This window comes from Streptomonospora sediminis, assembly GCF_054778995.1.
Window position 1 is genome coordinate 115,344 of record NZ_BAAGYZ010000036.1, and the last position, 56,292, is coordinate 171,635.

52 protein-coding genes (2 of these 52 running past the window's edge) are annotated in these 56,292 nt (G+C 72.0%); 24 read left to right on the top strand and 28 right to left on the bottom strand.

From position 1 onward, the window contains the following. On the bottom strand, window positions 1–332 hold the 5' end (the start) of the coding sequence (gene ctaD, locus ACYVD5_RS09495) for an aa3-type cytochrome oxidase subunit I (protein WP_461000577.1). It extends 1,348 nt beyond the left edge of the window; 332 of the gene's 1,680 nt are visible here — the first part of the coding sequence; it begins with the start codon at window positions 330–332; its stop codon lies beyond the left edge, outside the window. Then, entirely contained in the window at window positions 332–1,318 is a 987-nt protein-coding gene (gene ctaC, locus ACYVD5_RS09500; RefSeq protein ID WP_461000578.1) for an aa3-type cytochrome oxidase subunit II, read from the bottom strand. The genes ctaD and ctaC overlap by 1 nt, the downstream gene beginning before the upstream one ends. Before the next feature lie 414 nt (window positions 1,319–1,732). Between ctaC and ACYVD5_RS09505 the strand changes: the two genes are divergently transcribed. Next, window positions 1,733–1,969 (top strand): sulfurtransferase TusA family protein, encoded by a 237-nt coding sequence (locus ACYVD5_RS09505; RefSeq protein ID WP_461000579.1) that lies wholly within the window; start codon window positions 1,733–1,735, stop codon window positions 1,967–1,969. 202 nt (window positions 1,970–2,171) lie between these two features. On the opposite strand, the gene rpsD is transcribed toward ACYVD5_RS09505, so the two are convergent. Next, on the bottom strand, window positions 2,172–2,783 hold the full coding sequence (rpsD, locus tag ACYVD5_RS09510) for a 30S ribosomal protein S4 (RefSeq protein ID WP_461000580.1): 612 nt from the start codon (window positions 2,781–2,783) through the stop codon (window positions 2,172–2,174). Window positions 2,784–2,857: 74 nt separating this feature from the next. Between rpsD and ACYVD5_RS09515 the strand changes: the two genes are divergently transcribed. Continuing rightward, a complete protein-coding gene (locus ACYVD5_RS09515) occupies window positions 2,858–3,712 on the top strand; it encodes a DUF2470 domain-containing protein (protein ID WP_461000581.1) in 855 nt (284 codons plus the stop codon). Window positions 3,713–3,931: 219 nt separating this feature from the next. On the opposite strand, the gene ACYVD5_RS09520 is transcribed toward ACYVD5_RS09515, so the two are convergent. The 7 genes from ACYVD5_RS09520 to ACYVD5_RS09550 form a co-directional block, all read right to left on the bottom strand. Next, window positions 3,932–4,906 carry a carbohydrate kinase family protein gene (locus ACYVD5_RS09520; RefSeq protein WP_461000582.1) on the bottom strand — a complete coding sequence of 325 codons (975 nt, stop codon included), beginning with the start codon at window positions 4,904–4,906 and terminating at the stop codon, window positions 3,932–3,934. 459 nt (window positions 4,907–5,365) lie between these two features. Then, complete coding sequence (locus ACYVD5_RS09525; protein WP_461000583.1) at window positions 5,366–5,719, bottom strand: HesB/IscA family protein; 354 nt, start codon at window positions 5,717–5,719, stop codon at window positions 5,366–5,368. 269 nt (window positions 5,720–5,988) lie between these two features. Next, on the bottom strand, window positions 5,989–7,149 hold the full coding sequence (locus ACYVD5_RS09530; RefSeq protein ID WP_461000584.1) for a glycerate kinase family protein: 1,161 nt from the start codon (window positions 7,147–7,149) through the stop codon (window positions 5,989–5,991). Between the two features lie 93 nt (window positions 7,150–7,242). Further along, the gene (gene pspAB, locus ACYVD5_RS09535) at window positions 7,243–7,866 is read right to left on the bottom strand and encodes a PspA-associated protein PspAB (RefSeq protein ID WP_461000585.1); all 624 of its coding nucleotides are present in this window, start codon (window positions 7,864–7,866) and stop codon (window positions 7,243–7,245) included. Between the two features lie 76 nt (window positions 7,867–7,942). Then, window positions 7,943–8,857 (bottom strand): zinc metalloprotease HtpX, encoded by a 915-nt coding sequence (gene htpX / locus ACYVD5_RS09540; RefSeq protein ID WP_461000586.1) that lies wholly within the window; start codon window positions 8,855–8,857, stop codon window positions 7,943–7,945. Between the two features lie 415 nt (window positions 8,858–9,272). Further along, window positions 9,273–9,557 carry a PspA-associated protein PspAA gene (gene pspAA, locus ACYVD5_RS09545; RefSeq protein WP_461000587.1) on the bottom strand — a complete coding sequence of 95 codons (285 nt, stop codon included), beginning with the start codon at window positions 9,555–9,557 and terminating at the stop codon, window positions 9,273–9,275. Continuing rightward, window positions 9,554–10,360, bottom strand: a complete 807-nt coding sequence (locus ACYVD5_RS09550) for a PspA/IM30 family protein (protein ID WP_461000588.1) — start codon at window positions 10,358–10,360, stop codon at window positions 9,554–9,556. The genes pspAA and ACYVD5_RS09550 overlap by 4 nt, the downstream gene beginning before the upstream one ends. A 117-nt stretch (window positions 10,361–10,477) precedes the next feature. Between ACYVD5_RS09550 and ACYVD5_RS09555 the strand changes: the two genes are divergently transcribed. Both ACYVD5_RS09555 and ACYVD5_RS09560 read left to right on the top strand, forming a co-directional pair. Then, window positions 10,478–11,113, top strand: a complete 636-nt coding sequence (locus ACYVD5_RS09555) for a DUF3043 domain-containing protein (RefSeq protein ID WP_461000589.1) — start codon at window positions 10,478–10,480, stop codon at window positions 11,111–11,113. Between the two features lie 141 nt (window positions 11,114–11,254). Then, window positions 11,255–12,256: an aldo/keto reductase family protein gene (locus ACYVD5_RS09560; protein WP_461000590.1), complete on the top strand. Its 1,002-nt coding sequence runs from the start codon at window positions 11,255–11,257 to the stop codon at window positions 12,254–12,256. A gap of 118 nt (window positions 12,257–12,374) precedes the next feature. On the opposite strand, the gene ACYVD5_RS09565 is transcribed toward ACYVD5_RS09560, so the two are convergent. Then, the gene (locus tag ACYVD5_RS09565; protein WP_461000591.1) at window positions 12,375–12,581 is read right to left on the bottom strand and encodes a hypothetical protein; all 207 of its coding nucleotides are present in this window, start codon (window positions 12,579–12,581) and stop codon (window positions 12,375–12,377) included. A gap of 325 nt (window positions 12,582–12,906) precedes the next feature. On the opposite strand from ACYVD5_RS09565, the gene ACYVD5_RS09570 reads away from it, so the two are divergent. The 9 genes from ACYVD5_RS09570 to ACYVD5_RS09610 all read left to right on the top strand — a co-directional run bounded on the left by ACYVD5_RS09570 (window position 12,907) and on the right by ACYVD5_RS09610 (window position 23,706). Next, entirely contained in the window at window positions 12,907–13,920 is a 1,014-nt protein-coding gene (locus tag ACYVD5_RS09570) for a bifunctional adenosylcobinamide kinase/adenosylcobinamide-phosphate guanylyltransferase (RefSeq protein ID WP_461000697.1), read from the top strand. Between the two features lie 104 nt (window positions 13,921–14,024). Further along, window positions 14,025–14,777, top strand: a complete 753-nt coding sequence (locus tag ACYVD5_RS09575; protein WP_461000698.1) for an adenosylcobinamide-GDP ribazoletransferase — start codon at window positions 14,025–14,027, stop codon at window positions 14,775–14,777. A gap of 305 nt (window positions 14,778–15,082) precedes the next feature. After that, window positions 15,083–16,588 (top strand): leucyl aminopeptidase, encoded by a 1,506-nt coding sequence (locus ACYVD5_RS09580; RefSeq protein ID WP_461000592.1) that lies wholly within the window; start codon window positions 15,083–15,085, stop codon window positions 16,586–16,588. Window positions 16,589–16,680: 92 nt separating this feature from the next. Further along, entirely contained in the window at window positions 16,681–18,057 is a 1,377-nt protein-coding gene (lpdA, locus tag ACYVD5_RS09585; RefSeq protein ID WP_461000593.1) for a dihydrolipoyl dehydrogenase, read from the top strand. A gap of 76 nt (window positions 18,058–18,133) precedes the next feature. Further along, a complete protein-coding gene (gene sucB, locus ACYVD5_RS09590; protein WP_461000594.1) occupies window positions 18,134–19,621 on the top strand; it encodes a 2-oxoglutarate dehydrogenase, E2 component, dihydrolipoamide succinyltransferase in 1,488 nt (495 codons plus the stop codon). 378 nt (window positions 19,622–19,999) lie between these two features. Then, window positions 20,000–20,890: a TIGR01777 family oxidoreductase gene (locus ACYVD5_RS09595; RefSeq protein WP_461000595.1), complete on the top strand. Its 891-nt coding sequence runs from the start codon at window positions 20,000–20,002 to the stop codon at window positions 20,888–20,890. Window positions 20,891–20,918: 28 nt separating this feature from the next. Then, window positions 20,919–21,629 carry a lipoyl(octanoyl) transferase LipB gene (gene lipB / locus ACYVD5_RS09600; protein WP_461000596.1) on the top strand — a complete coding sequence of 237 codons (711 nt, stop codon included), beginning with the start codon at window positions 20,919–20,921 and terminating at the stop codon, window positions 21,627–21,629. Window positions 21,630–21,686: 57 nt separating this feature from the next. Then, window positions 21,687–22,628 (top strand): lipoyl synthase, encoded by a 942-nt coding sequence (lipA, locus tag ACYVD5_RS09605; protein WP_461000597.1) that lies wholly within the window; start codon window positions 21,687–21,689, stop codon window positions 22,626–22,628. A 331-nt stretch (window positions 22,629–22,959) separates the two neighbouring features. Further along, a complete protein-coding gene (locus tag ACYVD5_RS09610; protein WP_461000598.1) occupies window positions 22,960–23,706 on the top strand; it encodes a DUF4191 domain-containing protein in 747 nt (248 codons plus the stop codon). A 196-nt stretch (window positions 23,707–23,902) separates the two neighbouring features. Here the strand turns inward: ACYVD5_RS09610 and ACYVD5_RS09615 are convergent, their stop codons facing one another. After that, a complete protein-coding gene (locus tag ACYVD5_RS09615; protein ID WP_461000599.1) occupies window positions 23,903–24,349 on the bottom strand; it encodes an RDD family protein in 447 nt (148 codons plus the stop codon). Between the two features lie 316 nt (window positions 24,350–24,665). Here ACYVD5_RS09615 and glnA (ACYVD5_RS09620) point away from each other — a divergent pair, with 316 nt between their 5' ends. The 3 genes from glnA (ACYVD5_RS09620) to ACYVD5_RS09630 all read left to right on the top strand — a co-directional run bounded on the left by glnA (ACYVD5_RS09620) (window position 24,666) and on the right by ACYVD5_RS09630 (window position 26,854). Continuing rightward, complete coding sequence (glnA, locus tag ACYVD5_RS09620) at window positions 24,666–26,090, top strand: type I glutamate--ammonia ligase (protein ID WP_461000600.1); 1,425 nt, start codon at window positions 24,666–24,668, stop codon at window positions 26,088–26,090. A 168-nt stretch (window positions 26,091–26,258) separates the two neighbouring features. Further along, entirely contained in the window at window positions 26,259–26,543 is a 285-nt protein-coding gene (locus ACYVD5_RS09625; RefSeq protein ID WP_461000601.1) for a type II toxin-antitoxin system Phd/YefM family antitoxin, read from the top strand. Continuing rightward, a complete protein-coding gene (locus ACYVD5_RS09630; RefSeq protein ID WP_461000602.1) occupies window positions 26,543–26,854 on the top strand; it encodes a type II toxin-antitoxin system RelE family toxin in 312 nt (103 codons plus the stop codon). Before ACYVD5_RS09625 ends, ACYVD5_RS09630 begins: the two co-directional genes overlap by 1 nt. A gap of 13 nt (window positions 26,855–26,867) precedes the next feature. Here ACYVD5_RS09630 and ACYVD5_RS09635 read toward each other — a convergent pair whose 3' ends face one another. Further along, complete coding sequence (locus tag ACYVD5_RS09635; protein WP_461000699.1) at window positions 26,868–27,191, bottom strand: DMT family transporter; 324 nt, start codon at window positions 27,189–27,191, stop codon at window positions 26,868–26,870. A 193-nt stretch (window positions 27,192–27,384) separates the two neighbouring features. Between ACYVD5_RS09635 and ACYVD5_RS09640 the strand changes: the two genes are divergently transcribed. Beyond that, window positions 27,385–30,414 carry a bifunctional [glutamine synthetase] adenylyltransferase/[glutamine synthetase]-adenylyl-L-tyrosine phosphorylase gene (locus ACYVD5_RS09640; protein WP_461000603.1) on the top strand — a complete coding sequence of 1,010 codons (3,030 nt, stop codon included), beginning with the start codon at window positions 27,385–27,387 and terminating at the stop codon, window positions 30,412–30,414. Window positions 30,415–30,527: 113 nt separating this feature from the next. Here the strand turns inward: ACYVD5_RS09640 and ACYVD5_RS09645 are convergent, their stop codons facing one another. Together ACYVD5_RS09645 and ACYVD5_RS09650 are read right to left on the bottom strand one after the other, a co-directional pair. After that, entirely contained in the window at window positions 30,528–30,863 is a 336-nt protein-coding gene (locus tag ACYVD5_RS09645; RefSeq protein WP_461000604.1) for a hypothetical protein, read from the bottom strand. 184 nt (window positions 30,864–31,047) lie between these two features. Then, window positions 31,048–31,827, bottom strand: a complete 780-nt coding sequence (locus ACYVD5_RS09650) for a hypothetical protein (RefSeq protein WP_461000605.1) — start codon at window positions 31,825–31,827, stop codon at window positions 31,048–31,050. Between the two features lie 353 nt (window positions 31,828–32,180). On the opposite strand from ACYVD5_RS09650, the gene ACYVD5_RS09655 reads away from it, so the two are divergent. Together ACYVD5_RS09655 and ACYVD5_RS09660 are read left to right on the top strand one after the other, a co-directional pair. Continuing rightward, a complete protein-coding gene (locus ACYVD5_RS09655) occupies window positions 32,181–32,486 on the top strand; it encodes a hypothetical protein (RefSeq protein ID WP_461000606.1) in 306 nt (101 codons plus the stop codon). A gap of 179 nt (window positions 32,487–32,665) precedes the next feature. Beyond that, window positions 32,666–35,698 (top strand): helix-turn-helix transcriptional regulator, encoded by a 3,033-nt coding sequence (locus ACYVD5_RS09660; RefSeq protein WP_461000607.1) that lies wholly within the window; start codon window positions 32,666–32,668, stop codon window positions 35,696–35,698. A 74-nt stretch (window positions 35,699–35,772) separates the two neighbouring features. On the opposite strand, the gene ACYVD5_RS09665 is transcribed toward ACYVD5_RS09660, so the two are convergent. Then, window positions 35,773–37,551 (bottom strand): NAD+ synthase, encoded by a 1,779-nt coding sequence (locus ACYVD5_RS09665; RefSeq protein WP_461000700.1) that lies wholly within the window; start codon window positions 37,549–37,551, stop codon window positions 35,773–35,775. A gap of 291 nt (window positions 37,552–37,842) precedes the next feature. On the opposite strand from ACYVD5_RS09665, the gene glnA (ACYVD5_RS09670) reads away from it, so the two are divergent. After that, entirely contained in the window at window positions 37,843–39,204 is a 1,362-nt protein-coding gene (glnA, locus tag ACYVD5_RS09670) for a type I glutamate--ammonia ligase (protein WP_461000608.1), read from the top strand. A gap of 73 nt (window positions 39,205–39,277) precedes the next feature. Here glnA (ACYVD5_RS09670) and ACYVD5_RS09675 read toward each other — a convergent pair whose 3' ends face one another. Continuing rightward, window positions 39,278–40,000, bottom strand: a complete 723-nt coding sequence (locus ACYVD5_RS09675; protein ID WP_461000609.1) for a response regulator — start codon at window positions 39,998–40,000, stop codon at window positions 39,278–39,280. A gap of 646 nt (window positions 40,001–40,646) precedes the next feature. On the opposite strand from ACYVD5_RS09675, the gene panB reads away from it, so the two are divergent. Both panB and ACYVD5_RS09685 read left to right on the top strand, forming a co-directional pair. Then, window positions 40,647–41,489 carry a 3-methyl-2-oxobutanoate hydroxymethyltransferase gene (panB, locus tag ACYVD5_RS09680; protein ID WP_461000610.1) on the top strand — a complete coding sequence of 281 codons (843 nt, stop codon included), beginning with the start codon at window positions 40,647–40,649 and terminating at the stop codon, window positions 41,487–41,489. 186 nt (window positions 41,490–41,675) lie between these two features. Beyond that, window positions 41,676–42,713 (top strand): LLM class F420-dependent oxidoreductase, encoded by a 1,038-nt coding sequence (locus ACYVD5_RS09685; RefSeq protein WP_461000611.1) that lies wholly within the window; start codon window positions 41,676–41,678, stop codon window positions 42,711–42,713. A 127-nt stretch (window positions 42,714–42,840) separates the two neighbouring features. Here ACYVD5_RS09685 and npdG read toward each other — a convergent pair whose 3' ends face one another. The 7 genes from npdG to map form a co-directional block, all read right to left on the bottom strand. Continuing rightward, entirely contained in the window at window positions 42,841–43,527 is a 687-nt protein-coding gene (gene npdG, locus ACYVD5_RS09690) for an NADPH-dependent F420 reductase (protein ID WP_461000612.1), read from the bottom strand. 180 nt (window positions 43,528–43,707) lie between these two features. Next, window positions 43,708–44,115, bottom strand: a complete 408-nt coding sequence (locus tag ACYVD5_RS09695; RefSeq protein ID WP_461000613.1) for a hypothetical protein — start codon at window positions 44,113–44,115, stop codon at window positions 43,708–43,710. A gap of 242 nt (window positions 44,116–44,357) precedes the next feature. Next, complete coding sequence (locus ACYVD5_RS09700; protein ID WP_461000614.1) at window positions 44,358–45,293, bottom strand: S66 peptidase family protein; 936 nt, start codon at window positions 45,291–45,293, stop codon at window positions 44,358–44,360. Then, entirely contained in the window at window positions 45,290–47,335 is a 2,046-nt protein-coding gene (locus tag ACYVD5_RS09705) for a prolyl oligopeptidase family serine peptidase (protein WP_461000615.1), read from the bottom strand. Before ACYVD5_RS09705 ends, ACYVD5_RS09700 begins: the two co-directional genes overlap by 4 nt. A 97-nt stretch (window positions 47,336–47,432) precedes the next feature. After that, on the bottom strand, window positions 47,433–48,920 hold the full coding sequence (locus ACYVD5_RS09710) for a M20/M25/M40 family metallo-hydrolase (RefSeq protein WP_461000616.1): 1,488 nt from the start codon (window positions 48,918–48,920) through the stop codon (window positions 47,433–47,435). Window positions 48,921–48,985: 65 nt separating this feature from the next. Continuing rightward, window positions 48,986–49,819, bottom strand: coding sequence for a M55 family metallopeptidase (locus tag ACYVD5_RS09715; RefSeq protein ID WP_461000617.1), 834 nt, complete (start codon window positions 49,817–49,819; stop codon window positions 48,986–48,988). A 50-nt stretch (window positions 49,820–49,869) separates the two neighbouring features. Beyond that, window positions 49,870–50,721 carry a type I methionyl aminopeptidase gene (gene map, locus ACYVD5_RS09720; protein ID WP_461000618.1) on the bottom strand — a complete coding sequence of 284 codons (852 nt, stop codon included), beginning with the start codon at window positions 50,719–50,721 and terminating at the stop codon, window positions 49,870–49,872. 114 nt (window positions 50,722–50,835) lie between these two features. Between map and ACYVD5_RS09725 the strand changes: the two genes are divergently transcribed. Further along, the gene (locus ACYVD5_RS09725; protein WP_461000619.1) at window positions 50,836–51,033 is read left to right on the top strand and encodes a hypothetical protein; all 198 of its coding nucleotides are present in this window, start codon (window positions 50,836–50,838) and stop codon (window positions 51,031–51,033) included. Window positions 51,034–51,141: 108 nt separating this feature from the next. Here the strand turns inward: ACYVD5_RS09725 and ACYVD5_RS09730 are convergent, their stop codons facing one another. Continuing rightward, entirely contained in the window at window positions 51,142–51,741 is a 600-nt protein-coding gene (locus ACYVD5_RS09730) for a hypothetical protein (protein WP_461000620.1), read from the bottom strand. A 177-nt stretch (window positions 51,742–51,918) separates the two neighbouring features. Between ACYVD5_RS09730 and ACYVD5_RS09735 the strand changes: the two genes are divergently transcribed. After that, window positions 51,919–53,271: a cytochrome P450 gene (locus ACYVD5_RS09735; RefSeq protein ID WP_461000621.1), complete on the top strand. Its 1,353-nt coding sequence runs from the start codon at window positions 51,919–51,921 to the stop codon at window positions 53,269–53,271. A 90-nt stretch (window positions 53,272–53,361) separates the two neighbouring features. Here ACYVD5_RS09735 and ACYVD5_RS09740 read toward each other — a convergent pair whose 3' ends face one another. The 3 genes in view from ACYVD5_RS09740 to ACYVD5_RS09750 are tightly spaced (each overlapping or abutting the next) and all read right to left on the bottom strand, a layout consistent with a single transcriptional unit that may run on beyond the window. After that, window positions 53,362–54,447: an ABC transporter ATP-binding protein gene (locus ACYVD5_RS09740; protein ID WP_461000622.1), complete on the bottom strand. Its 1,086-nt coding sequence runs from the start codon at window positions 54,445–54,447 to the stop codon at window positions 53,362–53,364. Beyond that, entirely contained in the window at window positions 54,444–55,715 is a 1,272-nt protein-coding gene (locus tag ACYVD5_RS09745) for an ABC transporter ATP-binding protein (RefSeq protein ID WP_461000623.1), read from the bottom strand. The genes ACYVD5_RS09740 and ACYVD5_RS09745 overlap by 4 nt, the downstream gene beginning before the upstream one ends. Next, window positions 55,712–56,292: the 3' portion of an ABC transporter permease gene (locus ACYVD5_RS09750; RefSeq protein WP_461000624.1), read on the bottom strand. It continues 310 nt past the right edge of the window; 581 of the gene's 891 nt are visible here — the last part of the coding sequence; the start codon falls outside the window, past its right edge; its stop codon occupies window positions 55,712–55,714. The genes ACYVD5_RS09745 and ACYVD5_RS09750 overlap by 4 nt, the downstream gene beginning before the upstream one ends.

A 56,292-nucleotide genomic window follows, 5' to 3' on the forward strand; every position in this document is an offset into this window, starting at 1 on the left:
GCCACATCGGGCGAGCCGATCTGCAGCGGCATGATGATGTTGGAGAACCCGACGAACAGCGGGGTCGCGAACATCAGCAGCATGATCGTGCCGTGCATGGTGAACAGCTGGTTGAACTGCTCGTGGGAGACCACCTGCATCCCCGGCCACAGCAGCTCGGCCCGCATAAGCAGGGCCAGGATGCCGCCGAAGATGAAGAATCCGAACGAGGTGATCAGGTACATGTACCCGATGACCTTGTGGTCGGTCGACGACAGCCAGCTGACGATGATCGAGCCCTTGCGGGTGGTGGCGGGCGCAGCCGCTTCCGAGCCCTGAATTTCGGTCGCCATTACCGACCCGCCTCCTCGTCGGCGCCAGCGGGCGCACCGGCCTCATCGGCCGGGTCTTCGTCGGTTACCTGGTCTTCGGCGCCTTCGCCCTCAGGGCCGGGCATGTCCTGGGTGGCACCAGGGTTCTCGGCGCCCGGCTCAAGCTGCTCGCCGGTCTCCAGGTTCGCCTGCTCGGCGTTCTCCTGCTGCTTGGCCACCCAGGCGTCGTAGGCCTCGGGCTCCATCACCTTGAGCGTGAACAGCATGCGGGAGTGGTCGACGCCGCACAGCTCGGCACAGCGGCCGGCATAGGTGCCGGCCGTGCCTTCCTGGACCTTGACCTGGAACTCGTTCTCCTGGTTGGGGATCACGTCCATCTTGAAGGCGAAAGCCGGGATCCAGAACGAGTGGATGACGTCGGGCGAGGTGAGGTCGAAGTGCACCACGTCGCCTTCGCGCAGCACCAGCGTGGGCCGGTGCTGCGGGGTGCCTGCCACGGAGAACCGCGTCTGCGGCTCGGTGTCCTGCTCCTGGGCCTCGGCCAGGGACTGGTCCTGGTAGTTGAACTGCCAGCTCCACTGGAAGGCGACGACCTCGATATTGGTGTCGGCTTCTTCCTCGGTGGACATCAGTGCCGTCTGGTCGCGCGCGGTGAAGTAGAAGAGCACCGCGATGATCACGATGGGCAGAACGGTGTAGAGGGCCTCGATGGGCATGTTGTAGCGCACCTGCGGCGGCAGCTGCTCGGAGCGCTTGCGGTGGAAGATGATCGACCAGACGATCAGGCCCCACACCAGAATGCCGACCGCGAACGCCGCCACCCATGAACCCTGCCAGAGCGTGAGGACGCGGTGGCCCTGTTCGGTGATCGGCTCCGGCAAGCCCAAACGGGTGAACTCGTTCGACGCGCAGCCGGTCGCGGCCAGGCCCAGCACGGCGAACGCGGCGCCGCGCGGTGCCCATCGGCGCAGCGCGGGGCGCCGATTCCTATGGCGGGTCGGACTCACGGATTGCCTTCCCAGCGGTGATGCCCGCGGAGAGTCGCGGGCGGTCGTATTCCAAAGCTTTTCGGGGGAAACACTAGCGCGATCCGCTCGGACCCCTGTTCAGGGGCATGCCGGACACGCGTGTCGGCCGCGTGCCCGCAGAGCCCGCGGAGCCGGCCACCGGGGTATGCCCGGCCGCGACGTGCGCACCCTGCCGGTCCCGAACTGCTCGGGGCGGAGGGCGCTCCGGCGGTTCGGTGTGTCGCCCGGCCCGCTGCCTCGGCCGACGTGTAACGCGGAAACCTACCGGCCGTCGCAAGCGGGCTAAGGCGAGAGTACCGCTGGATTTACCGGCCTCTTAACCGGGTGCCGGTTAGGCGCGGAATGGGGTGAAGAATGGGGGTGGACGCAACCGCGGAGCGTGGGGAGTGACCGTTGTCGGATGAGCCGTTGGTGACCATCGAGGCGATCGGCCGCAAGTGCCCGATGCCCATCATCATGCTGGCAGGCCGGATCCGGGAGGTCCCGATCGGCTCGGTCATCGCCGTCACGGCCGACGATCCGGCGGCTCGCGCCGACATCCCGTCGTGGTGCCGGATGAAGATGCAGGAGTTCGTGGCGGAGGTTCCGCTGGCGCAGGGCAGCGCGTTCCACATCCGGCGGAAGTACTGAGCCTCATCGGCGGATCGGCCCGCACGGGCGGGGCCGCAGCGGCTTGCCCCGTCCGACTTGACCGGAACTTCGGCGGTTCCCCGCCGCCGAAATTTGGGAGCGCTCCCGGAACTCAAAGCCGCCCGCAGCGGAAACGCAGCGGGCCGCGCGACCGCCGGGGTTCCGGGGTCGCGCGGCCCCTCAGGCACGCGAAACGCTGGGTCTAGCGCGCGTAGTACTCGACGACGAGCTGCTCGTCGAAGGGCACCGGGATCTGCTCGCGCTTGGGCCGGTCGACGACCGCAACGCGCAGGTCCTTGTGGCTCACCGCGAGGTAGCCGGCGGTCTTGTCGTCGGCGTGCACGCCCTCGGCGGCCTCGACGAACGGCACCATCTGGCGGGACTTTTCGCGCACCCCGATGACCTGGCCGGGCTTGACCAGGTACGACGGGATGTCGACCTTCTTGCCGTCCACGGTGATGTGGCCGTGGTTGATGTACTGGCGCGCGGCGTAAACCGACGGCGCCAGTCCGGAGCGCAGCACGACCGAGACGAGCCGCAGCTCCAGCTCGGCGATCAGCTCCTCACCGGTCCGGCCGGGGCGCTTCTTGGCCGACTCGTAAGCGCGGGCCAGCTGCTTCTCGGAAAGGTCGTAGTACCAGCGCAGCTTCTGCTTCTCCGCCTGCCGAACAGCGTAGTCGCTGGTCGAACGGCGGACTCGGCGGCCGTGCTCACCCGGGGGGTAAGGCCGCTTCTCGAAGTAGCTGACCGCCTTACGGGTCAGCGGGGTACCCGCGCGCCGGGACAACCGCACCTTAGGTCCGGTGTAGCGCATTCACGTCCTCCGTCTATGAGTTACTTGCAAAAACGGGAGTCCTAGGTAAGGCTTGCCTAAGTCTAGGAGGTGCCATGCGACAACCCAGCCCGTCCGAAACCGAACGGGTCCGCTCCCTTGCCGCCACGGCGACCCCCACCGCGGCAGCGTTGGCAGACAATCCCGACACGCGTTTCAGCGTTGCCGGGGCGGTCGATCACGCCGGCCGCGTAGTCCTGTGGATCGCGGCGCACCACCCGCTGCACGAGGCGGTGCGGGAGGGGCTGCGAACGGATCCCGGCCCGGAGGTCGGTGTCGATCTGTCCGCGCTTCGGCGTGTGGGTCGCATCTCTACTGTACGCGCTCGGCTGTGGTGCCAGGGCAGGGCCGCAGAGGTTCCCGCCCGCGAACGCCGATCGGCGGCGCTGGCGGTGTGGGAGCGCAACCCCGACGAGGAACTCCTTGCCGCCGCCGCACGCCGGCCCGAGCCCGATTCCCCGGTGCTGCTGCACCTGGCTCCGCACACGGTGATGTACCACACCCACGACACCGCCGGCCTGGTCGACGGCGCCGCTTTCGCCCTCGCCCGCCCCGATCCCGTCACCGGCGCGGCCGAGGAGGCCATCGGCCGGGTCAACGACCGCTACCGCGACGAACTCGCGCGTGCGGTGGCCGCGCTGCCGGGTGCGCCGCAGGGGGCGGCGTGGCTGTGGGAACTCGACTCCGGCGGCGCGACGATCTGGGTCAGCACCTCCGGCGGCACCGGCACGGCCCTGGTGCGGGTGCCCTGGAGCGCTCCCGCGCGCACGGCCTGCCAGTTGGAACGCGCGCTGTTCGACCTGCTCGCCGACGACCCGGCCACCGGCGGCGCGGGCACCGGCGACGGCTCCGCTTCGCCCGGGCACCGCCCGCACTGCGCGCTGCGCCAAGGGCGCCGCCGCAACACCTGACCGGCGCCCCCGCCGACCGCGCGTCGGGGCGTGCGGGCCGGGTTTGCGGGGGCCGGGCGCAGCGTTGGGTGCCCGACCCCGCAAAACGCAAGAAGGCCTCCCCGGAGGGGCCGGCGGGCGGGCCGAGACGCCCGCCACCCGCACCGGGAAGGCCCGTTTGCACCACCGCGCCGGCGCACACGGCACCGGCGGGCGAGTACTACCCGAGTATCCGAGCGGTCAGGACAGGTGCGGCTTGATCTCGCGCGCGCTGTCCTCGCCGTAGGACTCGGTGATCTTGTCGAGCAGGCTCGCGGCCGTCAGGTCGTACTCCTGCGGGCCGTTGACCTCCAGGCAGTGCACCGCGATGGCGTTGCCGACCTGGGCGGCGAGCTCGAGGGACAGGCCCCAGGAGATCCCCGCCAGGAACCCGGCGCGGAAGGCGTCGCCGACACCGGTGGGGTCGACCTTCTCGGTGACCGCGGCGGGGCCCACGTTGACCGGCGGCTCACCGCGCCGGTCGATGCGGACGCCCTTGGCGCCCAGCGTCGTCACGCGGGTCTGCACGCGGTCGAGGATCTCGTCCTCGCTCCAGCCGGTCTTCTGCTCGCAGAGCGCCTTTTCGTACTCGTTCGTGAACAGGTAGTCGGCGCCCTCGATGAGCCGCCGCACGTCCGGGCCGTCCATGAAGGCCAGCTGCTGGGACGGGTCGGCGGCAAAGGGGATGCCGCGGTCGCGGCACTCGTCGCTGTGGCGGGTCATCCCGCCGGGGTCGTTGGCGCTGATCAGCACCAGATCGAAGCCGCCGGCGGCGTCGGAGAGCGGCTTCAGCTCGATGTTGCGCGCCTCGGCCATCGCACCGGCGTAGAACGACGCGATCTGGTTGTGGTCCTTGTCAGTGGTGCAGACGAAGCGCGCCGTGTGGCGCAGCTCGGAGATGTGCACGCCGGAGGTGTCCACCCCGTGGCGCTCCAGCCAGGACCGGTACTCGCCGAAGTCGGCCCCTGCCGCGCCGACGAGGACGGGGCGCAGGCCCAGAGTGCCCATGGCGAAGCTGATGTTGGGGGCGCAGCCGCCGCGTCGCACCTCAAGCTCGTCCACCAGGAACGACAGCGAGACCTGCTCAAGCTGGTCGGCGATGAGTTGTTCGGAGAACCGTCCGTCGAAGGTCATCAGATGGTCTGAGGCAATCGAACCGGTAACCGCGATGCGCACTACAGAGGGCTCCTTGAGTCGGGGAGAATGGACGGTTCTCCAGCCTACCCATATCGATTCCAGACGCTGAAGGCGCCCGCGGCAGGTACTGTGTTTTCCCTGGTCAGAAAGCGTTTCAGTGACCCGGATACCCGGAAAATCAGGCACCTGAGCCGCAGGGGGCGCCGGACTTCGCGCCGACCACCGAGCCGCCGCGAATTTTGCACCCCGGGTGACCAGAAAAGGCGCCAATTGTTTCGTGACGCGCTTTCTGTTCCGTGATGCGCTTTCGGCGGGCCCGGCCGGAACACCGCAGAACGGGCCTGCCTGCGGGCGGACACGCAACGAGGGTCCGTGCGGCTACTCTGAGCACACGAACCCTCGGTCACATCTGGCGCACCTGGCACATCCGGCGAGGCAGCCCGGCCGTTGGGGCCGCGGGGCCCGGGTGCGGGCATCGCGGGACGGCGGAGGCCTGCGTTAGTTGAAGGAGTCGCCGCAGGCGCAGGACCCCGAAGCGTTGGGGTTGTCGATCGTGAAGCCCTGCTTTTCGATCGTGTCGACGAAGTCGATCGTGGCGCCCATCAGGTAGGGGGCGCTCATGCGGTCGGTGACGACCTCGACGCCGGTGAAGTCGCGCACGACATCGCCGTCGAGCTCGCGTTCGTCGAAGAACAGCTGGTAGCGCAGGCCGGAACAGCCGCCAGGCTGCACAGCGACACGAAGCCGCAGGTCGTCGCGCCCTTCTTGCTCCAGGAGGTTCTTGACCTTGCTCGACGCCGTCTCCGTCAGGATGATGCCCTCCTGCGCGGGGGCCTCGCTCTGAACCGTCATCTGCTAGCTCCTCCGTAAAAGCGTGGCGGCCGCCACTGGCACTGGTCGACCCGAACTGGTCAACGCCCGCGGCCGCTGGTGCATTCCTGCCCGTGAAGCGGACGCGCAATGCTGCCGCTGTCCAGACTAAGCGCTCTCACCGGCCACCGCCATCATGGCCGATCCGGATGTGGACGGATCCGGCCCGGTGCGGGGGGATCGGGCGGTGTCCGCTCCCCCCCGCAGGGCCGCGCCCCGGCGCGCAGCCGGGATCACACCGGTGGCCGGACTCACGTTACCGGGCCGTCGCCGCTGTTGCGGTCGGTGGCCGTGCCCGCCGCACGGGCGGAGGCTCCCGACCAGCGCCGGGCCACATCGGCTGCCAGCTTGCGCAGCTCCTCGGCCGACCGGCTGAGCGCGGCCTCGGTGGAGCCCGCCGACTCCACCAGCGAGTAGGTCTCGGTGATACCGGCGGCCGCGGCCTCTTGGCGGCCCACTCCCACCGCGCCCGCCAGCACCACGCAGGGCACTCCCTGGTCGGCGGCCGCCCGCGCCACCCCGTGGGGCAGCTTGCCGCGCAGCGACTGGGTGTCGAAGGAGCCTTCGCCGGTGATGACGAGATCGGCGGCGGCGACATCTTCGGCCAGGCCGACGGCGCCCAGCACACGGGCGATGCCCGACTCGACCGTGCCGCCGATGAGCAGCATGCCGTATCCCAGCCCGCCGGCGGCACCGGCGCCCGGGCAATCGCGCAGGCCCCCGCGGTCGGTGGCGTCGGCAAAGGCCGCCAGCGCGGTGTCGAGGCGCTGCACCTGGTCGGGTCCGGCGCCCTTCTGCGGACCGAACACGGCGCTGGCGCCGGTCAACCCCAGCAGCGGGTTGTCGACGTCGGTGGCGGCGACGATGGTGGCGCCGCGCACGGCCTCCTGCGCAGCGGAGAGGTCGACCGGGTCCCGGAGGCCGGCGAGCGCCGCGCCGCCGCCTGCGAGTGCGGCACCGGGTGCGGCACCCAGTGCCGCGAGCATGCCGGCCCCGCCGTCGTTGGTGGAGCTGCCGCCGAGGCCGACCACGACGCTGCGCGCACCGGCGGCGACCGCCTGGGCGATCAGTTCGCCGACACCGCGGCTGGTGGTGCGGCCGGGGTCGCGCCGGCCGTCGGGGACCAGGTGCAGACCGCAGGCCTGGGCGCTTTCGATGTAGGCGGTGGCGCCCGACACCAGGTACTGCGCCGGTACGGGGCCGCCGAGCGGGCCGGTGATCTCGGTCTCGTACAGGGTGCCGCCGAGAGCGGTATGCAGGACCTCGACGAACCCGGGGCCGCCGTCGGACAGGGGCAGCAGCCGGGCCTGCACCCCGGGATCGGCGGAACGCCACCCTGCGGCGACGGCCTCGGCTGCTTCGACGGCGCTGAGAGTGCCGGCGAACTTGTCAGGAGCTATGACGATACGCACCCGACCAGTGTGCCGTGCGCCTCATCGCCGCCGGCAGCCGGGAGCCGCAGAGGCGGCACGGCGGTGCCTACGGCTTGCGGTCCCGGAGCCGGATTACAGTCCGGGGGCTCCGTAGACGGGGAACCAGCGTGCCTTGTCCTGCTCAATGGCCAGGTCGTTGCCGACCGCCGCCTCGACCTGCAGTTCGAAGGCGTTGTCGCGCCGCTGGCCCGACAGCGGGGCGAACGGGTAGAAGGTGCCGCGCTTGTAGAGATAGACGAGGGCCACCCGGCGGTCGTTGGCGTCGGTGAACGCGACCAGCGAGCACAGCAGGGAGGGGCCGAACCCGTGGGCCTCCAGGGAGGAGTTGACCGCGTGGATGTCGGTGACCAGCTCGCTGATGCCGCTCTCGCCCGCGCCTGCGGGCGGGGCAGCGGGACCGGCCGTGTCCTGCTGCCCCGGTTCGATTGCCTGCAGCACCAGCCAGGTGTAGCCGTACTCGTCGGCGACGGCTTCGACGTCGGGGCCCTCGTCGGCGTTGAGCAGGTCGGTGACGCTCTGCTGCAGCTCGGTGAATGCCTGGCCTTCGGCGGCGCGGAAGGCCACCGACCCGGTCCCGGTCGGCCGCAGCCCGGCCGCGGCCTGCAGGGTGATGGCGGCCGAGGGCAGACCGAACAGGGCGTCGAGGTCGGGCTGGGCCGGCTTGGAGCGGCCCAGTAGCGCGCGCAGGAAACTCATGTCGGAGGTCCTCCCCGTGTTCGGCGTGCGGATGCTGCTCGCAGGCGTCCGGCCGCGCTGCGCGAGGACGGCGCCCTCAGGCGCCGCTACCCAACTGCCGCGAGATGCCGGAGAGCTGGGACAGGCGCTGCTCCATCGGCGGGTGGGTGGAGATCAGGCTGCTGAGGCTGAACCCCTTTTTGGAGACCGCGGGGGTGAAGAAGAACGCGTTGAACGGTTCGGCCCGGCGCAGGTCGTTGGTGGGAATGCGGGCCATGTCGCCGTTGATCTTGGTCAGCGCGCTGCCCAGGGAGGAGGGCTTGCCGGTCAGGTAGGCGGCGGCCCGGTCGGCGGAGAGTTCGCGGTAGCGCGACAGGAGGCGGGTCAGTAGGAAGCTCAGCACCCACACAAGGGCGCTGACCAGCACCACCGCCAGGGCCACCAACGCGGGGGCGGGCCCGTTGTTGCTGCTGCGGCCGCCGAACATGGCGAAGCGCAGGCCCATTTGGGTCAGGAAGCCGGCCAGGATGCCGAGGAATCCGGCGATGGTCATGACCATCACGTCGCGGTGGGCGACGTGGGAGAGCTCGTGGGCGAGCACGGCTTCGAGCTCGGCGGTGTCCAGGCGGCGCATCAGGCCGGTGGTGGCGCAGACGACCGCGGTCTTGTTGTTGTGTCCGGTGGCAAAGGCGTTGGGTACATCGGTTCTGGCGATGGCGACCTTGGGTTTGGGCATATCGGCCATGGCGCAGAGCCGGTCGATGACACCGTGCAGCTCCGGCGCCTCGTCGGGCGAGACCTCGCGGGCTCCCATGGCGAAGACGGCGATTTTGTCGGAGGCGAAGTACTGGAACGCGGCGACGCCGAGGACGACCAGGACCAGCAGCCACAGCGGCATGCCGACCAGCACCAGCGCGATGATGAACGCTACGTACACGATGCCCAGCAGGGACATGGTGGTGATCATGCGGACGGTCAGCCCGCGATCGGGGATGAACTTCGAACCAGCCACGGCGGCGCTCCTTTGTCCGCTACTCGACGGTTCGGCGCCCGGCCGCAGCCGGGCCCCTTCCGGCCGGTGCGCGGGCGCGCCTTTGGCGGGCGGCCCACCCGACCGGACACTTGCAGTCTAACCAGCGCAAACGCCCATTCCCGCCGATGCGCAGCGGGGCGGGCGCGCCGGGCGGGACCGGTGCGGCGAAGCGGGGCGGCGCGGGCCGATCGAGCGGGTGCGGGCGCGGCGGGTGATCGCGGCGCCGGTGTCCGGAGCGGAGCCGGGCGCAGTCGGCGCGGCGCAGCCGGCGCAGGCCCGGGCGCGGCCGAGCGCGCGTGCCGGGCCCGGAAAGCACCGAAGCCGCCGCGCCAAGGCGGCGGCGTTCGGTGGACAGCCGACCGGGAAAACGGTGTGAAAAGGGCTTCCCCGGAGTTCAGGCGAGGTCGGGGATGAGCCCCTCGTCGCCGAGCATGGACCGGACCTCTTCCATGCCGGCGTCGGCGTGGGGCAGGATGAACTGCGAGGGCTCCAGAGAGTCGGCCGGCAGCGGTTTGCCGTCCTGGCGCACGCGCGCCAGCAGGTCGCGCAGCGCCGTGCGGAACGTGTCCTCGCTACCGGACTCGATCGCCTCTTCGAGGGTGCGGTCGAACTGGTTGAGCAGGTCGAGGTCGGCCTCGCTGAGGTCGAGCTGGCCCTCGCCCATGATTCGGACGATCATGCGCCCTCCCCCTGCCGGTAGGGCTGGGACCGGCTGCCGTTGGCACCGCCCCCGGAGCGCGACCCGCCCTCTTCGATCTGGGGCGTGGAGCCGGAGTCGGAGCCGCCGCCCAGTTCCTGTTTCATGCGCTCAAGCTCGAGCTCGACGTCGCTGGTGCTGGCCATCCGGTCGAGCTCGGACTGGATGTCGTCCTTGGAGGAGCCGGTGACGTCGTCGAGCGCGCCGGAGGCGAGGAGTTCGTCGACCGCGCCGGCGCGGGCCTGCATCTCGGAGGTCTTGTCCTCGGCACGCTGCACGGCCATACCGACGTCGCCCATTTCCTCGGAGATACCCGAGAAGGCCTCGCTGATCTGGGTCTGGGCCTGGGCGGCGGTGTAGGTGGCCTTGATGGTCTCCTTGCGGGTGCGGAAGGAGTCGACCTTGGCCTGCAGGCGCTGGGCGGCCAGGGTCAGTTTCTGTTCCTCGCCCTGGAGTTGCTCGTGCTGCTGGCGCAGGCCGTCGATCTGGGACTGGAGCCCCGAGCGGCGGTTCAGCGCCTCGCGGGCAAGGTCCTCGCGGCCCTGCTGCAGCGCCGAACGGCTCTGGGTCTCAAGTTTGCCCGACTGCTGCTCCAACTGCTGGACCTGCAGCTCGACCCGCTTGCGGGAGGTGGCGACGTCGGCCACGCCGCGCCGGACCTTCTGCAGCAGCTCAAGCTGCTTCTGGTAGGAGTAGTCAAGGGTCTCGCGCGGATCCTCGACGGAGTCCATGGCCTTGCTGGCCTTGGACTTGAAGATCATGGAAAGTCGCTGAAACACGCTCATCGGCGTGGCCGTCCCCTTCTCGGTCCGTGTATCGGCTGTTCCCGGCGGGCGCTGCATCCAACCCTACGCGCTCGCGCGAAGGGTCGCCATGAAGCTCGGACCGGCTACCCTGTAGACGTGTTCCGACGTCGCTCCGTTCCCGCATCCGAAGATCCGGCCGTATCCGGCCCGGCCGCTGCTGAGGCCACCCAACCTAAGGGATATACCCCTAAGAAGGGCTCGCCAACTCCCAAACGCCGCGAATCCGAGGCTGGACTGCGGCGCCCCGAGAACGCGCCGCAAACGCGCAAGGAGGCCTACAGGGCCTACCGCGAACGCCAGGCGCGCGAGGGCCAAGGCAAGAGCAAGGCACGCCCCGCCGGCGCCGCCCCCGGCGAAGACCGCCACTTCCGGCCGCAGGACCTCGGCCCTGTCCGGGCCTATGCCCGCGACGTGGTCGACTCCCGGCGCAGTGTCAGCGAGTTCTTCCTGTACTTCTCGCTGGTCGTCATCGTGCTGCTGTTCCTGCCTTTCCCGCAGTTCCAGCTTGCGGTCACCTATGTGCTGTGGCCGGCCATGATGGTCACGCTGGTGGCCGAGGGCATCTTCGTCGCCAACCGCGTCAAGCGCCAGGCGGGCGAACTGTTCCCCGGCGACTCCACCGTGCGCGGCGCCGGCCTGTACGCGGCAATGCGCCAACTGCAGATCCGCCGCCTGCGCCTGCCCAAGCCGCGCCTCAAGCCGGGCCAGGCCGTCCCCACACCCGGCCGCTAGGGCTGCTACGGCCGATTCCATGGCCGGGGCCAGGGCCGCACCGCCGGATCGCGCGCCGGTCCGCCGGTTGCCTCCGCCGGTGCGGCGTTTCACGTACCCGCCGCACCGGCCCGCGGACGCCTCCGGCGTAAGGTTCTCGGCATGGAATTCCGGCATCTAGGCAACAGCGGTCTGGTCATCAGCGAGATCGCTTACGGAAATTGGATCACCCACGGATCCCAGGTCGAGGAGGAGGCCGCCACCGCGTGCGTGCACGCGGCGCTGGAGGAGGGCATCACCACCTTCGACACCGCCGACGTCTACGCGCAGGGGCGCGCCGAAGAGGTGCTGGGGCGCGCGCTGAAGGGCGAGCGGCGCGACGGCCTGGAGATCCTCTCGAAGGTCTACTGGCCCATGGGCCAAGGCAAGAATGATCGCGGACTGTCGCGCAAGCACATCGTGCGCGGCTGCGAGGACTCCCTGCGCCGGCTGGGCACCGACTACCTGGATCTCTACCAGGCGCACCGGTTCGACTACGAAACCCCGCTGGAGGAAACCCTCCGGGCCTTCGACGACCTGGTGCGCCAGGGCAAGGTCTGCTACATCGGGGTTTCGGAGTGGCGGGCCGACGAGATCGAGCGGGCGCTCAAGCTCGCCGACGAAATGGGCCTGGACCGCATCGTGTCCAACCAGCCGCAGTACAGCATGTTGTGGCGGGTCATCGAGCCCGAGGTCGTGCCGGCGAGCCGGCGCGGCGGGCTGGGCCAGATCGTGTTCTCCCCCATCGCCCAGGGCGTACTCACCGGAAAGTACCGCCCCGGCCAGGCCCCGCCTGCCGGCTCGCGCGCCACCGACGAGACCGGCGGCAAGTTCATCAGCCGCCTGCTCGACAACAGCGACGTGGTGGAGCGCGTGCAGGGGCTGGCGCCGCTCGCCGAAGAGGCCGGGCTGAGCATGGCCCAGCTGGCGGTGGCCTGGGTGCTGCAGAACGACAACGTCTCGGCGGCCATCATCGGCGCCTCGCGCCCGGAGCAGGTGCACGACAACGCCGCAGCGGCGGGGCGGCTCCTCGACGCCGACCTGATGCGCCGCATCGACGAGGTCCTCGGCGACACCGTCAACCGCGACCCGGCCGGAACGGTCAGCCCGCCGCAGCGTCCCTGATAGGTCTTACCGGCACCGGTCCCAACCGGGTGCCGGGCGGAGTTCGACGATCGTGCAGAAATGCCCAAATCTGGCGCCAGATTTGGGCATTTCACACGACAGCGTGCCAGACGACACGTCAGGCGGGGTCGTCCAGGCTCATCGTGTAAACGGGCCGGTCGTCCTCCAGCAGGGTGACCCGGGAGGCCCCGCCCTCGACCAGTTCCCGCCAGGTCTCCCCCAGCCAGGTCTCGGCGTCGCCGCGCGAAGAGAACTGCTCGCCCGGCAGGGCACCGTCCTCCAGGGGCTTGCCGTGCTCGGTCTCGTACCGCCAGCTCCAGGCCATGTGGCCGCCCTTCCCGCATCCGAATCGCAGTTGCGCATCCCCGCACCCGGTTCCGGGCGCACGGGGTCTTCGAGCATAGGCTGTGCCCACTGCGTGCAACCGGCCCCGGCGCGCCCCAGGGCCGCGCCGGTCCGCAGGTGTTGCAGCCGCGGGGTGCGCTGCGCCGCCGCGGACTCCGCGCGACCCTTCCCTGCCCCGATGCTGTTAACTGGCCAACGTGCGAATCCGACTTTCCGGCACCTCCGGACCTTCCGGCTGGCCTGCGCCGCAGTGCCGCTGCGCCTCGTGCAACCGGGCCGCCGAAAACCGCCGCGTCCCGCTGCGGATCTCGGTTGACGGCGTGCTGACGCTCCGCGAACCCGGGGAGGGCGCCGTCTCGGCTCCCCCGGCCGGATACGCGGTTGACATCACCCCCTACGGCACCCGCGTGGTGGGCCCCGGCGGCGGACGCCTGCTGCTGGCGCGACCCGACGCGCCCGCGGATCCGCCCGCGCCGCAGGACACCGCCGGCGCGGCAGAGGGCACGACCGACGGCGGCGGCACCGATCCGGCCGCGTGGGCGGCCGACCACCGGGCCGATGTCGCCATCGTCGACGTCGGCCGGTCGGCGGCCGCGATCGGCGCCCTGCGCCGGGCCGGCGTGGTCACCACGACCACCGCGGTCCTGGCCGTGGGCGGCGACCACCGCGTGCACTCCCCCGCCGAGTTCGACCGCCGCGCCCGGCTATGGGGCGCCTCCTCGCCCGCCGACGGCCAAGAGCTGTGGTGCCCCCCGGCGGCGTGGCCGCCGGAGCGCGCGCACGGGCCGCACCGGGTGCTGATCACCGGCGGCGCCCGCTCGGGCAAGTCGGCCGAGGCCGAACGGCGGCTGCTGGGCGAGCCCGACGTGTGCTACCTGGCCACGGGGCCTGCTCCCGACGGCGACCAGGCGTGGGCGCGGCGGGTCGCCGAGCACCGCGCCCGCCGCCCCAGCTGGTGGAAGACCGAGGAGACCCCTGACGCCGCAGCGGTGCTGCGCGGGGCCGGCGGCGCGGTGCTGTTCGACTGCGTGGGCACGTGGCTGGCCGGAGCGATGGAGTCCTGCGGGCTGTGGCAGGACGACCCGCCGCCGGATGCCCAGGAAGCGCTTTCGGCGCGGGTCGCGGAACTGGTCGAGACCTGGCGGCGCTGCCCGGCCTATCTCGTCGCCGTGACCAACGAGGTCGGCTCGGGCGTGGTCCCGGCGACGGTGAGCGGCGGCCTGTTCCGCGACTGGCTGGGCCGGGTGAACCAGCTGCTGGCCGCCGAGTCCGAAGAGGTCGTGCTGGCCGCCGCAGGACGCATAACGGAACTGCCGTGAGCGGCTCCTCCGGCTCGGAACCCGGCGGCTCCGGCGGCGGCGGTGCCGACCGCTCCCAGGGCCAGGGCGCGGGGCCGCTCCGGGACGCGTTCGACGGACTGCGCATGGCGGCGGGCACGCTGACCGCGGTGCCGGTGCCGGTGGCGCGGGTGGACCGGAGCGTGGCGGGCTGGGCGATGGGCCTGGCGCCGCTGGTGGGTGCGGCGCTGGGTGCGGCCGCCGCGGCGGTGCTGGCCGCCGCGGCGCTCGCCGGCCTGCCCGGCCTGTTGGCTGGAGCGCTGGCGGTGGGAACCCTGGCGCTGCTGACCCGCGGGCTGCACCTGGACGGGCTGGCCGACCTCGCCGACGGGCTGGGCAGCGGCCGGGCCGCCGAGGGTGCCCTGGAGGTCATGCGGCGCTCCGACATCGGACCTTTCGGGGTGGTCAGCCTGGTACTGGTGCTGCTCATCCAGTCCGCGGCGCTGGGCGCGGCCACCGACACCGCATTGGCGGCCGGGGTGGCGGGGCTGATCACCGCGGGCGCGGCCGGCCGCCTGGCCATCACCTGGGCGTGCACCCCGCACGTGCCCTCGGCCCGGCCCGAAGGGCTCGGGGCGTTCGTTGCCGGGACGGTGCCCTACTGGGCGGCGGGGTGCGCCACCGCGGCGGTCCTGCTGCTCGCCGCTGCGGCCGGCGCCGCCGGCGTGGGCCTGTTCGCCGCGGCCTGCGCGGCGGCGGCCGCCGCCGGCGGGGTCGCCGCCGCCCTCCTGCTCGCGCGGGCCTTGCGCCGCACCGGCGGTATCACCGGCGATACCCTCGGCGCGCTCTGCGAGACCGCGGCCACCGCAGCCCTGGCAGTGGTCGCCGCCGCAGTGTGACCCGCGGCGGCAGCCGCGCCCGCGGCCCGGCACACCGCCGCCGCGCGGTCGGAAGTGGTTCGGATGTGTTGGTATCGTCACATCCCTTCACACCCGCACACCGCCGGACCGTATGCGGCCACACCGCGGCGCCTGCGGGCGATCAGCGGGGCCGCCGCCGCTCACACCGGAAACCCCGCGCGCTTGCGCGGCGCTTTCCCAGCGGCTTCGCGGCAGCGGCGGCCGGCGCGCCAGTCCGCGGCAAGCACGGCCACGCCGCGGGGCTGCGTGCCCGGCGGCACGTCACAAGGGCTAGCATCGGGTGCGTGAGCACGTCGTTGACAGTTACTACGGAATCCCCCGGTTCGCTCAACGTCGACGCGGTTGTGGTCGGCTATTACGCGGCGGACGACGGACCCTTGCCGGCGTCGGGCGCCGAAAGCGTCGACACCGCATACCCCGGCGGCCTGGCCCGGACACTCTCGCTGCTCGGCGCCACAGGTGCCGCCGAGGAAGTGCACAGTGTCCCCAGCCAGGGCGCGCTGAGCGCCCCGGTGGTGATCGCGGTCGGCCTGGGTGCGCCCCCGGGCTCGGGCTCCGGCCCCGACCCCGACGCCCTGTCCCGCGCGGCCGGCGCGGCGCTGCGCTCCCGCGGCACCGAGCAGTCCCGCATCGCGCTGGCGCTGCCCGCCGGCACCGCCGAACTCGTCGAGGCCGGCGCACTCGGTGCCCTGCTGGGCGATTACTCCTTCACCCGGTACCGCACCGGCGATGACACCCGTTCCCCCGCCACCGAACTCTTGGTCGCCAGTGCCGCCGAAGGCGCCGGGCAGGCCGCCGAACACGCCGAGGCCATCGCCGCGGCCGTGGTCCTCAGCCGCGACCTGGTGAACACTGCTCCCGCCGACCTGGTGCCCGAGGACCTGGCCGGCGCCGCCACCGAGGTGGCGCGCGAAACCGGCCTGGACGTGCAGGTCCTCGAAGAGCAGGAACTCGCCGAGGGCGGCTACGGCGGGCTGATCGGCGTCGGCCAGGGTTCCGACAACCCGCCGCGCTTGGTCCGCTTGGAGCACACCCACCCTGAGGCGCGCAGCACGATCGCGTTCGTGGGCAAGGGCATCACCTTCGACTCCGGCGGCCTGTCGCTGAAACCCGCCGGCTCCATGGACTGGATGAAGTCCGACATGGCCGGCGCCGCGGCGGTCCTGGGCGCGATGGGCGCCATCGGCCGGCTCCACCCGGCCGTCAATGTCGTGGCCTACCTGGCCATCGCCGAGAACATGCCGGGCGGCAGCGCCCAGCGCCCCTCCGATGTGCTGACCATCTACGGCGGCAAGACCGTCGAGGTGCTCAACACCGACGCCGAGGGCCGCCTGGTCATGGCCGACGCCCTGGTGCGCGCGCACGAGGACTCCCCGGACCTGATCGTCGATGCGGCCACACTCACCGGCGCGCAGTTGACGGCGCTGGGCAGCCGGGTGTTCGGCGTCATGTCCAACGACGACGGTGCGCGCGATGAGGCGGTGGCCGCCGCCACCGCAGCCGGCGAGCAGGCCTGGCCCATGCCGCTGCCCGCCGAACTGCGCCAGGGCCTGGACTCCTCGGTGGCCGACATCGCCAACGTGGCCGGCGACCGCATGGCCGGCATGCTCAGTGCCGGTGTGTTCCTCAAGGAGTTCATCACCGAGGGCACCCCCTGGGTGCACGTCGACTTCGCAGGCCCGTCCTTCAACCAGGGCCGCCCCTTCGGCTACACCCCGAAGGGCGGCACCGGTGCCGTAACCCGCACCCTGGTGCGGATCGCGGAGAACCACGCCGCGCGCGAGAACTGAACCACCGCGGCGGCCGGGCGCCACCCGGGCCCGCCGCGCGGAGCGTCCGATCCAGACGAACATTCACATCCACATCAAGGAGTGTCCTTCCCGTGAGTGAGAACGGCGGCACCTTCGACCTGGTGATCCTGGGAGCCGGCAGTGGTGGCTACGCCGCCGCCATCCGCGCCTCCGAGCTGGGCATGAAGGTCGCCCTGATCGAGAAGAACAAACTCGGGGGCACCTGCCTGCACGTCGGCTGCATCCCCACCAAGGCGCTGCTGCACTCGGCCGAGGTCGCCGACGCCGCGCGGGACAGCGAGACCTTCGGCGTCAAGGCCAGCTTCGACGGCATCGACATGCCGGGCGTCAACGCCTACAAGGACAAGGTCGTCAACCGCATGTTCCGCGGGCTGACCGGCCTGATCAAGTCGCACGGGATCACCGTGGTCGAGGGCGAGGGCCGGCTGACCGGGCGCGACGAGGTCACCGTCGGCGGCACCGTCTACAAGGGCACCAACATCCTGCTGGCCACCGGTTCCGTACCCAAGACCCTGGGTCTGGACATCGACGGCGAGAAGATCATCACCAGCGAGCAGGCGCTGGAGATGCAGCAGGTGCCCAAGTCGGTGGTGGTGCTGGGCGGCGGCGTGATCGGCGTCGAGTTCGCCAGCGTGTACCGCTCCTACGGCGCCGAGGTCACCATCGTCGAGGCGCTGCCGCACCTGCTCCCGCTGGAGGACGAGTCCACGTCCAAGCAGCTGGAGCGGGCCTTCCGCAAGCGCGGCATCAAGTACGAGCTCGGCACCCCGTTCGAGAGCGTCAAGACCACCGACTCCGGCGTCAGCGTCACCCTGCAGGGCGGCAAGACCCTGGAAGCCGAGACCATGCTGGTGGCCATCGGCCGCGCGCCGGTCTCTGAGGGGATGGGCTTCGAGGACGTCGGGATCCCGATGGAGCGCGGCTTCGTCAAGGTCGACGAGAACATGCACACCGGCGTGGGCAACATCTACGCCGTGGGCGACCTCATCCCCACCCTGCAGCTGGCCCACGCCGGTTTCGCCGAGGGCATCTGCGTCGCCGAGCAGATCGCCGGGCACAACCCGCCCGCCATCGACTACGACGGCGTGCCGCGCATCACCTACTGCGAGCCCGAGGTCGCCTCGGTGGGCCTGACCACTCAGAAGGCCAAGGAGAAGGGCTACGACATCGTCGAGCTCGACTACAACCTCGGCGGGAACGGCAAGAGCCAGATTCTGCAGACCCAGGGCTCGGTGAAGGTCATCGCGCAGAAGGACGGGCCCGTCCTGGGCGTGCACATGATCGGCTCCCGCGTGGGCGAGCTGACCGCTGAGGGCCAGCTCATCTACAACTGGGAGGCGCTGCCTTCCGAGGTGGCCCAGCTGGTGCACCCGCACCCCACGCAATCCGAGGCACTGGGCGAGGCGCACCTCGCACTGGCCGGAAAGCCGCTGCACGTCCACGAGTGAGGCGGCCGCGGGGCGGGCGGCGGCCCGCCCCGCCTTTTCTTTCCCCGCGTTTCGCACGTCCACTTAAGAGGAACCCATGCCGACTTCCGTTTCAATGCCCGAGCTGGGCGAAAGCGTCACCGAGGGCACAGTCACCCAGTGGATGAAGCAGGAGGGCGACTCGGTCAATGTCGACGAGCCCCTCCTGGAGGTCTCGACCGACAAGGTCGACACCGAGATCCCGTCTCCCGCTGCGGGGGTGCTGACCAAGATCCTCGTCGCCGAGGACGAGACCGTGGAAATCGGCGCGGAGATCGCGATCATCAGCGGGGAAGGCGAAGAGACCGGCGAGGCCGGCGGCGGGGCCGCTGCGCAGGCCGAGGAGCCCGCTGCGGCACCGGCCGAGCCGGCCGCACCCGAGCCGGAGCCGGAGCCGGCACCCGAGCCGGAGCCGGAGCCGGCACCCGAGCCGGCTCCCCAGCCCGCTGCCGAGTCCGCGCCCGCCCAGCAGCAGCCGCAGCCGGCACCGGCCGAGAAGCCCGCTGCGGCACCGCGCCCCAGCCGCGAGGACGTCACCCCGCCTGTCGATGTCGAGACGCTCAGCGGCAACGGCCGCACTGCAGGCACCGACGCCGTCACCGAGGCCTACGTGACCCCGCTGGTACGCAAGCTCGCCGCCCAGGAGGGTGTCGACCTCAGCACGGTGCAGGGCACGGGCGTGGGCGGCCGCATCCGCAAGCAGGACGTGCAGGACGCCGCCCGCAAGCGCCGCGAGGCTCCCGCTGCCGCTTCCGGCGGCGGTGCTGCGGCCGCGCCCGCGGCGGCGCACCCGCGCCGTCCGGTCGCCGCCGACACCCGGCTGCGCGGCACCACCGAGACCATGTCGCGGCTGCGCCAGACCATCGCCGACCAGATGGCGGAGTCGCTGCGGATCTCGGCGGAGGTCACCCAGGTCATCGAGGTCGACGTCACCGCCGTCGCGCGGCTGCGCGAGCGCGCCGCCGCGCAGTTCGAGGAGCGCGAAGGCGTCGCGCTCGGTTTCTTCCCCTTCTTCGCGCTGGCAGCGGTGGAGGCGCTGAAGGCCCACCCCAAGCTCAACGCCATCATCGACAGCAGCACCTACGAGGTCACTTACCACAGCATCGAGAACCTCGGTATCTCGGTCGACACCGAACCGGGCCTGCTCGTTCCCGTGGTCAAGGACGCCGGCGACCTCAACCTGGGCGGGCTGGCGCGCAAGATCGCCGACCTCAGCGAGCGGGCGCACACCGGCAGCCTCAGCCCTGATGAGCTCAGCGGGGGCACGTTCACGCTGGCCGACACGGGCGACGTGGGTGCGCTGTTCACCACGCCGATCATCAACCAGCCGCAGGTGGGCATCTTGAGCACCGGCGCGGTCGTCAAGCGCCCGGTGGTGGTCGACGACGCCGAGCTGGGCGAGGTCATCGCGGTGCGGTCGATGATGTACCTGGCGCTGACCCACGACCACCGGCTGATCGACAGTGCCGATGCGGCCCGGTTCCTGCAGGATGTGCGCGAGCGCATCGAAGAGGGCGCCTTCGAGTCAGAGGTGGGCCTGGCCTGAAGCACCGGCGGTGCGCCGGGGCGCCGGGGGGATCCGGCGGTCCGGCGCACCGGCGGTAGCGGATGCGCAAACGCGGACGGGGCGGCACCCGAGATCGGGTGCCGCCCCGCTTTTACCCCACCATTCACCATCCCCCTGGTGATCCCCATCACCAAAGGTCTGCGCCGACGGCGCCTGCACAGGGCGCCGTCTGGGAGGGGGACGCCCAACTACGTTGCGTCCCTCGCTCTTGACACTACGGTACTACCCCCCGCAGGGCGCTGCGGACGTTTCGCGGAATCCGGCCGCCGGGATCACCGGTTTGTACGGATGGTCACCACTTTGCGGCGTGCGGAGCCGGGGCGCGTGCCCGGCGCTGGAGCGGGTAATCCCTGCACCATGCGAGTCGCGATCACCGGAGCCTCCGGACTCATCGGCGGTGCCCTGGCCAACTCCCTGACGGGAGACGGCCACGAGGTGCAGCGCATGGTGCGGCGCTCCCCAACCGATATGGCCGAAGTCGAATGGCATCCCGAAAGCGGCTACGTCGACACCGATCGGCTGGCCGGCACCGACGCGGTCGTGCACCTGGCCGGAGCCCCGATCGGCCCCGCCCGCTGGACCCCGCGCTACAAGCGGGTGCTGCGCCAGAGCCGCATGCAGGGCACCGCGACCCTGGCCTCGGCGCTGGCCGCCATGGACGCCCCGCCGCAGCGGCTGGTGTCGGGGTCGGCAGTGGGCTTCTACGGCGACACCGGCGCCGCGGTCACCGGCGAGGACGGCCCGCGCGGCCGCGGGTTCCTCGCCGAACTGGTGGCCGACTGGGAGGCGGCCACAGCGCCCGCGGAGCAGGCGGGGATCCCGGTGGCGCACGCGCGCACCGGGATCGTGCTGGCGCGCTCCGGCGGCCTGCTGGGCACCCTGCTACCGCTGTTCAAGCTGGGCCTGGGCGGACGGCTGGGCAGCGGGCGCCAGTACATCTCCTGGATCGCGCTGGCCGACGAGGTAGGTGCGCTGCGGTTCCTGCTGGAACACCCCGGCATCACCGGCCCGGTCAACCTGGTGGCGCCCGAACCGGTCACCAACGCCGCCTACACCCGGGAGGTCGCACGCGCGGTGCGCCGGCCCGCCGTACTGGCGGTGCCGGGCTTTGCCATGCGCGCGGCGCTGGGCGGGTTCGCCGACGAGGCCGCGCTCGTCAGCCAGCGGGTGCGGCCCGAACGCCTGCTCACGGCCGGTTATTCCTTCCAGCGCCCGCACCTTGCCGGTGCCCTATCCGACATCGCCTGAGCCCGGGCCGGGGCATATGGTGGGATGTATGAGTGAGCTCGTCTTCGCCCGCCTCGGCGAGACCCCTGTCCCTTTCCACGAGGGGTGGGACCTCCAGAAGCGGGTGCACGCCGACCGTGTCGGCGGCCTGGCCCCCGATACCGTCCTGGTGCTGGAGCACGAGCCGGTCTACACGGCGGGCAAGCGCACCGGCCGCGACCGCCCGCTGACCGACCCCGGCGCCCCGATCGTCGATATCGACCGCGGCGGCAAGCTCACCTGGCACGGCCCCGGCCAACTGACCGTCTACCCGATCGTGCGGCTGGCCGACCCGATCGATGTGGTCGCCTACGTGCGCATGCTGGAAGAGGCGCTCATCGGCGCGATTGCCGAGTTCGGGCTCACCGGCATGCGGGTCGAGGGGCGCACCGGCGTCTGGCTGGCGGCCGACCCCGACCGCGGCCTGGCCGAGCGCAAGATCGCCGCGATAGGCTGCCGGATCGCCCGCGGCGTCGGTATGCACGGGTTCGCGCTGAACTGCGACAACGACCTCGCCTGGTTCGACCGGATCGTGCCCTGCGGCATCACCGACGCCGGCGTCACCACGCTCTCCGCCGAACTCGGCCGCGACGTCACGGTCGCCGAGGCCGTGCCCATCGTCGAACGCCACCTGGCCGCCGCCCTGGGAGCCACGAGCTACCGCAGCCGAGCGGGCGCACCCGAGCCCGCCGCGGCGCAGTCCGAGCTCGCCGGGGCCTGACCGCCGCGCCGTACCACCACCCTCCCCACAAGGGACGCAGGAAAGGAAGGGTCCGCGTTGACCATCGCTCCTGAGGGCCGCAAGCTGCTGCGGATCGAAGCGCGCAACAGCGAGACGCCCATCGAGAGGAAGCCGCCCTGGATCAAGATCAAGGCGAAGATGGGGCCGGAGTACTCCGAGCTGCACTCCCTGGTCAAACGCGAAGGGCTGCACACGGTCTGCCAGGAGGCCGGCTGCCCCAACATCTACGAGTGCTGGGAGGACCGCGAGGCCACCTTCCTGATCGGCGGCGACCAGTGCACGCGGCGCTGCGACTTCTGCCAGATCGCCACCGGCAAGCCCAGTCCGATGGACCGCATGGAGCCCACCAAGGTGGCCGAGTCGGTCCGCAAGATGGAACTGCGCTATGCCACCGTCACCGGCGTGGCGCGCGACGATCTCGATGACGGCGGCGCCTGGCTGTACGCCGAGACCGTCCGCAAGATCCATGAGCTCAACCCCGGCGGCGGCGTCGAACTGCTGATCCCCGACTTCAACGCCGATCCCGACCAGTTGGCCGAGGTGTTCGGGTCGCGGCCGGAGGTGCTCGCGCACAATATCGAGACCGTGCCGCGGATCTTCAAGCGGATCCGCCCCGGTTTCCGCTACGAGCGCTCGCTGGATGTCATCAGCAAGGCGCGCGCCGACGGCCTGGTCACCAAGTCCAACCTGATCCTGGGCATGGGCGAGGAACGCGCCGAGATCAGCCAGGCAATGCGCGACCTGCACGAGGCAGGCTGCGACCTGCTGACCATCACCCAGTACCTGCGGCCGTCCAAGCTGCACCACCCCATCGACCGGTGGGTCCGGCCCGAGGAGTTCGTGGAGCTGTCGGAAGAGGCCGAGGAGATCGGGTTCGCTGGAGTCATGTCGGGTCCGCTGGTGCGGTCCTCCTACCGCGCCGGCCGCCTCTACCAGCAGGCCATCGACAAGCGCGAGCGTGTTTCGGCCGACGGCTGACCGGATCGGCGCGACCCTGCGCCGGCGCCCCCGGGCACCCGCGCGGGGTCGGGCGAATCGCAACAGAACAACGTAACCAAGCTGAGACGGCGGCCGCCCGGCCGCCGTCTCACTTCCGCTCGCCCATGGCCCATATCCTGGAAAGGGACGGGGCGGGTGCGTTCGCGGCCCCACCCGCATCGGCGGGGCTCCCCGCACCGGCCACACCGACAAGGGCGCGCGCCTGAGGCCACCGGCGCGCCCCGCTGAGCAGGGTTCGACCGATAGGAGGATGGGCAGGAGAGGGATCGCTCCCGTCGGTGCACACCGGCGCACCCTGCCTGGAAACACAATGGCGAAGAAGCCCAAGGACACCAAGTCCCCCGCGACCCCGGCGCCCGGCGCCTCGGGCCAGGCCGGCGCGCAGAAACCCGCCGGCCGGCTGAAGCAGTTCGGCATGGTCATCCGGGTCGTCCACCAGCAGAGTCCCCGCACCCTGCCCATCTCCATCGGGATCTTTCTGGTAGTGGCCGCGCTGGCCGCTACCGGCGCGATGGTCTTCGGGGGGTGGCTGTACTGGGGGCCGCTCGGGTTCGCGGTGGCGTTCCTGGCCGGCTTCTTCTACTTCACGCGCGCGACCCAGCGGCTCCAGTACAAGATGCTCGAGGGCCAACTCGGGGCCGCATCGGCGGTGCTGGACAACATGCGCGGCGACTGGACCACCGAACCCGGCGTGGGCGCCAACCGGCAGATGGACGTCGTGCACCGCGCGGTGGGCCGGCCCGGCGTGGTGCTGGTCGGCGAGGGCGATCCGGGCCGGGTCAAAGGACTGATCGCCGCCGAGAAGAAGCGGGTGGCGCGCGTGGCCCACAACACGCCCATCTACGACTTCCAAGTGGGCAACGGCGAGTCGCAGCTGCCCATCTCCAAGCTGCAGCGGCAGATGGTCAAGCTGCCCCGCAACCTGGACAAGCGCGAGGTCGCCGAACTCCGCTACCGGCTCAAGGCGATGCCGGCCGCCATGCAGATGCCCAAGGGGCCCATGCCCAAGGGCTCGCGGATGCCCAAGGGGCCCAAGGCTCCGGGCGGCGGCAGCTGACACCGGGCGCGGGTGGCGCCCTGCCGGAGCGCGGCAACACGGGTGGCGCACGTGGCGCAGCAGATTCAATCCGGGCGCGGATTACGGTCGGCCGGATCCTCCGGGTCAAATCCGGTGCAGCCCAGCCCGGCCGGGTCGTTCCGGCGATCCGGCGATCCGGATCCGGTGTTCAGGGCCGGCGGTGCGGGCGCGGCGGTCAGATTCGGCGGGTGATGGTGCCGGAGAGCCGGTCGTGCAGTCCGCGGTGGTCGCGGTCGTAGACCACCGCCGGGATCACCAGGCACAGCAGCACGGTGCGCACCACCATCGCGACCGGCCAGGGCAGCGCCCGTTCGCCGGTTGCGGCGACCTCGGTGCCCACCATCCGCTTGCCCAGCGTGGCGCCGAAGACCGTCAGCATCACCGCCGTGTAAACGGCGAACAGCAGCAGGGCCGTGCCCGAGGTGAAGGTGGTGGCCGCGGGGTCGCCGCCGATTCCGCCGGTGGCCGCCGAAGCGACCAGGGCGCACAGCAGCCAGTCCAGTGACAGGCCGGCCAGCCGCCTGCCGATGCCCGGCACCGCGCCGGGCCCGTGTTCGGGCATCCCCAGCCGGTTGCCCCGGTAGCGGAACGGCGCCTGCTCGGCGCCTTCAGTGTTGGCCATGCTCACACGTTATCGGGCCGCAGCGGCGTTTCCGGTCCGGGTTAGGGTCCGGGGTTCCGGCCCGCGGCAGCGGTGCCGCCGCAGGCCACCGCACTCCGCCAGCGTGTCCGGTTTCGCGGTGTTAGAGCTGCTCAGGCACGATAGGAAGCTAAAAAGCCGGGCTCTGTAACGCGCAGGAAACATTGGAGACATGGACCGGAAATCGCCTGCTCCTAGCGTCGTTGACGTAGCCGGGAGGTTGCAGGGCAGGCGCTAGTTACCGCAAAGAGGCGGGCAGCCGACCGCGCGATCTCTTTCACCTGCACGGAGGTAACACTTGTTCAGCAGCGCCGAAGAACTTCTGGCCTTCACCCGGAGCGAGGACGTCAAGTTCCTCGACGTCCGATTCACGGACCTGTTCGGGGCCACGCACCACTTCACGCTCCCCATCGAGCACGTCGATGAGGGAACCTTCAACGAGGGCCTGATGTTCGACGGTTCGTCGATCCGTGGATTCCAGGCCATCCACGAGTCCGACATGCTGCTACTGCCGGACGTGAGCACCGCGGTCATGGACCGCTTCCGCGAGCACAAGACGCTGAACCTGACGTTCTTCGTGCACGACCCGTTCACTCGCGAGTCCTACAGCCGCGACCCCCGCAACGTCGCCCGCAAGGCCGAGGCGTTCCTGGACAGCACGGGCATCGCCGACACCGTGTTCGTCGGCCCCGAGGCCGAGTTCTACATCTTCGACGATGTGCGTTTCCAGACCCAGGAGAACGCGAGCTTCTACTACATCGACTCCGCCGAGGGCGCCTGGAACACCGGCACCCGGAACGGCGAGTCCAACCTGGGCTACCGGCCGCGCTACAAGGGCGGCTACTTCCCGGTCGAGCCGACCGACCACTACAGCGACCTGCGCTCGACGATGGTGCGCAACCTGATCGAGGCCGGTCTCGAGGTCGAGATCCAGCACCACGAGGTGGGCACGGCCGGCCAGGCCGAGATCGACTTCAAGTTCGGCAAGCTGCTCCCCACCGCCGACAACGTCCAGCTCTACAAGTACATCGTGAAGAACACGGCGTACGAAAAGGGCAAGTCGGTCACGTTCATGCCCAAGCCGGTCTTCGGCGACAACGGCTCGGGCATGCACTGCCACATGAGCCTGTGGAAGGACGGCGCCCCGCTGTTCTTCGACGAGTCGGGCTACGCGCAGCTGTCCGACACCGCGCGCCACTACATCGGCGGCCTGCTCAAGCACGCCTCGGCGCTGCTGGCGTTCACCAACCCCACGGTGAACTCCTACCACCGCCTGGTGCCCGGCTACGAGGCCCCCATCAACCTGGTGTACTCGCAACGCAACCGCTCGGCCTGCATCCGCATCCCGCTTACCGGGTCCAACCCCAAGGCCAAGCGCCTGGAGTTCCGGGTGCCCGACCCCTCGGCCAACCCCTACCTCGCCTTCTCGGCGATGCTCATGGCCGGGATCGACGGCATCAAGAACAAGATCGAGCCGCCGGAGCCGGTCGACAAGGACCTCTACGAGCTGCCCCCGGCCGAGGCCGAGGCCATCGAGAAGGTCCCCGCCTCCCTCGACGCGGCGCTGGAGGCCCTGGAAGCCGACCACGAGTTCCTACTCGAAGGCGGCGTCTTCACCCAGGACCTGATCGAGACCTACATCGACTACAAGCGCACCGAGGAAATCGACTCCCTGCGCCTGCGCCCGCACCCGCGCGAGTTCGAGCTGTACTACGACATCTAAAGATGCCGCAGGTCAGGCCGCATAGAACCTGACCCGGACCGTCCCAGGCCGCGGGCCGCGCCTTCCCCAACGGGAAGCGCGCGGCCCGCGGCTTCGGCATGGGGTGTACGAGTACAAGAAGATCAGAATCAAGGTCTTAATAGCGACCAGTGCAGGATCCTAGATGCCATGGATACCGTCCCCATCACAGAAGCAAAGAGTCGGATCGCCGAACTGACCGACCGGGTGGCCCGGGAACACGATCACTTCACGATCACGCGCAACGGACGCGCCGACGTCATGCTGATCTCCGTCGCCGAGTACGAATCGATGCAGGAGACTCTGGATGTGCTGACTGACCAGGAAGCGCGTGCCGACCTCCGGCAGTCCGAGGAAGACGTCGCCAACGGCGATGTGTTCTCGCTCGACCAGGTTCGCGCCGAAGTCGAGCAGCGCCGACGCGGAACCATCTGATGGCCGCACGCCGAGAGCGGTCGGCCAACGAGAACAGCGGCCGGGCCCCATACGAGGTTGTGTTCGCACGCGAAGCACGCCGGAACATACACGAAGACATCCCGCTCGAGATTGCCTCCGCAGCCCTGGAGACCATCGAGGGGGCGATCGCTGTGAATCCTCAACGAGTGGATAAACCTCTTGGCGAGCCGTTTGACGGCTACCATTCAGCGCGCCGCGGAACCTACCGAATCCTCTACCGGATCGACGAGGCCAAGCGCGTCGTGCAGATCGAATCGATCCGCCACCGCCGGGACGCCTACCGCCGGTGATCCGCACGGAACTTCAGTGCGACCCGCCCATTTCCAGGGCCAGTACCCCCGCGATGACCAGGACGACGCCGCCCACCTGGATCCAGGTCAGGCTGTCGCCGAGGAAAACCGCGCCGATGATGGCGACGAGGGAGACTCCCAGCGCCGCCCAGATGCCGTAGGCGATCCCGATGTTCATGCCGCGGTTGAGCACCTGTGCCAGCAGCCAGAACGCCACCCCGTAGCCCGTCAGCGCGATCGCCGTGGGCACCAGGCGGGTGAACCCGTCGGAGAAACGCAGCGCGACCGTGCCGGTTACCTCGGCGGCGATCGCGCTGATCAGGAGCAGCCACTGCATCGGGAAACGTCCCCTTTCGTCGTCTGCACCGCTGACCGCGCCGCTGTTCGCCCGCGCCGCGGATACCGTGCCCAAGGCCGATCGCACCGCGGCCATACCGGCCCGATTTCGGCCGATTCAGCCTATCTGGGTGCGGGGTCGGCGGCGGCCACCGGCTAACGTGAGCAGGGTGGGGACCCGGGAGACTTTCACCATGACGGCAGGCGCACTGGCGCGGCGCGGATTCGGCGACGGTGCGCGGGCGGTGCGGCTGATGAGCGACGGCGGCCTCGATCCGGACCGCCACTTCGACCTCATCCACGAGCTGGGCGCCGCCCCCGACCCCGACCAGGCGCTACTGGGGCTGAGCCGGCTGCTGGAAAGCTGCGCCGACCCCGCCGAGCTGCTGGAAACCCTGTGCGCCGATCCCGACCTGCGCTCCCGGCTCACCAAGGTGCTGGGCGCCAGCGTCGCCCTCACCGACCATCTGGTGCGCCACCCCGACGACTGGCGCGAGCTGCGCGGCGCCGACGCGGCCCGCGCCCCGGGGCCCGATGAGCTGCGAGCCGGCATGCTGCACACCGTCGGCGCCGACCCCAATGCGGGCACGGCCGACGGCACTGCCGCGCCGGTGGCCGCCGCCCGGGTCAGCGACCCCGACGGTCCCGCCCACGCGCTGCGCGTGGCCTACCACCGGCGGGTGCTGCGCCTGGCCGGACGCGACCTGACCGGGGCCGCCGACCTGGAGGCGGTCGGCGCCGAGCTGGCCGACCTGGCCGCCGCCGTCCTGGATGCCGCGCTGGCGATCGCGCGGGCCGAGGACCCCGATCAGGCCGCCCTGTGCCGCCTTGCGGTGATCGGCATGGGCAAGTGCGGCGGGCGCGAGCTGAACTACGTCAGCGACGTGGACGTGGTCTTCGTGGCCGAGCCCGCTGATGGTGTCGACGACGGGCAGGCGGCGATGCGCGCGGGTGCGCGCCTGGCCGCGGCGGTGATGCGCATCCCCGGCGAGACCGACCGCGAGGGCACACTGTGGCAGGTCGACGCCGCGCTGCGGCCCGAGGGCAAGAACGGGCCACTGGTGCGCCAGCTGTCCGGCCATGTCGCCTACTACCAGCGCTGGGCCAAGACATGGGAGTTCCAGGCGCTGCTCAAGGCGCGCCCCATCGCAGGCGATCGCGCCCTCGGGGCCGCCTACGCCGAGCAGATCGAGCCCATGGTGTGGCGGGCGTCCAGCCGCGAGAACTTCGTCGACGACGTCCAGTCGATGCGCCGCCGCGTCGTGGCCCACATCCCGGCCGCCCAGTCCGAACGCGAGATCAAGCTCAGCCGCGGCGGGCTGCGCGACATCGAGTTCTCGGTCCAGTTGCTGCAACTCGTGCACGGCCGCAGCGACCCGGCGCTGCGCTCCGGCAACACCCTCGACGCACTGGAGGCCCTGTCGGCGGCGGGCTACGTGGGCCGCGAGGATGCCGCCGGGCTCGCCGACGCCTACCGTTTCCTGCGCCGGGTCGAGCACCTGCTGCAGCTGAGCAGGCTGCGCCGGACCCACTTGCTGCCCGATCCCGACAGCCCCGACGGGGCCGAGCAGTTGCGCCGGCTCGGCCGTGCCCTCGGGTTCACCGCCAACCCCATCACCGAGTTCATGGCGGCCTGGCGGCGGGTGGCCGGCGAGGTGCGGCGGCTGCACGAGAAGTTGTTCTACCGGCCGCTGCTGCACGCGGTGGCCAAGCTGCCCGACAGCGAGGCGCGGCTGACCCTGGAGCAGGCCGGCGACCGGCTGAGCGCGCTGGGCTTCGCCGACCCGGCAGGCGCCCTGCGGCACCTGAAGGCGCTGACTTCGGGGGTGTCGCGGCGGGCGGCGATACAGCGGACCCTGCTGCCGGTGATGCTGGGCTGGTTCTCCGACGCACCCGATCCCGATTCCGGGTTGCTGGGCTTCCGCCAGGTCAGCGAGGCGCTCGGCGGGACGCCGTGGTATCTGCGGCTGCTGCGCGACGACGTTCGGGTGGCCGAGCGCATGGCGTGGCTGCTGGGCACCAGCCGCTATGTGACCGAACTGCTGCTGCGGGCGCCGGAGTCGGTGGCCGTGCTGGCCGACGACGCCGAACTGGTGCAGCGCTCACCGGAGACCCTGGCGGCCGAGGCCGACTCTGCGCTGCGCCGCCACGACACGGCTGAGAACGCGGTGGCCGCGGTGCGCGCACTGCGCCGCCGCGAACTGCTGCGCACCGCGATCGCCGACCTGCTGGAGGTCTCGCCGGTCGAGGCGGTCGGCGACGCGTTGACCTCGATCACGGCCGTGACCATCGAGGCGGCCCTGCGCGCCGCCCGCGAGCAGGTCACCGCCCAACGCGGCGGCGACCCGCAGACCCGGCTGTGCGTGGTCGCGATGGGGCGTTTCGGCGGTGGGGAACTGACCTACGCCAGCGACGCCGACGTGATGTTCGTACACGAGCCGGTGCCCGGTACCGACCCGGTGGCGGCGACCGAAACCGCCAACGCCATCGTGCGCGAGCTGCGGCGGCTGCTGGAGATGCCGGCCGCGGACCCGCCGCTGCTCCTGGATGCCGGGCTGCGCCCCGAAGGGCGGAGCGGCGCGATGGTGCGCACGCTGGACTCCTACGCCGCCTACTACCGGCGGTGGTCCTCGCCCTGGGAGAGCCAGGCCCTGCTGCGCGCCGCCCCGATCGCCGGCGACCTGGCAGTCGGCGCCCGGTTCACGGAGATCGCCGACCCGCTGCGCTACCCCGAAGCGGGTGTCGGCGACAACGCGGTACGCGAGATCCGCCGGCTTAAGGCCCGGATGGAGGCCGAGCGGCTGCCCAGGGGCGCCGACCCCGCGCTGCACACCAAGCTCGGCCGGGGCGGCCTGTCCGACGTCGAGTGGGTGGCGCAACTGCTGCAGCTCCGCCACGCCCACGACGTTGCCGACCTGCGCACCACCGGCACGCTGGACGCCCTGCGGACCGCGGTGTCCCACGGCCTGCTCGACGAGGAGGACGGCACGATCCTGGAGACCGCCTGGCGCCTGGCGGCCCGGGTGCGCGGAGCGGTCATGCTGGTGCGCGGCAAACCGTCCGACTCCATCCCCAAGTCGCTGCGCGACCAGGCGATCCTCGCCGGCGCGCTGGGTTACCGCGACGGCGAGGACGAGGGCCCGGTCGGCCGGATGATCCAGGACTACCGCCAGGCCACACGCCGGGCCCGCGCGGTCATGGAGCGGGTTTTCTACGACGGTTGAAGTGTGGCCGGAGAGCCGGGGGCCGCCGGGCGGGGTGTACCCGGTAGGCCCGGTTCGGCCCGGCTGGGCCCGGATCGGTCCGGCTGGGCCCGGATCGGTCCGTCCGGTTTGACCTAGACGAACACCGCCACGCCGACGTTCACGACCGCCAGCGCACCGGCGGCGATGGCCATCCGCTTGTCGGGCTTGCGCACGTTGAGGATCGCCACAACGACGACGGCCACCACGACGACCAACTTGATGCCGATCTTCATGTGGTTGACGGGGTCGTCGCCCATTTCAGCGAGGCCGGTCAGCAGCAGTCCGGTCACCAGCTGCAGCAGTGAGCTGTGCAGAATACTCTTCGGCCCGGACCGGTGCCCGGTGATGAGCTGGATCATGAATCCCGCGATGATTCCCGCCATCCCCAGCAGATGCAGGAAGAGGAGTACGGAGTTAAGGAAGTCCATGCCCCGACACTACTACGGCTTGTAGTAGCTAGCACCGTTGTGCTGACACACTGCCATTACATTTCGGCAGCTTCGAGGTAGTGCGGCGGCGACCATGCAGACATGCCCGGGTTCGGCGCTGAATTTGGGCATTTCTCCATGATCGTTGATGCTGGGGGGCGGCCCGCGCCACCACACCACCGGGCTATTCCCGCTGTTGCTGGTTCGGGCGGATGCGGTGCCACACGACGATGGCCGCCGCGACCGTCGCGAAGGCGATCAGGATGGCGGTCAGGATGCTCACCGCGGTGAGTACGAGTTTGGGCGCCGAGACCGCCGACGCCTGCTTGGCCAGCGCCCGTTCGACGCGGTTCGCGTCGGTGGCGCAGGCGACCGGGGGTGCGTCGGGTTCGGTTTGGGCGCAGACGGTGGTGGCCACCCGCCAGAGCCGCTTGCCGGACTCATCCAGCCGCACCTGCACCCTGCGCCGGGCTTCGGCGCCCGCCGCTATCGGGACGCGCCAGGTGGCGACTCCGCCGGTCGCGATTCCGTCGGCCCCTACGTCGACGAACCGCGCCTCCGCCGAAAGCCGCTGGGAGACGATGGCCTCCGCCGCCTCAGCGCTGTTGTTGCGCAAGGTCAGCGTGTAGGTGGCCTCTTCCCCCGCGGTGATCTTGTCGCGGTCGTCGCTGATCCGGACGGACAGCGCACTGCCCTCGACCGCCCCGGCGCGTTCACCGCCACCCGGCTCGGCGGCGGGCACGAGCGCCGCCGCGACCGAGGGTGGGACACCCGGCGCGAAGGCGGCCGAGGCCCCGGCGCCCGGTCGCACCGGCTCGGCTTCCCCCGCCCGCGGCGCCGGGGAGCCGTCGGCGACCGGCGCAGGCGCCGCCGCCGTCCCGCCCGCAGCGGCCGCCGCCGCCAGGGCCATCGCCGCCAGCACCGCACCGCAGCGGCGGGCTAAGTTCTCGACTCCCTCGGCCACGTTCACCAACTCCCGCGAAGGTTCTCGCCGCCCCTTGTTGCAAGCGGCCGCAACCACGACAACTACGCGCGTCCGATCGAGAACGGAAAGTGACACGCCTACGGGGAGTGATCCGGCGGCGTGCGGGCCGCGGCGCGGCTTAGCGGGTTCTTAGCCCGGTGGCCTGGAATCCCGGCGCATTCGCCGCCGCCCGGGCATCCGGATAAGGCATTCACCCGATGTGGCCGCCCCCGTCTTAGCGCGAACGTGGTGACCACCGGGGACGAGGCCGCCGGAGCCGGCAGGGCCGGCGATCGGCACCTCGCGAAAAGCCCCACCACCGAATGCCCGACCATCGAAAGGCAAGGCCGACCATGCATCCGGACTTCCTCCGCGCTGCCGCCGACGACCGGATGGCCCATCGGCGCCGGCAGGCGCAGCAGAGTGCGCTGGGCCGCGCGCTGCGCACCGCCGCCACCGCACTGCGCAGGCGCGGCGATGGCCCCGGCGGCGGGCGCCAGGCCGCGCAGCCGGACCAGCCACCGCCCCTCCCCCGCACCGCGGCAGGCGGCGACGCACTCCGGGCCGCGCCGCGGCCGAGAGGAGGCGACCGGCCGTCCCAGGCCACCGGCACCGCCGAACCCGCCTCCACCGCTACCCGTGTCCCGGCCGCACACTGACCCCGACGCCCGGCCGGACCGGCGCGGGCGGGCCACCGTTGTTGCCGCGCAGCGTGCCTGTGCTGCAGCGCCACCGCGGCCCGCGCCGACCGCTCTGCCCCCGCTGTCACACCCGCTCCTGCATCCCACCCCAAGATTGAAATAGCACAAACGCCCCATCTATCGGCATACTTGACAGCATGTCTCCGGTCGGCTCCAGCCCCGTGTTCATCGGGCGCAAGCAGGAACTCCACACGCTGCTCGACCTCGCCCACGCGGTGCGATCGGGTGGGGCCGCGGCGACCGTGCTCGTTGGCGGCGATGCCGGGGTCGGCAAGTCGCGGCTGATCGCGGAGTTCACCGACCGCGTCCCCAACGGCCGCGTCGTCGCCGGCGGGTGCCTGGAGTTGGGTGTCGATGGGCTGCCGTTCGCGCCCTTCGTCAGTGTGTTGCGCCAGATCCTGCGCACCCACGGCCGGACGGTCTTCGACACGCTCGCCCAAGGGGACATCCAGGAACTCGCCCGCCTGCTGCCCGAGCTGGGGGCTCCGCCCGACGATCGCCGCGAGGCCCGCGGGCTGCTGTTCGAGCAGGTGCTGCGCCTGCTGGCCTCGGTCGCGGGCACCGACGGCCTGACAGTGGTCATCGAGGACCTGCACTGGGCCGATTCCGCAACCCGCGACCTGCTGGTGTTCCTGCTGCGCAACCTCGACACCGCCGCTGTGCAGATCGTCGCCACCTACCGCGGTGACGACCTGCAGCGCGGCCATCCGCTGCGGCGCCTGCTGCTGGAGCTGGAGCGGCTGCCCACCGTCACCCGGCTGGAGCTGGGTCCGCTCACCCCTGAGGAGGTGGCCGAGCAGGCCGCGGCCATCCGCGGCAGCGAGCTGGCCCCCGACGAGGCCGCGGCGCTGTTCGACCGCACAGGCGGCAACCCGCTGTTCGTGGAGTCGCTGGCCGCACAGCGCGACTTCGTCGGCGCCGACATCCCCGAGCGGCCGCGCGAACTCCTGCTGGCCTCGCTGGACGGACTCGACGAGGCGCACCGCCAGGTGCTGCGGGTGGCTGCGATCGGCGCGGTGAGCGCCGCACACATCGAGCACGAACTGCTCGCCCATGTCGCCGGGCTCGGCGAGGACGACCTGAACGCCGCGCTGCGCGCCTTGGTCGACACCAACGTGCTGCGCATCGACGGCACCGGCTACCGCTTCCGGCACTCGCTGCTGCGCGAGGCGGTGCACGACGAGCTGCTGCCCGGCCAGCACACCCGGCTGCACCTGCGCTTCGCCGAGGCCTTGGATGCGCTGCCGGACGCGGTACCGTTCCAGCGCCTGGCCGCCGAACAGGCGCACCACTTCCATTCCGGCCACGACCTGCCGCGCGCGCTCAGCGCCGCCTGGTGGGCGGCCGTACGCGCCGGCGAGGCCCTCGCTTTCGCCGAGGAGCTCCACATGCTTCAACGCATCCTGGAGTTCTGGGAACGGGTGCCCGATGCCGTCGAGCGCGTCCAGGGCCACAGCCACGTGCAGGTGGTCTCGCGGGCGGCGGCCGCAGCGATCGAGAGCGGCGACTTCTTCCGGGCGCGGGCGCTGTGCGACTCCGGGCTGGCCGAAATCCCCGAGGGCGCCGACGATGAACAGAGCCGCAGCGACCGGGCGGTCCTGCTGCGGCGGCGCGGCCAGGCCCGCACCCAGATCTCCGACGGCGACGGGATCTCCGACCTGGTCGAGGCCATGGCCGTACACCCCCCGCACGATCCGAGATACGGCTTCGTGCTGTCGCTGCTGGCGCGCGAGGCAATGCTGCACCAGGAGTCCTTCACCACCGACCACCCCGACCTGCGCCGGCTGCGGCAGATATCCCCCACTCCGCTGAGCACGACCGACCTGGCGACCGAGGCGATCCGCCGCTCCCAAGAGGGCGGCGACACCTGCGCCGAGGCCGACGCGCTGCTGACCCTGGGCACCGCCCGGATGAACGACGGCCGGTTCGAGCAGGGCCGGGCGACCTTGGAGCGCGGCCTGGAGTTGGCGCACGAGCTGCAGGACCCGTCGCTGGAATCGCGCGGCATGGCCAACCTGGCCCACTACATGCGCGAACGCGGGCTGCACGAGGAAGCGCTCACCTGGTTGGACACCGCCATGGAGCGGCTGCGCGACCTGGGGCTGATGAGCGCCAGCGGCCCGTTCGTCGCGTTGAACGCCGCCGAGACCCGCTTCGACATGGGCGACCTCGCCGGTTGCCGCGAACTGGTGCGGCGCAGCCTGTCGTGGTCGCCTTCCCCGGCCCACCGCGTCTATCTGGCCACCGCCGACATACGCGCCGCTGTGGCCCAGGGCGATGTGCAGGGTGCCCGCCGCAGTGCCGTTTACATCGACCCCGATTGCACGGCCGGCCATTCGCGCATCCACACCATGCAGCTCAGTGTCGGTGCCCTGATCGACCTGTTCCTGGCCGAGCGGGACTTCCCGCGGGCGCTGGCGCTGGCTGGCAAGGCGCTGGAGCGTATCGACTTCGGCCGGTCGCCCGGCTACGGGTGGATGGTGCTCGACCGCATCGCCGAGACCCTGCGCCAAGCCGCCGCGCTGCCGGGAGGCGGGCCGACCGGGGCCGCGGAAGTCGGCGCGAGCACCGCCCGCACGGCCGCCGGCCTGCGCACCGACGGACCGGTCCAGGCGGCCTTTCGCGCGGTGGTGCGCGCCCGGCTCGCCGCAGTCCCCGGCGCAGCAGGCGCGGGCGGCGGCAACGGGGCGGTTGCCGCCGACCCCCTCACGGCGGTCGAAGCATGGCGGGCCGCGGTCGAGGCGTGGAACGGGATCAATATGCCGCTGCACCGGGCCGAGGCGCTGCTGCTGGCGGCGCAGTCCGAGCTGGCCGCCGACCGCGGCGCGCAGGTGGGCGACCCGCTGCGCGAGGTCGCCAAGCGCGCTGCGGAGCACGGCGCCGCGGTACTGGAGGGGCGCGCCCGCGAGCTGGCGCGGCGCACCGGTGTGGCGCTGGATGCCGCCACCGGCGCGGCGCAGGCACCGGCGGAGCCGCCGGCCGGGCTGACCCCGCGCGAAGCGGAGGTGCTGCGGCTGGTGGCCCGCGGCTACACCAACGCCGAGATCGCCGCGGAACTGTTCATCGCGGCCAAGACCGCCAGCGTGCACGTCTCGCACATCCTGGCCAAGCTGGAGCTGCCCAACCGCGCCAGCGCCGGTGCCCGGGCACACGAGCTTGGCCTGGCCTGAGCCGCCGGCCGCGGCTCGGGCAAGCCGCGGGTGCGCGGCTGCGGCCGCCGCACACCGCGGTGGCGCACCCCGCGTCAGTCCCGCGGTGTCCAGCGGTTGGTGATGGGCAGCCGGCGGTCGCGGCTGAGGTTGCGGGAGCTGATCTTGGGCCCCGGCGGGTATTGGCGGCGCTTGTACTCGGCCCGGTCGACCATCCGGATGACCCGTTGGACCAGCTGGGGGTCGTAGCCGGCGGTGGTGAGTTCGCGCAGCCCCTTGTCGGTGCCGATGTAGGCGTCCAGCAGGCCGTCGAGCAGGTCGTAGTCGGGCAGCGAGTCGGTGTCGACCTGGCCGGGGCGCAGTTCGGCGCTGGGCGGCTTGGTGATGGAGTTCTCCGGGATCGGCGGGGTGCGGCCGGAGCGCTCGGCCTCGGCGTTGCGCCAGTGCGCGAGTTCCCACACCAGCGTCTTCCAGCAGTCCTTGATCGGCGCGAACCCGCCGACCGAGTCGCCGTAGAGGGTGGAGTAGCCGGTCGCGAGCTCGCTCTTGTTGCCGGGGGCCAGCACCAGGTGGCCCTCCTGGTTGGACAGGCTCATCAGCAGGGTGCCGCGCACCCGCGCCTGGAGGTTCTCCGCGGCCAGGCCGTCGAGGCTCATGCCGTCTTCGAACGCCGCCACGATCGGCGCGATCTCGACGGTGCGGGCGGTGATGCCTTGGCGCCGGGCCAGGTCCTCGGCGTCGGAGACGGAGTGCCCGCTGGAGTACTTGCTGGGCAGCAGCAGTGCATACACGTGCTCGGCACCGAGCGCGTCGACGGCGATGGTGGCGGTCAGCGCGGAGTCGATGCCGCCGGAGACCGCGATGGCGGCCGATCCGAAGCCGTTCTTGACCGCGTAGTCGCGTACCCCCACCACAAGGGCGCGGTAGACCTCGCCGACGTCGGAGGCGGGGTCGGCGCGGGGGGTGAGCAGCGGCGGTTCGGGGGCGTAGGGCGCCACCGGGTCCGCGGAGACGGTGTGGCGCACCACCTGCACGCCGTCGGCGGGTTCGTCGGGTTGGCCCGGCTCTCCGGGACGGCCGGGGCCCGCGCCGGTGCCCTCGCGGGCGGTCGCGGCGGGCAGCGCGAGGTCGGTGACGAACACGCCGTCCTCGAACTTGGGGGCGCGGGCGATGAGCTCGCCCTCGGCGTCGACGATCAGCGAGTCGCCGTCGAAGATCAGTTCGTCCTGGCCGCCGCTCATGTTGACGTAGCCGACCGCGGCACCGATCTCGCGGGCCCGGCGCTGGCACAGTTCCAGCCGGACGTTGTCCTTGTCGCGCTCGTAGGGCGAAGCGTTGATGGTGACGAGCATGCCCACGCGCGCATTGCGGGCCGCTGCCACCGGGCCGCCGCCCTGCCAGAGGTCCTCGCAGACCGCGAAGGCGATGTCGATGCCGTGCAGCCGCACCACGGGCAGGGTCTCGCCGGGGACGAAGTTGCGGGACTCGTCGAAGACGCCGTAGTTGGGCAGGTGGTGCTTTGCCGAGGTGATTTCGACCCGGCCCCGGTGCAGCAGCGCAAAGGCGTTCTGCGGGGCGCCGGCGGGCTGGCCGTAGCGTTCGCCCACGCCCGCACGCCGGCTCAGGTAGCCGACCGCGACCGGTAGTTCGCCGAGCCCTTCCTGCTCCAGCTGTTCGGCTAGGGCGCGGACGGCTTTGACGGACGCCGATACGAACGAGTTGCGCAGCGCGAGGTCTTCGACCGGGTAACCGGTCACCACGAGTTCGGGGAACACCGCCAGGTGCGCACCCGCCTCGTGCGCGCGCCGCGCGCGGTCGACAACGAGCCGTCGGTTGCCGCCGAGGTCGCCGACGGTCGGGTTCACTTGCGCCATCGCGATTCTGAGCTGGGCCACGCTCCGAGCCTAGTAGGTGGGGTGTCGGAGTGCGCGGCCCGGCTCCCCGTCGGCGCACGGTGGCGGTGGGCGGGACTGCGTAGACTGAAGTCCGCGGCCCGGCGGCGCGAGCTGCGTTAATGCAGCGGAAACCTGCAGCGTGCACACTGGCGGTGGAACACCGCTGTTCCGCCGCACCGCTGCAGTACCGCAAGCCCGCACCACACCCGCGCGCCGGCCCGCGATGGCGCGCGCGGTTACGACAACGAGGGACGACGAGGAAGGTGGCTCGTGAACCGACAGCAGGAATTCGTGCTCCGCACCCTGGAGGAGCGCGATATCCGGTTCGTCCGACTCTGGTTCACCGATGTGCTCGGTTACCTCAAGTCGGTCGCCGTTGCTCCGGCCGAGCTTGAGGCCGCCTTCACTGAGGGCATCGGGTTCGACGGCTCGGCCATCGAGGGTTTCGCCCGGGTCTATGAGGCCGACATGCTGGCCCAGCCCGACCCCTCGACATTCCAGGTGCTGCCCTGGCGCAACGAGCCGCACGGCACGGCGCGCATGTACTGCGACATCCTCATGCCCGATGGCAGCCCCAGCTACGCCGACCCCCGCCACGTGCTCAAGCGCCAGCTCAGCAAGGCCTCCGACCTCGGGTTCACGTTCTACACCCACCCCGAGATCGAGTTCTACCTGCTGAAGAAGAAACCGGAGTACGGCGAGTTCCCCGAGCCCAACGACTCCGGCGGCTACTTCGACCACACTCCGCACAACAGCGCGCACGACTTCCGGCGCAATGCGATCAACATGCTCGAGGCCATGGGGATCTCGGTGGAGTTCAGCCACCACGAGGGCGGCCCCGGCCAGCAGGAGATCGACCTGCGCTACGCCGACGCGCTCACCACCGCCGACAACATCATGACGTTCCGGCTGGTGATGAAGGAGGTGGCGATGGAGCAGGACGTCTACGCCACCTTCATGCCCAAGCCGTTCACCGAGTACCCGGGCTCGGGCATGCACACCCATATGTCGCTGTTCGAGGGCGAGCGCAACGCGTTCTACGAACCGGGCGCCGAGTACCAGATGTCGAAGGTGGGCCGCGGTTTCATCGCCGGGGTCCTGCGCCACGCCGCCGAGATCACCGCGGTCTGCAACCAGTGGGTGAACTCCTACAAGCGGCTGTGGGACAACGCCGCGGCTTCGGCGGGTGCGGGCGGCGAGGCCCCCGCCTACATCTGCTGGGGCCACAACAACCGCTCGGCCCTGGTGCGGGTGCCGATGTACAAGCCGAACAAGAGCAACTCCAGCCGGATCGAGTTCCGTTCGGTCGACACCGCCTGCAACCCCTACCTGGCTTACGCGATGATCCTGGCCGCCGGGCTGAAAGGCATCGAGGAAGGCTACGAGCTGCCGCCCGGCGCCGAGGACGACGTGTGGGCGCTGACCGATGCCGAGCGGCGCGCGCTGGGGATCGCCCCGCTGCCGCAGAGTCTGGACGAAGCGATCCGGGCGATGGAGAACAGCGAGCTGGTGGCCGAGACCCTGGGCGAGCACGTCTTCGACTTCTTCCTGCGCAACAAGAAGGCGGAGTGGGAGTCGTACCGGCGCCAGGTCACGCCGTATGAGCTGCAGCGCTACCTGCCGACACTGTGACCGTGCCGCGCTGCGCCGGCCCGGCCGCGCGCAGCGCGCGCCCGTGCTCCGGGGCGGCGCAGCGCGGTCGGGGTTACTCGCCGTCGAGGAACTTCTCGCGGACCGCGTAGACCGCGGCTTCGGTGCGCGAGTGCAGTTGCAGTTTCTCCAGGATGTTGCGCACGTGGTTCTTGACCGTGTGCTCGGAGATGAACAGTTCTTCGGCGATCTCCTTGTTGTTCAGGCAGCGCGCGACCCCGCGCAGGACCTCGGTCTCGCGGCCGGTCAGGTGCGGCGCCGGCACGCGGCGGGCGCGGCCGCCGTCCTTCTTGGCAAGTGCGGTGAACTCGCCGATGAGCTTGGTGGCCATCGACGGGGTGATGAAGGACTGCCCGCTGGCGATGGCGCGTACGGCAGCGGGTAATTCGTCGACGGAGATCTCCTTGAGCAGGTAGCCGGTGGCGCCCGCCTTGAGGGCCTCGAAGAGGTCGTCCTCTTCGTCGCTCATGGTCAGCATGACGATTTTGGCGCTGGGGACCATCCCCTTGATTCCGGTGCAGGCGTCGATGCCGTTGCTGCCGGGCATCCACACGTCCATCAGCACCACGTCGGGCAGCAGGTCGGCGGCCGTGCGCACGGCGTGCGCACCGTCGCCGGACTCGCCGACGACGTCGATATCGGGTTCGTCGTCGAGCACCGAGACCAGCCCGCGCCGGAAGAACGCATGGTCGTCGACGACCAGGACCCTGACGGGCGGCGCCTGGGTGGAAACTTGGGCGGCGTAGGCTGTATCCGGGGCGGGGGGGTGCCCACTCACAACGGAAATCCCTTCCTGGCGCGAGGCGGCCGGGTACCTGCTATTCGGGTTCGCGGCTGGTGAAACCCGCGGAGTGCACCGCCGCACGTCCGGTGCGCGATGCGTGGTTCCGGAGGCCGTTGTGCGGAACAGTTTATGGCATTGGTCCGCACATCGATAGTGGCTGCGGCCCTGCCGATGCGGCACGTTGACCGACATTGCCCTGGCTCAACCAATCCTCCGGACAATATATCCTCCAAGTGCACTCCTTCGTCCATTTCTGCTTATTCGCGACTGTTTTGCAGTGGTTCCCAGTGGTTTCCACCCGCCACTGGAATTCTTTCCCGCCGCACATAGGAGCGGCGCGGCTCCGTTCGCATTGCGCTTTGCTGCGCCGGCGGCACCCCCTCTTGACGAATCTCGGACAGCACACCGCCCGCCGGAGCCAACACGGAACCCGCAGCCGGTGCCGTCCCAGCCGCCGCGGCCCGCGCCGGACCGGACCGCTGCACGGGATGATCCGGGAGGCCGGTGGAGTTGGCACACGGTGAAAGCCGCGAATGCTGCTATGGGATGATGAATCCGCCGACGGCGCCCAGTGCCGCCGGGACTGTCCGACACCGTCCGGAGACGCCGCAGCCGCGCTTCGAGACACCGGAGGAGAGACATGAGCACAACCCCACCCACCCCCGCTCTCTACGGGGGGACGGCCAACCGCAGGGTCAGCGTCCGCGACATCCTGCGGGCCAAGGAGAACCACGAGCGCTGGCCGATGCTCACCGCCTACGACGCCCTCACGGCGCGCGTCTTCGACGATGCCGGGATCCCGGTCCTGCTGGTCGGCGACTCGGCGGCGATGGTCGTCTACGGATACGACTCCACCCTGCCCGTCACAGTCGACGACCTGCTGCCGCTGACAGCGGCCGTTTCGCGCGCCACCAAGCGCGCGCTGGTAGTGGCCGATCTGCCCTTCGGCTCCTACCAGGGCTCCCCCGAACAGGCCCTGGAGGTCGCCGCGCGGTTCATGAAGGAGGGCCACGCCCAAGCCGTGAAACTGGAGGGCGGCCACCGCGTCGCCCAGCACGTCGAAACGCTGGTGGCCGCGGGCATCCCGGTCATGGGCCACATCGGCCTCACCCCGCAGTCGGTCAACACGCTCGGGGGTTACCGGGTGCAGGGCCGGGGCGAGGAAGCCGGCGCCGCCCTGCTGGCCGACGCCAAGGAACTGGAGCGCTCCGGGGCTTTCTCGGTGGTAATGGAGTGCGTGCCCAGCGAGCTGGCCGCCCGGGTCACCGAGCAGCTGAGCATCCCCACCATCGGTATCGGCGCCGGGCCCGACACCGACGCCCAGGTGCTGGTGTGGCAGGACATGGCCGGGCTCAGCCCGCAGGTGGCCAAGTTCGTCAAGGCCTACGCCGACCTGAACGAGACCCTCTCGGCCGCGGCGCGCAGCTTCGCCGACGAGGTGGTGCAGGGCACGTTCCCCGACGCCGACCACTCCTACAACTGACCGGTCCCGCCGACCGGCCTGCGCATCCCCGCGTCCCCGCCCCCGCCGGATCGCCGCCGCCGGCGAGTGCGGGGCGCGGACCCGCGGGACCGGGCGCGCCGGGCCCGGCAGCGCAACCGAACGTTACTCGGTAGTAGAGTTTGCCGGGTCCGGGATCGCCCCACCGCGCAAGCCAAGGGAGGCACGATGCGCATCTCCATGCCGCTGCAGTACGCCGGCGAGCCCAAGCCGGCGGTGGACCAGGTCGCCGAGCTGGAGAAGGTCGGACTGGACACCGTGTGGGTGGCCGAGGCCTACGGCTACGACAGCCCCACCCTTATGGGCTACATCGCCGCGCGCACCGAACGCGTACACATCGGCTCGGCCATCCTGCCGCTCTACACCCGCACCCCCAGCCTCATCGCGCAGACCGCCGCCGGGCTGGACTACCTCTCCGACGGCCGCGCCGTGCTCGGGCTCGGCGCCAGCGGCCCCCAGGTCATCGAGGGCTGGCACGGCGTCCCCTACACCAAGCCGCTGGGCCGCACCCGCGACATCGTCGAGATCTGCCGCAAGGTCTGGGCGCGCGAGGAGCGCCTCACCCACGACGGCCGCGCCTACACCCTGCCGCTGCCGCCCGAGCAGGGCACCGGGCTGGGCAAGCCGCTGAAGATCATCAACCATCCCCCGCGCAGCTCCGTGCCGATCTTCGTGGCCTCGCTGGGCGAGAAGAACGTGGCGATGACCGCCGAGATCGCCGACGGCTGGCTGCCCCACCTGTTCATCCCCGAGCGGGCGGATGCGGTCTGGGGCGAGTCGCTGGCCCGCGGCAAGGCCAAGCGAGACCCCGCGCTGGGCGACCTGCAGATCTCCGCGGGTGGCCTGCTGGCCATCGGCGAGGGCGAGGAGACCCGCAAGCTCGCCGACTTCACCCGCCCGATGATCGCCCTCTACGTCGGCGGCATGGGCGCCAAGGGCAAGAACTTCTACAACGACGTCGCACGCCGCTACGGCTACGAGGACGCCGCCGAGCGCATCCAGGACCTCTACCTGGCCGGTAAGAAGGACGAGGCGGCCGCCGCCGTGCCGGACGAAATGGTGGAACTGACCAACCTGGTCGGCCCCGAGTCCTACGTCCGCGAACGCGTCGCCGCCTTCCGCGCGGCCGGGGTCACCCACCTCAACGTGACACCGGTCGGCGACGACCCGGTCAAGCTGATCGAGAAACTGCGCTCCATGGTGTGACGCACGGCCCCGGCGCCGCGCATCCGGCGGACCGGCCGCGGTCCGGTGACCGGGTCCGCCATGCGGCCCCCGGTGCCGGGCCCGGCGGCCGCATGCGGCGGCCAGGCCCGGCAAGCCGATCCATCGACTAGACGTCGGTGATGCGCAGTCCCGCGTGGGCCTTGTAGCGCCGGTTGACGGCGATGATGTTGGCGGTGAGCGCCTCGACCTGGTGGGCGTTGCGCAGCCGCCCGCCGTAGATCCCGCGCATGCCCGGGATCCGGGCCGCCAGCGCGCGCACCGTGTCGGTGGCCGAGCGGTCGTCGCCGAGCACCAGCACGTCCAACTCGATCCGCTCCACCGCCGGGTCAGCCATCAGCGTCGCCGAGACGTGGTGGAATGCGGCGACCACGCGGCTGTCCGGCAGTACCGCCTCGGCCTGCTGGGCCGCGCTGCCCTCCTCGACTTCCAGCGCGTAGGGGCCCTTGCCGTCGAAGCCCAGCGGGTTCACGCAATCGACCACGAGTTTGCCCGCCAAATCGCCGGCCAGCGACTCCAGCAGCTCGCGGTGCCCCTCCCAGGGGACGGCGACGATGACGATGTCGCAGCTGCGGGCCGCCTCGGCGTTGCCGGCGCCACTGACGGGCAGGCCCGCGCCGAGCTGTTCGGCGGCGTTGCCGGCGCGTTCGGCACTGCGCGAACCGATAACGACCCGGTGTCCGGCCATCGCCAGCCGCAGCGCCAGGCCGCTGCCCTGGTCGCCGGTGCCGCCGAGGACCGCAACGGACAGTCCGGATACGTCGGGAAGGTCGTATGGGGATCTCTGCTCTGCCATAGCCCGATCCTGCCAGGCAATGGGCCGTGTGCGGGCAGCACGGTGGTGTTCCGCGGGTCACCCGCCCGGCACCGGCGCAGGGCAGGCCGCGCAGGCGCCGCCGTGCGGAAACGCCCGCCCCGGCTGCTGTGGGATTCGGGCGTTTCTGCACGGCGCATCAGCGCGCCGGGGGTCCAGTGCCTAGACGATGCCCAGCGCGCGCAGTTCGCGGCGTTGGCGCCCGGCGCGGGCCAGCACGGAGACGGTGCGGCCATCGGCCGTGCCGTGGTCGGGCAGGCCGTTGGCGCGCTGGAACTCCGCCAGTGCCCGCCGGCGTTCTTGGGGCGGTGCGGCGGCGTCGAGCGCACCGGTCTCGATGAGCAGCGCGCGCACGTGTGCGGGATCTGGTTCGGGGACCAGGCTGCGGGCGGCGCCGGCGTCGAACAGCGCCTGCAACGCCGGCAGCACCGCGGCGAACAGCCGCCGCAGGCCGGTCCGGCTTGCGCGGTCGGCGCGGTCAGCGCCGGAACGGCCGTGCACCCGCCCGGTGCCGGCGGTATCCGCGCCGGGCTGCCGTGTCCGGTGGTACGGCGGAGCGATCGCGACCATCTCGGCCTCCTTGCCCGGCAGACTCGGTGGCTCGGCAGCTCGTGCTGCGCCTGCCTCGCCTCCAGTATGGGCGCATCCGGGTTAGCGGGCGTCGTGCTCCGGGTTGGAATCGGGTTGGACGAAGGCAAGAACGCGCTGCGCCCGCCTCCGCCGAAAGCCGCCCCCTCGCAGGCGACCATCGGCGGAGGCGGGCGCAGCGGCCCGGTCTTCGGGCCGGCCCTCCGGGCGCGGCCCCCGCGCGCCTACCGCAGCGCCGGTCCGTCCAGAGTGAGCGTGCGGGCGTCGGCGTCGAGGGTGGCGGCGGCGCCCAGCGGCACGGTGATCTGGGCGGGGCGGTGGCCGAACCCGAACTCGCCCACCACCGGGACGCCCAGCGGGGCCAGGCGCTCCAGCATCAGCGTGCGCACCGCGGCGGCGTCTGGCGTACACCGTTCCCAGGAGCCCAGCAGCACCCCGGCGACACCCCGCATCCAGCCGCTGCGCAGCAGCTGGGTGAGCATCCGGTCCAGCCGCGACACGTCCTCGGCCACATCCTCCAGCAGCAGCAGGCCGCCGCTCGCCGAGGGGCGGCTGTGCGGGGCGGCCAGGCTGTCGTTGAGCACGCTGAGATTGCCGCCCATGGTCACCCCGCGTGCGACGCCGGCGACGAGGGTTTCGGCGCCCGGCGCGGTGAGCACGGTGGCGTCCTCCGGCGTGAAAAGGGCCGTGCGCAGGTGCCCTGCCGCCACCGGGTCCTCGGTGAAGGACTCCAAGGCCACCACCGGAGCGTGCAGGGTGGCGGCACCCAACTCCACTGCGAAAGCCTCGTGCAGCGCGGTGGCGTCGGAGAATCCCACCAGTGCCTTGGGCGGCGCCTCCCGCAGCGCCGCAAAGTCCAGGTGGTCCAGGACGCGGTGTGCGCCGTCGCCGCCGCGCGCGCAGAACACCGCGGCCGTTGCCGGATCCAGCCAGGCGCGCTGCAGGTCGGCCGCCCGCTCGGCATCGGTGCCGGCCAGGTAGGGCAGCCGGGGATGGCGGCCGCGCACGTGCGCGCCCTCGGCCGTGCGCAGCCCCCATCCGCGCAGCACGGCCAGCCCGGCGTCCAGGACCTCGCCGGCCACGGGGCTGCACGGGGCCACGACCGACACCGCGTCGCCGGGCCGCAGCCGCGGCGCGCGCACGCCTGCCGCGGCACTCACGTGTGCAGCTCCAACCGCGGTGCATCGGTGTCGAAACCGAACACCTGGGCGTACAGCGACAGTTCGGCGTGCAGCGCCGCGCGGATGTTCGCCTCGCGGCGGAACCCGTGCTGCTCGCCCTCGAAGGCCAGGTAGGCGTGCGGCACGCCGTGCACGCGGTCGAGGAACCGCTCGGCCTGGGCGGGCGGGCAGATCTCGTCCTCCAAGCCCTGCAGCAGCACGAACGGTGCGCTGACGCCGGCGGCGCGGTTGACCGGCGAGCGGTCGGCGTAGCGCGGGGCGGCACCCGGCCAGGGCCCGACCAGGCTCTCCAGGTACTGCGACTCGAAGTCGTGGGTTTCGCCGGTGCGCCACCCTGCGAGGTCGACGATGGGGAAACTGATGGCCGCGCAGGCGAACACGTCGGTGAACGCCAGCGCCGCCGCAGCGGTCCAGCCGCCCGCGCTACCGCCGCGGATGGCGATACGGCCCGGGTCGGCGAGCCCTTCGGCGGCCAAGGCGTGTGCGGCGGCCACGCAGTCCTCGACGTCGACCACGCCCCAGCTTTCGCGCAGCCGCTGCCGGTAGGCGCGGCCGAAGCCGGTGGAGCCGCCGTAGTTGATCTCCACGACCCCGATTCCGCGGCTGGTGAAGTAGGCGATCTCCAAGTCGTGGACCATCGGTGCGCGGCTCGTGGGGCCGCCGTGCACCCACACCGCGTACGGCGGCGCTTCGTCCGCCGGAGGCTCTGCCTCGGGGTTGCGCGGCGGGTAGAGGTTGGCGTGCACGTCGCGCCCGCCGGGGCCGGTGAACACCCGCGCCCGCGGCCGGGGCAGGTAAGCGGGATCGGCTCCGGCGGCGCGGTCGGCGGCCGTGCCGGCCGGCGCCCCCGCGGCCGCGTGGCGGCGGGCGGGGTTGCTCAGCGAACGCCAGGAACCGCTGGGGCCCACGGCCACGATCTCCGGCGCGGTGTCGGCCGAGGCGGCCAGGCCGACCAGGGTGGCGCCGTCCGCGCCGGCGGCGATCAGCCGGCCGGACCACTCGGTGTGGGGGGTGTCGGCGTCGGCGATGGTGCCGGTGGCGGGGTCGAGCAGGCCCAGCGCTGTGGTGGCGCGGCCGTGCACGGCGGCAACGCGGCCGCCGGCGGGCAGCACCGCAAGCCAGGTGTAGCCCAGCTGCCACATGGGGCCGCCGAACTCCTCCTCGGCCGCGGCGACGGGCTGCGGTTCGCTCCAGCCGCCGCCGGCGGTGGCGGTGATGCGGTAGGGGTTCCACCAGCCGCTGGAGTCGGCGATGCAGTAGAGGGTGTCGGAGCCGGACCATTCGGCCTGGACCACCGAGACGCCGGGGCCGCCGGCGACGGTGTGCCGCTCACCCGCAACCCGTCCGTCCGGTCCCAGCTCGGCCGTGTGCAGCACCGTGCTGTCCCAGGGCATGTCGGGGTGGTCCCAGCCGATCCAGCTGAGCCGGCGGCCGTCGGGCGAGATCCGCGGGCAGGCCAGGAAGCGGTGGCCGGCGGCGACCTCGCGCACGGCGCCGGGATCGGCGGCGGCGCTGCCGTCGAGGGGCACCGCGACGATCGCCCGTTCCACGTCGGTGGGTTCGGGGCCGGTGTGCCGCTCGCGCACACACCAGATCTCGCGGCCCTCGGGCGCCAGCAGCGGTTCGACGTAGCGCAGCGCGGCGGGCCGGTCCGGGGCGGGAGTCAGCGGGGCGGGCCTGCCGCCGCCGGTGTCCCACAGGTAGAGGCGCTGGTCGCTGAACTCGGCGAAGACGACCGCGATGCCGGATGCCGAGGCCGCCAGCGTGTACGGGCGGCCGCCGTACTCGTGGACGCGGCTGCGCGCGTTCCACGGGGCCGGCAGCAGCTCCTGCGGGCGGGCGGCGGGGTCGTCCAGCCGCGTGCGGCACAGGGTGACGCGGCCGCCTTCAGCGGGCCGCGGTTCGCTCCACCAGACCTCCTCGCCCAGAGCGGCGGGCCAGTTGGGCGCACCGGGATGGCGCGCGGCGTCGTCGGCGCCGATCGGTGATGGCCAGGATCCGCAGGTGGCTCCGTGTGGCAAGGCCGACCGCCCTTCGTTGTCGGTTGGGTGGTGCAGAGGTGTTCGCAGGGTGCGGGCGCAGTGGCGGGCGCGGCGCGGCCGTGCGGCGTGCGGGTGGTCAGCCGGGGCCGCGCAGGAAGCGGTCCAGCACCCGCACGCCGAACTGCAGCCCCTCGACCGGCACGCGCTCGTCGGCGCCGTGGAAAAGGGCTCCGTGGTCCAGGCCGGGCGGCAGGCGCAGCGGCGAGAACCCGTAGCCGGTGATACCCAGTTCGGCGAACTGCTTGGCGTCGGTGCCGCCGCTCAGGCACACCGGCACCACGCGGGCGCCGGGGTCGAAGGCCAGCAGCGCCTCGGCCATCGCGGCGAAGACCGGGGTGTCGACGGGCGCCTGCAGCGGTCGCGAGCGGTGCTGGAACTCCCAGTCGACGCGGTCGCCGGTGAGCCGGTCCAGGGTGGCGGCGAAGTCCGATTCGGCGCCCGGCAGGACGCGGCCGTCGACCCCTGCGGCGGCCTGCGCCGGGATCACGTTCACCTTGTAGCCGGCTTCCAACATGGTGGGTGCGGTGCTGCAGCGCACGGCCGGGCGGACCAGTTCGGCGGCGGCGCCGAGGCGCTCCAGCAGGGCGTCGGTGTCGCGCTCGGGGTCGAAATCCGGGTCGGCGGTGCCCGGGCCCGCGCCCAGCGCGGCGGCGAGGCCGTCCAGGGAGGCGCGGGTGACCGGGGTCAGCCGCACCGGCCAGCGGTGGGCGCCGATGCGGGCCACCGCCGCGGCCAGCGCGCTGACGGCGTTGTCGCGGTTGGTCTTGGCGCCGTGCCCGGCGGTGCCGGCCGCGTGCAGCCGCAACCAGGCGCTGCCGCGCTCGCCCGCGCCTACCGGGTAGATGCGCACGGGTGTGCCGTCGGCGGCGGTGGCGTGCTCGGTGTGGCCGCCGGACTCGCCGATCGCCTCGGTGCAGCCGTCGAACAGGTGGGCGTGTTCGCGCGCCAGCCACTCGGCACCGTAGGCGGCACTGTCCTCCTCGTCGGCGGTGAACGCCAGCACGAGGTCGCGGCGCGGACGCAGCCCGTTGCGTGCCCAGTGCCGCACCAGCGCCAGCACCATCGCGACGGTGCCTTTCATGTCGACTGCGCCGCGGCCCCAGACCAGGCCGTCGCGGACCTCGCCGCTGAACGGCGGCACGCTCCACTGGGCAGGGTCGGCGGGTACGGCGTCGAGGTGGCCGTGGACCAGCAGGCCCGGCGCGGCGGGGTCGGTGCCTGGCACCCGGGCGACGACGTTGGCGCGGCCCGGCGCCGATTCCAGCAGGTCCGGCTGCAGCCCGGCCTCGGCCAGGAGCTCGGCGGCGTACTCGGCGGCGGGCCGCTCGCACCCGTCGCCGCCGCCGCGGTTGGTGGTGTCGATGCGGATCAGCTCGGCGGTGAACCGCACGGCCTCCTCATCGAGCCGGTCCAACCCGGCGGACGGCTCGTGCACATCGCTCAGCTCAGGCGGGCCGGGCGGGCCGGACCCGTCGAGTCCGGCGGCGGGTCCGCCGGGGCCTGCCGCGCTGCGGGCGTCCGCCGCGGCCTGCGGTTGGGTGCGGGCGCGCTGTTCCTCGTGCATGCCTTCCCATCCGTACCGGCCGACGCCGGCGTCGGCGCTTCGGGTCGCGACCGCCCCGGTCCTGCTCAGCCGTAGTCGGATTCGACCGCGTTGGAGATGAGCGTGGTGACGGCCTTGAAGCAGCGGATCATCTCAAAGGCCGTGGGCGAGGTGTAGCGGACACGCCGGTGATCGACGGATTCGACCCCGGGCACCAGGGCGGCGGCGCCGGCCAGGTGGGCGGAGTCGACCTCGACCTCGACGGTCAGCGGGCCGCTGCGCTCGGGCTCGGTGCGCCCGGCCTCGGCCGCCGCGGTCTCGGCGGCCTCGGCGATGTCGGTGGCCGTGGCGCCGGGCGGGCGGCACAAGGCCGCATAGCGCGACACGTACTGCTTGACGGCGACGGTGTGGGCGTCGGGCGCGTAGGCGGCGGCGTCGATGCAGGCGCGGTCGTCGCCGGTGACCAGCAACACGGGGGCGCCGTACTCGGCGGCGACCCGGGAGTTCAGCCGCCCCTCGTCGGCGGGTTCGCCGTCGAGCCACACGCCCGTGATGGAGTTGGGCAGGTAGGTGTGGGCGAGCACGCCTTCGGCGCCGGCCCCGCTGTGGTAGCCGAGGAAGGCGACACCGTCGATGTCGCCGCGCTGCAGCCCTTCGACCATCGACAGGTCCTTGTGCCGGCCGGTGATCATGGCGGCGCGCTCGTCCAGGCGTTCCAGCAGCAGATTGCGCATGGTGGCATGCGCCTCGTTGACCAGGACTTCGGTGGCGCCGCCGGTGAAGAACCCGGATATGGCGGCGTTGACGTCGGAGGTGAACATGGCCCGGCACCGCTGCCACTGCTCGGTGCCCGGGGTGACGTCGGCGGGCCAGGTGACGCCGGTGGCGCCCTCCATGTCGGCCGAGACCAGAATCCGCACCGCGTCCGCTCCCCTCGCGTGGCTGCTGCTGCGTGCCGTGCCGGCCCGTCCTAGGGCAGGGTGAGGATCTCGGCGCCTTGGTCGGTGATGACCAGGCTGTGCTCGAACTGGGCGGTGCGCTTGCGGTCGGCGGTGACCGCGGTCCACCCGTCGTCCCAGACGTCGTAGTCGATCGTGCCCAAGGTGATCATAGGCTCGATGGTGAAGGTCATCCCCGGCTGCATGACGTCGGTGGCGCGCGGGTCGTCGTAGTGGGGCACCACCAGGCCGGAGTGGAACTCCGGGCCGACGCCGTGCCCGGTGAAGTCGCGGACCACGCCGTAGCCGAAGCGTTTGGCGTAGGACTCGATCACCCGGCCGATGACACTGAGCTGGCGCCCCGGCCGGCAGGCCTTGATGGCGCGCATGGTGGCCTCGTGGGTGCGTTCGACCAGCAGCCGCGAGTCTTCGTCGACGTTGCCGGCCAGGAAGGTGGCGTTGGTGTCGCCGTGCACGCCGCCGATGTAGGCGGTGATGTCGATGTTGACGATGTCGCCGTCGGCGACGACGGTGTCGTCGGGGATGCCGTGGCAGATGACCTCGTTGAGCGAGGAGCACAGCGACTTGGGGTAGCCCTTGTAGCCCAGGGTGCTGGGGTAGGCGCCGTGGTCGCAGAGGAACTCGTGGCCGATGCGGTCGAGTTCGTCGGTGGTCACGCCCGGTACCACGTGCTCGCCGACCTCGCGCAGGGCCTGGGCGGCGATGCGCCCGGCCACGCGCATGGCCTCGATGGTCTCGGGGGTCTGCACATCACCGAGCACGCCTTCGGCCGGGCGCTTCTTGCCGACGTACTCGGGGCGCACGATGGCCGAGGGGACCGAACGGGGCGGCGATATACGCCCGGGAACCAGCGGGGTAGTCATGTCTGCGCATTCTAGTTCGTAGGCGACACCCGCCGATCCGAGTCGAGATGCCGACACGCGGGTAAGAGCCGGAAAGCAGGCAAGCAAAGCCGGACGAATCAGCAGGAGCCGACCATGAGCGACCGGGACCACACCACCCCGGACGATGACCGGCAGTGGTGGTATTGCCTCCGACACAGCAGGCCCGAGCAGGGGCCCGGGTGCCCGGGCAAGTACCGGCTCGGCCCCTACCCCGACGAAGCCACCGCCGCCGCTGCGCTGAACATCGCCTCCGAACGCAACGAGGCCTGGGACGAGCAGGACCGCGACTGAGCGTGTCTGCCTCTGCCGCCCGCTGCGGCGGGCGGCAGAGGCAGGCGCGGCCGGTGGCGACCGCGGTACTTGAGCGCGCCTCCGGCGCCTGCCCGGCGCCGGCCGGTGTCAGTCCGGCATCCGCGGGCCGCTGACCACGTCGAGGAACCGCGACAACCGCTCGCGCAGGCCCGGCTTGCGGTCGGGCCCGGGCCGGCCGGCGGCGGTGCTGACCAGGTGCTGCAGCCCCTCGAACGTGAGCGGTGCGCGGTCGGGGCGCAGCGTGATCGACTCGTGCGCCAGCGAGGCCAGCTCGCGGTCGCCGGTGTCGAGGGAGAGGATGGTCGCGCCGGTGCGGCGGGCGCCGTCGAGGCGCTCCAGCAGCGGGACGGGCGCCTGTTCCTCGGAGTTCACAACGAACAGGGTCTCACCGCGCCGCGCCTCGGCGAGGCGGTCCAGACCGATGCGCAGGTGGGGCGGAGCGTTGGGCGGCGGTTCCCACCGCACCAGGCTGGGCGCGAGCTGGGGCAGGTCGCTGTAGCGGGCCTCATCGTCGAGATGGGCGGCCAGGTGCCAGGGTTCGTCCTCGGGGGTGCCGATGAGCATCAGCCCGCCGGGGTCGCGGGTGCGGCGGAGAGCTTGGGCGAAGTCCTCGGTGCGCTCCAGCCAGGGGGTCTCGGCCAGGAGTTCGCGCAGGAGCGCTACGTGTTGGGCGTCCACGGCACCCATGGTGCCTCATCGCGCGGCGGTACGCGGCGGTTTCGCCGATCCTCCGCTCCCGGCCCGGGCTCCCGTGCGGGCGCGCCGCGGTTTTCCGCCGCCGCCCCGGGGTAGCGGCGCCCGGCACACGGCACAGGTTCCGGGGCGCAGCACCGGCCCCCGGCTGCGTGCGGCGAAGGGAGGACCATGGCCCCCAGACCCGACCGTGCGGTGTGGGACCGCACCCCGGCCCTGCTGCGCGACCCCTACCGGTTCATCTCGCGCGGCTGCCGGCGCCGCGGAACCGATGCCTTCGCCACCCGGCTGCTGCTGGAGCGGGCCGTGTGTGTCACCGGGCCCGAAGCGGCCGCCGCCTTCCAGAACCCCGGCCACTTCACCCGCCACCGGGCCGTACCCGCGCGGATCACGAAATCCCTCTTCGGGGCGGGCGGGGTGCAAGGACTCGACGGTGCCGGCCACCGCCACCGCAAGCACCTGTTCGTGTCGCTCATGTCGCCCGAACGCGTATCCGAACTGGCGGAGCTGGCCGCGGGCGAGTTCGATCGCAGCGCCCGGCACTGGCAAGGGCGCGGCCGCGTCGTGCTCTACGACGAGTTCCGCGCCATGCTGACCCGGGCCGTGTGCGCCTGGGCCGGGGTGCCGCTGGTCGCCGCCGACGCCCGCCGCCGCACCGCCCAGCTCACCGCCCTGTACGACTGCGCCGCCCGCGTGGGGCCGCGGCACTGGAAGTCCCGGCTGGAGCGGCGCGCTGCCGACCGGTGGGCCGCCGACATCGTCGGCCGCATCCGCGCCGGCAGGATCCGACCGCCCGAGGACACCGCCGCCTACGCCGTTGCCTGGCACCGCGAGCCCGACGGCGGGCTGCTGGACCGGCGCGCGGCGGGCGTGGAGCTGCTCAACGTCCTGCGGCCGGTCGTGGCGGTGTCGGTCTACCTCGCCTTCGCCGTCCATGCGCTGCACCGCCACCCCTACTGCGCCGGCGGGATCGCCGCCGACGGGGGCGGCTCGGCCAGCGGCGGCGGCTGCGGCGGCGGCACGGGCGCCGATGGCACGGATGGCGCGGACGAGGGCGAGGAGGGCCGCGGGGACCGTTCCGCGGACCCCGCCGCCCCGGCCGCGCCGTGGGCGGAGCTCTTCGCCCAGGAGGTGCGCCGCTACTACCCGATGTTCCCGGCCGTGGCCGCTCGCGCCCGCCACGACCTCGTGCTGCGCGGCCAGCACATCAGCCGCGGGCGCCGCGTGCTGCTGGACCTGTACGGCATCAACCACGATCCGCGCCTGTGGGAGGAGCCCTGGGAGTTCCGCCCCGAACGCTTCCGCGAGTGGCGGTGGAACCTCTACAACTTCGTCCCCCAAGGCGCCGGCGACCCCAACACCAGCCACCGCTGCCCCGGCGAACCGATCGCGGTGGCGGTCATCGCCGCCATTGCGCGCCGCCTGGTGGACCTGCGCTACGAGGTTCCCGAACAGGACATGACCCCCGACATGCGGCGTCTGCCGGCACTCCCCCGCAGCGGCTGCATCATCCGCGTCGCCTGAACCGCGGCCGGGCCCTGCCCGCCGCCGCCCGGGCCCCGGCAGTGCGCCCGTTATGTCGGGTTCCCGTTGACGATGATGCAGAAATGCCTGTCAGCTGTGAAATCTGGGCATTTCTGCAGGGTCGGCGCGCCGCCCGCCCTCGCCCAAGCGTTGCGGCGGCTGGGCGCCGGCCCAGTGGCAGGCCGCCCGGTTGGAGGTGGAACCGGCGAGCACGCCGGGGTCCTCGGTGCGGCAGCGGTGTGCCACGCCGGCGGTTTCGGCCTGCCCGGATGCCAGCACCGGGCAGCGGACGTGGAACCGGCATCCGCCGGGAATGCGTGTGGGGTCGGGCGGCTCGCCCGCCAGGATCTGGGGTTCGCCGGCGTCGGACTCGGGCAGCACCGACAGCAGGGCACGGGTGTAGGGGTGGCGCGGCGCCGACAGCACCTCTTCGACCGTTCCGGTCTCGACCACCCGGCCCAGGTACATCACCGCGGCACGGTCGGCGATGTTCCAGGCCAGGCCGAGGTCGTGGGTGACCACCAGCGCCGAAAGCCCGTAGTCGTCGCGCAGCCGCAGCAGCAGCTGCAGGATCTCCCCGCGTACGGAGGCGTCCAGCGAGGCCACCGGCTCGTCGGCGATGATGGCCTCGGGCCGGAGGATCAGGGCGCCGGCGATGGCCACGCGCTGGCGCTGCCCGCCGGAAAGCTCGTGCGGGTAACTCAGGAAGAACCGTTCGGGCGGGCGCAGGCCTGCGCGGGAGAGCGCCTCGGCGACGTGCTTCTCCTCGTCGGCGGTGCTGCCGGTGTGGATGCGCCGGCCTTCGACGACCGCGTCGTAGACGGTGTGCCGGGGGTTCAGCGCGCCGGTGGGGTCCTGCAGCACCAGTTGCACGCGTTCGCGGAACGCTTTCAGCTCCCGCGGGCGGTAGCCGAGCGGCCGGCCGTGGAACGCCACCTGCCCGGCCGTGGGCCGCACCAGGCCCATCAGCGCCCGCGCGAGCGTGGACTTGCCGCAGCCGGACTCCCCCACCAGCGCCACGATCTCGCCCGGGCCCACTTCCAGGTCGACGCCGTCGACGGCGCGTGCGGTGCTGCGGCCGGTGCGCCCGGTGAAGGCGACCTCCAGCCCCGAGGCGCTGAGCACCGGCGCCGCCGCTTCGGCACCTGGGGCGGCGGCGGGCACGGGCGCGGTCATCGGCTCTCCTCGGGTTGCGGCGGCGCGGCGGCGGGGTCGGGGCCCTGTGCGCGGCCGTCCCGGTGCCGCCGGTCGGACGGCTCCTGCCGCTCCTGCTGGTCCTGCTGGTCCTGCTGGTCGTCGTCCGGTGCCGGCGGCACGCCGGCCGCGTGTGCGGCGGCGGGCGAGAGCACCCGCACGCAGGCGGCGCTGCGCCGGGGACCGGCCGGCCACAGCTCCGGCACGACCTCGGCGCAGCGGTCCTGGACCTGCGGGCAGCGCGGCCGGAAGGCGCAGCCCGCCGGCAGCGCCGCAGGGTCGGGCGGGTCGCCGGGCAGCCCGCGCGGCGCCCGCCGCGAGACGGGGTCGCCCACGCGGGGGAAGGCCGCGCTGAGTGCGGCGCCGTAGGGGTGGCGGGCTCCGGTGAAGACCTCGGCGGCGGGGCCCTCCTCGACGACGCGGCCGGCGTACATGACCGCGAGCCGGTCGCAGGTGTCGGCCAGCACCGACAGGTCGTGGCTGATCATCAGCATGCTGATGTCGAGTCCGGTGACCAGTTCGTCGATGAGCCGCAGGATCTGCGCCTGGATCATCACGTCCAGCGCGGTGGTGGGCTCGTCGGCGACGATCAGCCGCGGGCGGCACGCCAGCGCCATCGCGATCATGGTCCGCTGGCGCTGCCCGCCGGAGAGTTCGTGCGGGTAGGAGCGCGCCCGCCACGCGGGCAGCCCGACCTCTTCCAGCAGTTCGCCGACCCGGGTGCGGGCCTCGGCCGGGGTGGCGCCGCTGTGGATCCGGACGGGTTCGGCCACCTGGTCGCCGACACGGTGCACGGGGTTGAGCGAGTGCATCGCCCCCTGGAAGACGATGGACGCCCCGGCCCAGCGCACGGCGCGCAGCCGGCCCCACCGCATGGCGAGCACGTCCTCGCCGTCCAGCAGGACCTGGCCGCTGATGCGCGCCGATCGGGGCAGCAGCCGCAGCAGTGCCAGCGCCGCGGTGGACTTGCCGCACCCGGACTCCCCTGCCACGCCGAGTTTGCTGCCGGGCGCGAGGGCGAAGGAGACGCCGCGCACCGCGGGGACATCACCGCCGGCGGTGCGGTAGGTGACGGCCAGGTCGTTGACCTGCAAATAGTCGCCGCTTTCGCCACCCGCGCCACCTGCGCCCGCTGCGCCGCCCGGGCCGCCGCCGCGGCCGGCGGGCGGCGCCGGTTCGGGCCGGTGCTGCTCCGGGTTGCCCGGTCGGGGGCCGTCCGGCCCGCGCTGGTTGGACTCCGACTCGTTCATCGCCGCTCCCGCAGCCGGGGATTGAGGACGCCTTCCAGGGCGCGGCCGCACATGGTGAAGGACAGCGCCACCACGGCGATGGCCACACCCGGCGGGACCATGTACCACCAGATGCCCGAGCTGATGGCGCCGGCGGTGCGCGCCTCCTGGATGATCCCGCCCCAGGAGATGGTGCCGGGGTCGCCCAGCCCGAGGAATGCCAGGGTCGCCTCCATGAGGATGGCCTCGGCGACCAGCAGTGTGGTCTGGGCGAGCACGACCGGCAGGACGTTGGGCAGCACGTGGCGCAGCATCACGTGGACGTGCCCGCCGCCCAGCGCCCGCGCCCGCTCGATGAAGGGCCGCGCCTCGACCGCGAGGGTCTGGGCGCGCACGACGCGCGCGGTGGTGGGCCAGGCGGTGACTCCGATGGCGATGATGATGGTCAGCGTGCTGCGGGTCATCACGGCCGCCAGTGCCACCGCCATCACCAGCGCCGGCAGCACCGCGAACCAGTCGGTGACACGCATCAGCACGTTGCCGGCCCACCCGCCGTAGTGCCCGGCGACCACCCCGACCAGGGTGCCTACCGCCACCG

Bases quoted from the DNA above. Each gene is read 5' to 3' on its own strand.
- ACYVD5_RS09695 (WP_461000613.1), bottom strand. From the start codon at position 44,115: ATGGTCGCGATCGCTCCGCCGTACCACCGGACACGGCAGCCCGGCGCG.
- ACYVD5_RS09560 (WP_461000590.1), top strand. From the start codon at position 11,255: ATGGAATTCCGGCATCTAGGCAACAGCGGTCTGGTCATCAGCGAGATC.
- ACYVD5_RS09550 (WP_461000588.1), bottom strand. From the start codon at position 10,360: ATGAGCGTGTTTCAGCGACTTTCCATGATCTTCAAGTCCAAGGCCAGC.
- ACYVD5_RS09610 (WP_461000598.1), top strand. From the start codon at position 22,960: ATGGCGAAGAAGCCCAAGGACACCAAGTCCCCCGCGACCCCGGCGCCC.
- map (WP_461000618.1), bottom strand. From the start codon at position 50,721: ATGACTACCCCGCTGGTTCCCGGGCGTATATCGCCGCCCCGTTCGGTC.
- pspAA (WP_461000587.1), bottom strand. From the start codon at position 9,557: ATGATCGTCCGAATCATGGGCGAGGGCCAGCTCGACCTCAGCGAGGCC.
- pspAB (WP_461000585.1), bottom strand. From the start codon at position 7,866: ATGAGTTTCCTGCGCGCGCTACTGGGCCGCTCCAAGCCGGCCCAGCCC.
- sucB (WP_461000594.1), top strand. From the start codon at position 18,134: ATGCCGACTTCCGTTTCAATGCCCGAGCTGGGCGAAAGCGTCACCGAG.
- ACYVD5_RS09615 (WP_461000599.1), bottom strand. From the start codon at position 24,349: ATGGCCAACACTGAAGGCGCCGAGCAGGCGCCGTTCCGCTACCGGGGC.
- ACYVD5_RS09730 (WP_461000620.1), bottom strand. From the start codon at position 51,741: ATGGGTGCCGTGGACGCCCAACACGTAGCGCTCCTGCGCGAACTCCTG.
- ACYVD5_RS09525 (WP_461000583.1), bottom strand. From the start codon at position 5,719: ATGACGGTTCAGAGCGAGGCCCCCGCGCAGGAGGGCATCATCCTGACG.
- ACYVD5_RS09630 (WP_461000602.1), top strand. From the start codon at position 26,543: ATGGCCGCACGCCGAGAGCGGTCGGCCAACGAGAACAGCGGCCGGGCC.
- lipB (WP_461000596.1), top strand. From the start codon at position 20,919: ATGAGTGAGCTCGTCTTCGCCCGCCTCGGCGAGACCCCTGTCCCTTTC.
- npdG (WP_461000612.1), bottom strand. From the start codon at position 43,527: ATGGCAGAGCAGAGATCCCCATACGACCTTCCCGACGTATCCGGACTG.
- ACYVD5_RS09515 (WP_461000581.1), top strand. From the start codon at position 2,858: ATGCGACAACCCAGCCCGTCCGAAACCGAACGGGTCCGCTCCCTTGCC.
- ACYVD5_RS09710 (WP_461000616.1), bottom strand. From the start codon at position 48,920: ATGCACGAGGAACAGCGCGCCCGCACCCAACCGCAGGCCGCGGCGGAC.
- ACYVD5_RS09575 (WP_461000698.1), top strand. From the start codon at position 14,025: ATGGCGGCGGGCACGCTGACCGCGGTGCCGGTGCCGGTGGCGCGGGTG.
- ACYVD5_RS09635 (WP_461000699.1), bottom strand. From the start codon at position 27,191: ATGCAGTGGCTGCTCCTGATCAGCGCGATCGCCGCCGAGGTAACCGGC.
- ACYVD5_RS09735 (WP_461000621.1), top strand. From the start codon at position 51,919: ATGGCCCCCAGACCCGACCGTGCGGTGTGGGACCGCACCCCGGCCCTG.
- ACYVD5_RS09685 (WP_461000611.1), top strand. From the start codon at position 41,676: ATGCGCATCTCCATGCCGCTGCAGTACGCCGGCGAGCCCAAGCCGGCG.
- ACYVD5_RS09660 (WP_461000607.1), top strand. From the start codon at position 32,666: ATGTCTCCGGTCGGCTCCAGCCCCGTGTTCATCGGGCGCAAGCAGGAA.
- ACYVD5_RS09725 (WP_461000619.1), top strand. From the start codon at position 50,836: ATGAGCGACCGGGACCACACCACCCCGGACGATGACCGGCAGTGGTGG.
- ACYVD5_RS09565 (WP_461000591.1), bottom strand. From the start codon at position 12,581: ATGGCCTGGAGCTGGCGGTACGAGACCGAGCACGGCAAGCCCCTGGAG.
- ACYVD5_RS09645 (WP_461000604.1), bottom strand. From the start codon at position 30,863: ATGGACTTCCTTAACTCCGTACTCCTCTTCCTGCATCTGCTGGGGATG.
- ACYVD5_RS09745 (WP_461000623.1), bottom strand. From the start codon at position 55,715: ATGAACGAGTCGGAGTCCAACCAGCGCGGGCCGGACGGCCCCCGACCG.
- ACYVD5_RS09655 (WP_461000606.1), top strand. From the start codon at position 32,181: ATGCATCCGGACTTCCTCCGCGCTGCCGCCGACGACCGGATGGCCCAT.
- ACYVD5_RS09740 (WP_461000622.1), bottom strand. From the start codon at position 54,447: ATGACCGCGCCCGTGCCCGCCGCCGCCCCAGGTGCCGAAGCGGCGGCG.
- panB (WP_461000610.1), top strand. From the start codon at position 40,647: ATGAGCACAACCCCACCCACCCCCGCTCTCTACGGGGGGACGGCCAAC.
- ACYVD5_RS09665 (WP_461000700.1), bottom strand. From the start codon at position 37,551: ATGGCGCAAGTGAACCCGACCGTCGGCGACCTCGGCGGCAACCGACGG.
- rpsD (WP_461000580.1), bottom strand. From the start codon at position 2,783: ATGCGCTACACCGGACCTAAGGTGCGGTTGTCCCGGCGCGCGGGTACC.
- ACYVD5_RS09595 (WP_461000595.1), top strand. From the start codon at position 20,000: ATGCGAGTCGCGATCACCGGAGCCTCCGGACTCATCGGCGGTGCCCTG.
- ACYVD5_RS09640 (WP_461000603.1), top strand. From the start codon at position 27,385: ATGACGGCAGGCGCACTGGCGCGGCGCGGATTCGGCGACGGTGCGCGG.
- ACYVD5_RS09625 (WP_461000601.1), top strand. From the start codon at position 26,259: ATGGATACCGTCCCCATCACAGAAGCAAAGAGTCGGATCGCCGAACTG.